The 57,671-nt window shown below is 72.0% G+C and carries 30 protein-coding genes (1 of these 30 running past the window's edge); 14 read left to right on the forward strand and 16 right to left on the reverse strand.

The window, feature by feature from the left end; all coding sequences use genetic code 11:
• Window positions 1-253: 253 nt before the first annotated feature.
• Complete coding sequence (locus ACFYY6_RS32015) at window positions 254-1,699, reverse strand: serine hydrolase domain-containing protein (protein ID WP_351518233.1); 1,446 nt, start codon at window positions 1,697-1,699, stop codon at window positions 254-256.
• A 277-nt stretch (window positions 1,700-1,976) separates the two neighbouring features.
• Complete coding sequence (locus ACFYY6_RS32020) at window positions 1,977-3,095, reverse strand: DUF5808 domain-containing protein (RefSeq protein ID WP_351631810.1); 1,119 nt, start codon at window positions 3,093-3,095, stop codon at window positions 1,977-1,979.
• Between the two features lie 212 nt (window positions 3,096-3,307).
• Between ACFYY6_RS32020 and ACFYY6_RS32025 the strand changes: the two genes are divergently transcribed.
• Window positions 3,308-4,435, forward strand: coding sequence for an ArsR/SmtB family transcription factor (locus ACFYY6_RS32025; RefSeq protein WP_389196901.1), 1,128 nt, complete (start codon window positions 3,308-3,310; stop codon window positions 4,433-4,435).
• Between the two features lie 244 nt (window positions 4,436-4,679).
• On the opposite strand, the gene ACFYY6_RS32030 is transcribed toward ACFYY6_RS32025, so the two are convergent.
• Complete coding sequence (locus ACFYY6_RS32030) at window positions 4,680-5,084, reverse strand: GntR family transcriptional regulator (RefSeq protein WP_351518230.1); 405 nt, start codon at window positions 5,082-5,084, stop codon at window positions 4,680-4,682.
• 106 nt (window positions 5,085-5,190) lie between these two features.
• Between ACFYY6_RS32030 and ACFYY6_RS32035 the strand changes: the two genes are divergently transcribed.
• From ACFYY6_RS32035 to ACFYY6_RS32045, 3 genes are read left to right on the forward strand one after another with little or no spacing between them, the layout of a single operon-like run.
• Window positions 5,191-5,559, forward strand: coding sequence for a hypothetical protein (locus ACFYY6_RS32035; protein ID WP_351518228.1), 369 nt, complete (start codon window positions 5,191-5,193; stop codon window positions 5,557-5,559).
• Window positions 5,559-6,545 (forward strand): ABC transporter ATP-binding protein, encoded by a 987-nt coding sequence (locus ACFYY6_RS32040; RefSeq protein WP_386609463.1) that lies wholly within the window; start codon window positions 5,559-5,561, stop codon window positions 6,543-6,545. The genes ACFYY6_RS32035 and ACFYY6_RS32040 overlap by 1 nt, the downstream gene beginning before the upstream one ends.
• Window positions 6,542-7,339 (forward strand): ABC transporter permease, encoded by a 798-nt coding sequence (locus ACFYY6_RS32045; RefSeq protein ID WP_351518225.1) that lies wholly within the window; start codon window positions 6,542-6,544, stop codon window positions 7,337-7,339. The genes ACFYY6_RS32040 and ACFYY6_RS32045 overlap by 4 nt, the downstream gene beginning before the upstream one ends.
• 91 nt (window positions 7,340-7,430) lie before the next feature.
• Here ACFYY6_RS32045 and ACFYY6_RS32050 read toward each other — a convergent pair whose 3' ends face one another.
• The 3 genes from ACFYY6_RS32050 to ACFYY6_RS32060 form a co-directional block, all read right to left on the reverse strand.
• Window positions 7,431-7,679 carry an MbtH family protein gene (locus ACFYY6_RS32050; RefSeq protein ID WP_073781114.1) on the reverse strand — a complete coding sequence of 83 codons (249 nt, stop codon included), beginning with the start codon at window positions 7,677-7,679 and terminating at the stop codon, window positions 7,431-7,433.
• A gap of 130 nt (window positions 7,680-7,809) precedes the next feature.
• On the reverse strand, window positions 7,810-8,619 hold the full coding sequence (locus ACFYY6_RS32055) for an alpha/beta fold hydrolase (RefSeq protein WP_351631798.1): 810 nt from the start codon (window positions 8,617-8,619) through the stop codon (window positions 7,810-7,812).
• 72 nt (window positions 8,620-8,691) lie between these two features.
• Window positions 8,692-10,104 (reverse strand): aldehyde dehydrogenase family protein, encoded by a 1,413-nt coding sequence (locus ACFYY6_RS32060; protein WP_351631795.1) that lies wholly within the window; start codon window positions 10,102-10,104, stop codon window positions 8,692-8,694.
• 597 nt (window positions 10,105-10,701) lie between these two features.
• Here ACFYY6_RS32060 and ACFYY6_RS32065 point away from each other — a divergent pair.
• The 6 genes from ACFYY6_RS32065 to ACFYY6_RS32090 all read left to right on the forward strand — a co-directional run bounded on the left by ACFYY6_RS32065 (window position 10,702) and on the right by ACFYY6_RS32090 (window position 17,400).
• The gene (locus tag ACFYY6_RS32065; RefSeq protein ID WP_351518219.1) at window positions 10,702-11,688 is read left to right on the forward strand and encodes a winged helix-turn-helix domain-containing protein; all 987 of its coding nucleotides are present in this window, start codon (window positions 10,702-10,704) and stop codon (window positions 11,686-11,688) included.
• A gap of 256 nt (window positions 11,689-11,944) precedes the next feature.
• Window positions 11,945-12,118 (forward strand): hypothetical protein, encoded by a 174-nt coding sequence (locus tag ACFYY6_RS32070; RefSeq protein WP_351518217.1) that lies wholly within the window; start codon window positions 11,945-11,947, stop codon window positions 12,116-12,118.
• Between the two features lie 386 nt (window positions 12,119-12,504).
• On the forward strand, window positions 12,505-13,791 hold the full coding sequence (locus tag ACFYY6_RS32075) for a sensor histidine kinase (protein WP_389196904.1): 1,287 nt from the start codon (window positions 12,505-12,507) through the stop codon (window positions 13,789-13,791).
• Between the two features lie 175 nt (window positions 13,792-13,966).
• Window positions 13,967-14,143 (forward strand): hypothetical protein, encoded by a 177-nt coding sequence (locus tag ACFYY6_RS32080; protein ID WP_351631786.1) that lies wholly within the window; start codon window positions 13,967-13,969, stop codon window positions 14,141-14,143.
• Window positions 14,140-16,485, forward strand: coding sequence for a TOMM precursor leader peptide-binding protein (locus ACFYY6_RS32085; protein ID WP_389196906.1), 2,346 nt, complete (start codon window positions 14,140-14,142; stop codon window positions 16,483-16,485). Before ACFYY6_RS32080 ends, ACFYY6_RS32085 begins: the two co-directional genes overlap by 4 nt.
• 303 nt (window positions 16,486-16,788) lie before the next feature.
• Window positions 16,789-17,400, forward strand: coding sequence for a response regulator transcription factor (locus tag ACFYY6_RS32090; RefSeq protein WP_351518210.1), 612 nt, complete (start codon window positions 16,789-16,791; stop codon window positions 17,398-17,400).
• Window positions 17,401-17,446: 46 nt separating this feature from the next.
• On the opposite strand, the gene ACFYY6_RS32095 is transcribed toward ACFYY6_RS32090, so the two are convergent.
• The 5 genes from ACFYY6_RS32095 to ACFYY6_RS32115 all read right to left on the reverse strand — a co-directional run bounded on the left by ACFYY6_RS32095 (window position 17,447) and on the right by ACFYY6_RS32115 (window position 42,408).
• Window positions 17,447-18,151 (reverse strand): NADH oxidase, encoded by a 705-nt coding sequence (locus ACFYY6_RS32095; protein WP_351518209.1) that lies wholly within the window; start codon window positions 18,149-18,151, stop codon window positions 17,447-17,449.
• 278 nt (window positions 18,152-18,429) lie between these two features.
• The gene (locus tag ACFYY6_RS32100) at window positions 18,430-39,219 is read right to left on the reverse strand and encodes an SDR family NAD(P)-dependent oxidoreductase (protein ID WP_389196909.1); all 20,790 of its coding nucleotides are present in this window, start codon (window positions 39,217-39,219) and stop codon (window positions 18,430-18,432) included.
• On the reverse strand, window positions 39,216-41,255 hold the full coding sequence (asnB, locus tag ACFYY6_RS32105; RefSeq protein WP_389196911.1) for an asparagine synthase (glutamine-hydrolyzing): 2,040 nt from the start codon (window positions 41,253-41,255) through the stop codon (window positions 39,216-39,218). The genes ACFYY6_RS32100 and asnB overlap by 4 nt, the downstream gene beginning before the upstream one ends.
• Before the next feature lie 16 nt (window positions 41,256-41,271).
• Complete coding sequence (locus ACFYY6_RS32110; protein WP_351518206.1) at window positions 41,272-41,529, reverse strand: phosphopantetheine-binding protein; 258 nt, start codon at window positions 41,527-41,529, stop codon at window positions 41,272-41,274.
• A 3-nt stretch (window positions 41,530-41,532) separates the two neighbouring features.
• Window positions 41,533-42,408: an acyltransferase domain-containing protein gene (locus tag ACFYY6_RS32115; protein WP_351518204.1), complete on the reverse strand. Its 876-nt coding sequence runs from the start codon at window positions 42,406-42,408 to the stop codon at window positions 41,533-41,535.
• 295 nt (window positions 42,409-42,703) lie between these two features.
• Here ACFYY6_RS32115 and ACFYY6_RS32120 point away from each other — a divergent pair, with 295 nt between their 5' ends.
• A complete protein-coding gene (locus tag ACFYY6_RS32120; protein WP_389196914.1) occupies window positions 42,704-46,024 on the forward strand; it encodes a BTAD domain-containing putative transcriptional regulator in 3,321 nt (1,106 codons plus the stop codon).
• Between the two features lie 240 nt (window positions 46,025-46,264).
• Here ACFYY6_RS32120 and ACFYY6_RS32125 read toward each other — a convergent pair whose 3' ends face one another.
• Window positions 46,265-47,278: a LacI family DNA-binding transcriptional regulator gene (locus ACFYY6_RS32125; RefSeq protein WP_389196916.1), complete on the reverse strand. Its 1,014-nt coding sequence runs from the start codon at window positions 47,276-47,278 to the stop codon at window positions 46,265-46,267.
• Between ACFYY6_RS32125 and ACFYY6_RS32130 the strand changes: the two genes are divergently transcribed.
• Complete coding sequence (locus ACFYY6_RS32130) at window positions 47,268-47,618, forward strand: hypothetical protein (RefSeq protein WP_389196917.1); 351 nt, start codon at window positions 47,268-47,270, stop codon at window positions 47,616-47,618. The genes ACFYY6_RS32125 and ACFYY6_RS32130 overlap by 11 nt on opposite strands.
• On the opposite strand, the gene car is transcribed toward ACFYY6_RS32130, so the two are convergent.
• The 3 genes from car to ACFYY6_RS32145 all read right to left on the reverse strand — a co-directional run bounded on the left by car (window position 47,584) and on the right by ACFYY6_RS32145 (window position 53,385).
• Window positions 47,584-50,982, reverse strand: a complete 3,399-nt coding sequence (gene car, locus ACFYY6_RS32135; RefSeq protein ID WP_389196919.1) for a carboxylic acid reductase — start codon at window positions 50,980-50,982, stop codon at window positions 47,584-47,586. The genes ACFYY6_RS32130 and car overlap by 35 nt on opposite strands.
• 207 nt (window positions 50,983-51,189) lie before the next feature.
• Window positions 51,190-52,389 carry a cytochrome P450 gene (locus ACFYY6_RS32140; protein ID WP_351631759.1) on the reverse strand — a complete coding sequence of 400 codons (1,200 nt, stop codon included), beginning with the start codon at window positions 52,387-52,389 and terminating at the stop codon, window positions 51,190-51,192.
• 222 nt (window positions 52,390-52,611) lie between these two features.
• Window positions 52,612-53,385, reverse strand: coding sequence for an SDR family oxidoreductase (locus ACFYY6_RS32145; protein WP_351518198.1), 774 nt, complete (start codon window positions 53,383-53,385; stop codon window positions 52,612-52,614).
• Window positions 53,386-54,016: 631 nt separating this feature from the next.
• On the opposite strand from ACFYY6_RS32145, the gene ACFYY6_RS32150 reads away from it, so the two are divergent.
• Window positions 54,017-55,105: an NADH:flavin oxidoreductase gene (locus ACFYY6_RS32150; protein WP_389196921.1), complete on the forward strand. Its 1,089-nt coding sequence runs from the start codon at window positions 54,017-54,019 to the stop codon at window positions 55,103-55,105.
• Window positions 55,106-55,220: 115 nt separating this feature from the next.
• Here the strand turns inward: ACFYY6_RS32150 and ACFYY6_RS32155 are convergent, their stop codons facing one another.
• Window positions 55,221-56,150, reverse strand: coding sequence for a LysR family transcriptional regulator (locus ACFYY6_RS32155; protein ID WP_389196923.1), 930 nt, complete (start codon window positions 56,148-56,150; stop codon window positions 55,221-55,223).
• Between the two features lie 1,052 nt (window positions 56,151-57,202).
• On the opposite strand from ACFYY6_RS32155, the gene ACFYY6_RS32160 reads away from it, so the two are divergent.
• Window positions 57,203-57,671, forward strand: the 5' portion of a protein-coding gene (locus ACFYY6_RS32160; RefSeq protein WP_351518193.1) for a class I SAM-dependent methyltransferase. Its footprint extends 317 nt past the window's final position; only the first 469 of its 786 coding nucleotides appear in the window; it begins with the start codon at window positions 57,203-57,205; its stop codon lies off the right edge, out of view.

Raw genomic sequence — 57,671 nt, forward strand, 5'->3', positions numbered from 1 at the left:
CCCTCGACCAACACCCGCGCCAACCCATCCGAAGCCGCATCCAACTCCGCATACGTCAGCACGACATCACCACACCGCACCGCCACCGCACCCGGACCGGAGACCACCCGCTCACCGAACGCGCCCACGACCGACGTCATCGACTGCTCGTGCTCGAACATCGTTGTTTTCCCCTGGTGTCTGATGGGCGTGCAGTGGTGGTGGGAGTCCCGGAACAGCCGGGCGGGGGCCGAACGTGGAGGTGACGCCGGTGTCAGAGCCGCTGGAGCGCGCGCCCGCCGTACTGGAGAAGGACGATCGGGCCGCCGGACCGCTCGCGAACGAAGCGGCCGACGATCGGCAGGCCGTCGTGCTCGTTGTCCTGGGCCACGAAGCGGTCGTCGGTGTGGATCGTGAGGCGGTAGTCGGCGTAGTCGGCGCGCGTGAGGTAGAGGCCGCCGTCCGGCCCGGGCATGACGACGAGGTGCAGGTCTCCGTTGGCGTACGTGCCGAGGTAGGCGTCCGGCTCCGTGACCCGCGGGGCGTCCGGCTCGGGGAGCCGGTAGTGGCCGAGGTCCAGGCCCGCGGCGCGGAGTTCGGTGACGAGGGCTTCCCACAGGCGGGGTCCGGCGGTGGAGTTGGCGGTGAGCGCGAGCGCGATGTTGTCGGCGGGGTGGAGGCGCACGTTGCAGCTGGCGCCGCCGACTGCGCCGTCGTGGCCGAACCAGACGCCTCCTGCGCTGCGGTGGCTCATGAGGCCGAGGCCCCAGGCATCGGCGAGGCCGAACGGCTCGGCGGCGGGGACCGGTTCGTGCATGATTCGGACCGCGTCCTCGGGGAGCAGGTGCTCGTGCGCGAAACGGGCACGGTCGTCGAGGTGGAGGCGGGCGGCGGTGACGAGGTCGACCGCGCTGCCGACGAGGCCGCCGGCCGCGGCGAGCGACAGGTCGGTCATGTGGTCGACGATTTCCGCGTTGTCGCTGTCGGCGCGGACGGCATGGCCGTCGGCGATGCTGCGGGCGGCGGGCGCGCTGCCGGGGCGCGGGTCGTGCAGGAAGGCGGGTTCGATGCCGAGGGGCCGCAGGAGGCAACTGTCCATTGCCGTCCACCAGTCCATGCCGGCCGCCGCCTCGACGACCGCGCCCAGCAGGCAGTAGCCGGTGTTGGAGTAGGAGAAGGCGAGGCCGGGCGCGTGGAGTGCGGGTGCCTGGGCGCAGGCGGTGGCGAAGCGCCGGTAGGAGGGGCCGCGCATGTCGGCGTACTCGATGCTGTCCGGGAGTCCGGCGGTGTGGCTGAGGAGTTGGCGTACGGTGGCGGCGCCCAGGCCGGTTTCCGAGCCGCCGGGTGTCCTCAGTTCGGGTAGGAGGTCGGCGAGGGGCTCGTCGAGGTCGATGTCGCCGTCGGACACGAACTGCATGACGAGGGCCGCGGTGAAGAACTTGGTGACCGAGCCGAAGGGGAAGGCGGTCTCCTGCGTCACGGGGCGTCCGGTGCGGACGGATTCCGTTCCGTAGGAGTGCGCGTGGACGGTGCCGTCGTGGTAGAGGGCGATCTGGGCGCCGGTGACCCGGTGTTCGCGGGCGAGTTCCTCGAAGATCCCGGGCAGGGACCGCGCCAGGCCGTCGGGCAGACCGCTCGCCGATTCCCGAGAAGTCTCCGGAGCCGTTTCCGGGAGTGTTTCCACGACCGTTTCCGGGGCCGTCTCCGGGACCGTCACCACGACCACTCTCCTGTTCGGGTTCTCTCCGCCGCCGGCGGCAACCGGTCACCACCGGGAGCGGAGGGCGCGACGATGCGTCGCGTGAGCGTGGTGTCGGCGAAGGCGGCGGACGGCACGGCGATGCGGACGTGCCGTGCTTTCGGTCCTCAGGCTCTCCCGCCGCCGCGGTCGTTCGCAATCTTCTTCGAGTGCGGTGAAAACGCGCAGCACGAAGGGCCGGCTCCGTGTCTCCGGAGACGGCCCTTCGTGGAGGTGGTGGGCGTGTGCGGCGCGTGTTTCACACGGTGACGGCCACGACGACACCGACTCCCACGGCCACCGCCACCAGGACCGCGGTGACGACGAGGAAGCGGAGATTGCCGAGATTGACGGTCCAGCCGAATCCGACCCGGCGGGGGACGGTGATCGCGGGATCGTCGGTGTTGACATAGATCATTCCGGCGCCGTGCCAGAAGCGGTCGTCGTCGCGTGGCACGAGACCGCTGTCGGGTTCGGTGATGTCGGCGGGGAGCCGGCTGCCGCCGGGGCCGACGCGGAGGACGAGGTGGGCGATGATGCCGAGGACTGCCAGGACGGGGACGCCGACGACGAACGCCATGAGGCCCTGGGAGCGGTTGTCGCTCCACAGCATTCCCGACAGCCCGAGCAGCATCAGGTTCACCAGGGCGGCCATGCCGAGCACGGAACGGGACATGCTGGTGAGGTAGCGGCGGTACCGGGCGGCGCTGGTCCTGGGGCGGCTGACGTCCAGGTCGGCGCGGGCGCGCAGGATTCCGGCGACGGTGCCGGCCATGGAGGCGGTGACGAGGATCTGCGCGAGAACCAGGGCGAACGCGGTCCAGAAGGTGGTCGGGTACGTCTGGTAGACGGTTCCGGAGAACGACTTCTGGGGCAGTGCGATCTCGGCGGGCAGGTCCGGGTAGACGACGGCGCCGACGAGGGCGGAGACGGCCACGACCGCGAACGCGGGGATCGCCCACGGCCAGGGGAAGCGGACGGGGTCGGTGCGCAGGGAGGTGTCGGTGACGGCGCCCTGCCGGGTCTGCTCGTACCAGCCGCCCTGTTCCTTGGCGTCGGCGACGGCCCGGTGCGCCCGGCTCCACAGGGCGACGCCGACGACGGTGAGCAGGAGGCTGCCGCCGACGGCGCCGACGGCGAGGCTGTCGAGCGCCGCGCAGGCGACGAGCGCGATGACCGTTACGGCCGCGGTCGCGGCGAGCAGCAGGGAGCGGTATCGCCGCCGCTGCGCGGCGACTTCGGGTGCGTTCGCCTTGTCCGGGGGCACGCGGACGCCGAAGGGGACGGACGGGGAATTGAGGAGCGGGCTGGGGGCGAGGGCCAGGGCGCCCCAGACGGCCGCGAGAATGCCGAGGTTGAAAAGTGCGTTGTACAGCACGGTGTTCACTCATTTCGTGTTCAGGATTTCCCGGTGGGGCGGGAGGTCGTCGTGTCGGCACACTGCACGACATTCCAGGCTCCCGCGCGGATCGTCTACCCGGCAACCACATTCGGGCGTTGATGAAACTCGCAGGTGGCGACTGCTTCGGCGGCCTGCGCGGCGGACGTTTTCGGGGAGTGCCCGGATCCTCTTCCGGCATGATGTGCCGCATGCGCGAGGAGGATCACGGAAGTACCGCGAAAGGGAATCCGGCGCGACGGACGGGGAGCGGACTCACCATTCATTTCACGTTCGACGACGTGATGAACGTCCGGCTGTTGAAGACCGTCGGTCCGGCTGCGGAGTCCCTTTTCGCTCTTGCGTCGTTGGGTGCGGGCCGGGGGCCGGTCGGCCGGGGAGGCGACGGGGTCGAGGACGTGTTCGCCCCATGGCGCAGGACGGTGGTGTTCCGGCCGGGCAGTCGGCACAGCAGACACCTTCCGCTGTTGTCGCGGATGGCGGAGGCGCTTGTCGAGTCGCCGGAGCTGATGTCGGTGGTCCGCTCCCCCACGGGCCGGATCTCGGCGTGGATGGAGCATCCCGCCGGCGGGCCGGGCGTGGCGGTGGGACGCGGGCTGCTGGCGAACCACCGGCTGGCGGTGGCGCTCAGGATGTTCGCGCAGTCCGCGGTGCAGCCCTACTGGCCGCGGATCCGCAGCCGCCTGGAGCGGGAGTGCGAGGCGAACGGGCGGGCGATGACGGCCGGCGGGGTGGAGGAGTTGTTCGCCACGGCCGGGCCGACGGGCCTGCGCTGGCGTCCGCCGGTGCTGAGCGTGCCGGCCGAACGGCCCCGCGAGGTAAGACTGTCGGGCAGCGGGCTGCTGCTGGCGCCGTCGTTGTTCCTGACGGGGCCGCCGCGTCTGTTCCTCGACGAGCGGACACCGGGAAACGCCCCGATCCTGGTCCATCCGGCGCGGACCGCGGCGGCGACGGCCGCTTCCCTCTGGGGGGACGCCGGCCGGGGCTCCGGGCGGTACGGGGAGTGGGCGGTGAGCGACGCGCCGCAGACCGACGGCGTGGGCGAGCGGCAGCCGCTGGGGCTCCTGGTGGGCAGCACGCGGGCGGCCGTCCTCCAGGCGCTCACCGCGAGCCTGACGACGAGCGAGCTCGCCCGGCGTGTGGGGGTGACGCCGGGTTCGGCGAGTCAGCACGCGAGCGTGCTGCGCCGGGCGGGGCTGGTGTCCACGACGCGTACGCACACCTCCGCCATCCACACCCTCACTCCACTCGGCGCTGCCCTGCTGCGGGCTCCCTGGCTGCCGCCCGGTCCGGACGACGGCCCCCGGGCCACCCCCTGAGCACACCGCCCGTGACGCCCCGCCGGACCCTGTCGTCGAAGCGTCGCCCGCCGTTCGGGGGCAGGCACTGGGGCGTGTTTCGAATGTCCCGTCCGACCCGCGACGCCTGGCACGGCGCCTCGCCACGTCGTCGGGATCGTCCATGTACGCCCGGCACGAGGATGGCCCTCCGCCTTGCGACGCACCGCAGAGGACGCCGCGGGCCCCGCCCTTCGAGCGGACGACACTCCTTTCGGAGCACGCGCTAACCGCCGTCGTCCTCCCTGTCCGGGAAGCCGTCGAGGGTCGTCTCGACATACGCCATCACCTCCCCCTTCGGGATGCCGCGCACGTCCAGCTCCGCGAGGAGCGTGCGCATGCGCCGGTCCCAGTCGACTCCGGTGCGCAGGTCGTCCGCGGACTGCTGCTTGACGTCCGGTCGGACCGCCGCGCCGCTCTTGCGGTTGATGCGGATGATCCCCTCGCGCCGGAGCAGGTCGTAGGCCTTGTTCACGGTGTGGAAGTTGATCGCCAGGTCGACGGCCAACTGCCTGGTGGACGGGAGACCGGCACCGGGCGCCAGCGCGCCTTCCGCGATGGCTTCCACCACCCGGTCCCGGATCTGTTGGTAGATCGGTACCTCACTGTCGAGGTCGAGTACGAGATGCACATGCCCACTCTATCTGATATACATCTACTAGAACAGACGCTCATGGCAGCGGAACCGCACTCCGACCCGGGCGGACGGGTGCGGCCCCGAGGGAGGGATGGACCCCATGGCACTGATGAAGATCTCCGGCACCGAGCTCGTGGTCGAGTTCAGCGGACGCGAGCAGACCTGGCTGCGCCGCGGCACACTGAGCGTCCCCCTGGCCGCCGTCCGCCGGGTCGTCCCGGTCGACAACCCCCTGCGCGAGGCGCACGGCGCCCGCAAGGGCCTCCAGGTCTCCGGGGTCGCCAAGATCGGCACCTGGGGCCTGATGCTCGGACCGCGCCAGCTCGTGGCGGCGTACCGGGGCAAGCCCGGCCTGCGGATCCAGCTCGACCGCGCCGCCTCCGGCGAGCAGTACGACGAGCTGGTCCTCTCCCTCGACGACGCCGGCGAGCTGGCTCGTCTCATCGGCCGCCACCAGGAGCAGAACTGATGACGCATCAGCACGAGGCGAACGGCCCGCGCATCGAAGTCACCGGCCTCACCAAGCGGTTCGGTGCGGTCACCGCGGTCGACGACCTGAGTTTCCGGGTCGAGCCCGGCGTGGTGACCGGCTTCCTCGGACCCAACGGGGCCGGAAAGTCCACGACCATGCGGATGATCCTCGGCCTGGTCGCCCCGACCGCCGGTACGGCGACCATCGGCGGCCGTCGGTACGGGGAGCTGACCCGGCCCTCCGAGGTCGTCGGCGCCGCCCTGGACGCGTCCGCGTTCCACCCCAACCACACGGCCCGCGACCATCTGCGCATCTACTGCACGATGGGCGGTCACCCGGCCTCGCGCGTGGACCGGCTCATCGAGGAGCTGGGGCTCGCGCAGGTGGCCGACCGACGCACGCGCACCTTCTCCACCGGGCAGCGGCAGCGCCTCAGCCTGGCCACGGCCCTGCTGGGCGACCCGCGCGTGCTCCTCCTCGACGAGCCCAGCAACGGCCTGGACCCGGAGGGAATCGCCTGGCTTCGCCGGTTCCTGCGCGGCCTGGCGGCCGAGGGGCGCACGGTCCTCGTCTCCAGTCACGTCCTGAGCGAGGTCCAGCAGATCGTCGACGACGTCGTGATGATCAGCCGGGGCCGGCTGGTCGCCGCGGGGCCGCTGGCGGAGATGGAGCGATTCGTCCCGCGATCCGTCCTCGTACGGTCCCCGGACGCCGCGGCGCTGCGCGACGCACTGCTCCGGGAGTCCTCCGGCGGGCAGATACGGGTGGAGACCGCCCAGGACGGCTGGCTGCGGGTGTACGGGGCGACCGACACCGTCGTCGCCGACCTGGCGGCGGCGGCCGGACTGCGGGTGCACGGCCTCGTCACCGAGGAGGCGAGCCTGGAGCAGCTGTTCTTCCGGCTGACCGGCGACGGGGCCCGTGAACCGGCGGCGGCCGGCGCGGCGGCCTCGCACACGAACGACGAGGGGATCGAGCGATGAGCACACTGATCAGGGCCGAGTTCCGCAAGCTGCTGGCCACCCGGATGTGGATGTGGGCGCTGCTGGTGGCCGTGGTGCTCGGCGGCGGGATGGTGGGGCTGCTCACTCTGGTCGGTCCGGAGAACTTCGACCCGCCGATGCCCGGTCTGGACACCGAGGACGGCGTGCGCTCGGTGCTGGGGATGCTCGGGTTCACGGTGATCGTCCCGGCGGCGCTCGGCACCCTGGCGATGACCTCCGAGTACCGGCACCGCACGGCCACGTACACCTTCCTGTTCGCGCCGAAGCGCTGGCAGGTGCTGACCGCCAAGATCGTCGTCTTCGGGGTCGCGGGGCTGGTCTACGGGGTGGTGCTCACCGGCACCGCGGGGGCCGGCTTCTTCGGCGGGGCGGCGGCCCGCGGGGTGACGCCGGGCATGGAGTCCGCGGAGGTCCTGGCGCTGCTCGGGCGACTGGCTGTCACCATGGCCGTCTACACCCTGCTCGGGGTCGCCGCGGGGGCACTGATCCGCAATCAGATCGCCGCGCTCGCGGTCGTGGTGGGCTACCTGTACATGGGCGAGCTGACGCTGATGATGATCCCGGGCGTCAAGCTGCTCTACCCGCTGCTCCCCGGCGGCGCCACCTCCTCGCTGACCGGCTTCACCTACATCGCCGACACCCTCGCCGACCAGTTGGCGACCAGTCCGGTGTCGCTGCTCTCGCCCGTGGGCGGTGCGCTCCTGCTCACCGGCTACGCCCTGGTCGCGGCGGTCGCCGCGGTGCTCGTCCCGATGCGCCGGGACGTGCACTGAGACCCGGTGCCGTGACCGGCACCGGAACGGAGCGGGTGCCCCGGACCGACTTCCGGGACACCCGCGGGATGTTGGTGCGAAGGGACGCGCGTCAGGCGGCGGCGCCGGCCGGGCTGGCCGGCTCCGCCTCCAGGCCCTCCATCTCCCGTATGAGGCTGGCGGGCCTCATGTCCGTCCAGTTCTTCTCGACGTACGCGAGGCACGCCTGGCGGGTGTCTTCGCCGAACACGACGGACCAGCCCTTGGGAACCTCCGCGAAGGTGGGCCACAGCGAGTGCTGGTTCTCATCGTTCACGAGTACGTAGAAAGAACCGTCCTCGTTGTCGAACGGGTTCTCCATGATGATTTCCTCCTCAAGAGCGGGATCCGGATGCGCCCGGCCCCGCGGAATCGTCCATCGCCCGCTTCCGGACCGACAAGTTGTTTCGTCCGGCACCGAAACGCGGGTGTCGTGCATCGCCCGGCCTGTGTCAGCCGTTCTGTCGGAAGAATGCGAGCAGAACGGAATTCACCTGGTCGGGACGTTCCAGATAGCCGTAGTGCCCCGCGTCCCGGATCTCGGTGTACCGGGCCCCGGGGACCGCGTCGGCGACCTCCCGGCTCAGATGCGGAGGCAGCACCAGGTCGTCGGCGAAACCGATCACCTGGCACGGCGTGCGGATCGCGCGGTACGCGTCGAGCCGGCTCTCCTCGACGTCGACATCGAGCTGGGCCCGGTAGCCGGCCGCGTCGGTGACCGGGGACAGCTCGAAGATGTCGAGCCAGTCCCGGATCTCCTTGTCCTCCCGCAGCGTCGCGGGCGACAGGTTCTGCAGCGCCCTGAGCGTCGCCCCGTACAGCGGCGTCAGCCGGCCGCCGCTGTCGTAGAACTCCCGCTCCGCCCGGACATGTGCCCGGCGCATCGCGTCGTTGCGGCCCCGTGTCGCCATCAGGACCGCCTGGCTGACCAGGTCGGGCCGGGCCAGGCACAGCTCCTGCACCACGTGGGCGCCGAGCGAGGTGCCGACGAGCCGGCAGGGGCCCGCGTCGAGATGCTCGATCAGCGCCGCGGTGTCCGCGACGAGATCGTCGATCGTGAAGCCCTCGGAACAGGCATCGGTGGGCGGGATGCCCCGGTTGTTGAAGGTGATCACCCGGTAGCCCGCCTGCACCAGCGCCGGCACCTGGTGCAGGTGCCAGGCCCTGCCTCCGGCGCCGGATCCCATGACCAGCACGACCGGGTCGCCCTTTCCGGTCACCTCGTAGCTCAGGCTGATGCCGTTGACTCTCGCGGTCGGCACTGGCCGCCCTCACTTCCCCGCCCGGTACGGGCGCACTGTCGAATCGTTGACCACGAAACCGCACGGGCGGCGTCAGGCCGCCTTCGGCTCCTCGGTCGTCCGCGCCGCCGCCCGGTCCCAGTACGGGCCGAACAGCGCGGCCTCGTCCGGAACACGTTCCGGAACGGGACGGGAGATCGTGGTGTAGTTCAGGAAATGCCGCCAGGTGACGTTCCCCGACACTCCGGAACCGCCCCAGCTCCCGCTGGAGAGAGTGGTGGTGAAAGGCACACCGCTGCTGAAGGATCCGGTGTTCGTCATCGTCGACTGGTTCACCACCACCCGGCAGTGCGTGACGCTCTCCGCGAGCCGCATGACCCGGTCCGGCCGGTTCGTGTGGATCGCGCAGCTGTGCCCGATGCCGCAGCGTTCCGAAATCCGCTGCACGAGCCGCACGGCCTCGTCGAAGTCGGTGTACTCCGACAGGGAGAGCACGGGAGAGATCTTCTCCCGCAGCAGCGGGCCGTCCTGCCCGGCATCGGGCTGGTCCGCGACGAGCACGGAGACCTTGTCCGGCACCGTCAGCCCGGCCGCCGCCGCGATCTGTGCGGCCGGCCGGCCGATCAGGCCCCGGTCGAGGGTACGGCCGTCCGGCCACAGCGCCTCGACCAGCGCCGCGGTCTCCGCCGCGTCGCACAGATGGGCCCCGGCACGCACCAGACCGTCGCGGAAGTCGTCGGCGACGGAACGGTGCACGAGCACATTGCTCTCGGACGAGCAGGACGTGCCGTGGTTGAAACCGGCGCCGGTGTGGATGTGGTTCAGGGCCTCGTCGAGGTCCGCGGTCTCGTCCACGAGGACCGTGGGGTTGCCCACCCCGGCGCCGATCGCGGGCGTGCCGCTGCGATAGGCGCGGCGCACGGTGTTGGAGCCGCCGATGGCGACGACGAAGTCGGCGGCGGACATGAGGCGTTCACCGGCGTCGCGGCCGGTCACCGGCAGGCACTGGACGAGGTCCTGCGGGGCCCCGACCTCGGCCAGCGCGGCGCGCATGACCTCGGTCGTGGCGAGCGCCGTCCGGTGGGCGCGCGGATTGGGACTGAAGACGACGGCGTTGCGGGTCTTCAGCATGGGCAGGGCGTTGCAGATGATGCCCGGGGCAGGTGCGGTCGCGGGGCTGGCGACGGCAATCACACCGAGTGGTTTGGCGAGGGTGACGAGTCCCCGTTCGGGCTGCTCCTCGACGACGCCGACCGTACGGACCCCGTGCAGGTCGTACAGGATGCCGAGCACCCGTCTGCGCTGGAGTGCGTACATCGCCTCGGCGTCGCCGAGACCGGTCTCCTCCTCACTGAGCCGCGCCAGAGCGCGCGCGTTCTCCTCCCGATAGCAGTGCCAGCCGACGGCCGCGACGGCCTCGTCGATTCCGGCCTGCGACCATGACGCCACTTCCGCCTCCGCCACGCGGGCGCGGCGTACCGCTTCGTCCACGGATTCGCTGATCACAGCAACTCCCCTACGGCGATCGCTGGGGCGCGTCCCTCCGGGTGAGCCCGCTGCGGGACCTCGCCACCGGGCGTGCGCGCCGTGCTTTCCGGCAGGTCACGGGCCGTACCCAACCTCCGGCAGGGGGCTCCGGCCCCCTGCTGGCGCAAGGTAGCCACAATCGGCTCCCGTTCACCACAGTTTCTGTCGACGGCAAATGCCCTGCGGTGTGCGGTCGTTCGGGCGGCATGGTGAAGACGTGCGAATTCGGCCAATCACGGCCGTCGCACTGGCGCACCTGAAAAATTCATGATCCAGGCGCTGAGACGGTCATGGGTGTTCAGGGAGCGTCGCACTGTCGGCCGCCGCCCGCCGCATGACACGGTCACTCGTGTTCCGACTTCCCCCGGACGACGGCAGACGGCGCCCCGCGGCGCGATCCGCCGACCTCGGCCGCCGATCCAACCCCATTTCCCCGGTCCGCCCGTCCGACGCCCGTGGAGCGTCGTGCGGTACGGACCGGGGCGGCGGCCGGACGAGGCGCCGTCTCCGTGCCCGGGCGGGGAGTCGGCCGCCGGGCCCGGGCAGCCGGGTCCCACAACACATGGGGGCCGTTCGATGCAGAGAATCCACTTCACCGCCGCAGATCTCGCGCGCACCCGAATGCAGAGCACCCTCGGCCCGGTGGCCGAGGGCGTGTTCGCTCTGGGCGCGCTCACGAGGTCCCGCAGCGCCGATCTCACCGGCTGGCGCGCCGAGGTCACCGCCCGGCTACGGGAGAGTTCTGCTCTGAGCCAGCCGCTCGGCCCCCTGCTGCAGTCGTTGAACGCCCCCGACGACCTGCTGTTCCTGCTGGATTCCTCGCCGGGCGCGGACGCCTCCGCACTGGCCGCGCTCTCGCTGACCCGGACGGAGGCGGTCCGGCTGGCCGTCGGCGTCTGGCGGGCCGGGGTCGCCCCGCTGTGGGACTCGGTGCAGCAGCGGCTGGACACCGAGTGCGACGCCCACGGGCGGATCGCGATGACGGGCGGGGTCGAGCGGCTGCTGTCGACGCTGCACCCGAGGATCGTGTGGAACCCGCCGGTCCTGGAGATCCACGACCGCACCGACCGGGACGTCCATCTGTGCGGGCGGGGCCTGTTGCTGGTGCCGTCGGCGTTCCTGACGGGCGTCGCGGGCCGGGTCATCGGTACGGAGCGGGACAGCGGGCAGGCCGCTCTCGTCTTCGGCATGCCGTCGGACGTGACCTCGCTGTTCTCGCTGCTGCCCGAAGAGGAGGAGGTCGGGGGCGAACAGGCGCTCAGCGCGCTGGTGGGCCAGACCCGGGCGGCTGCGCTGCGGCAGCTGACGGACACCTGCACGACGAGTCAACTCGCGGCACGGCTCGGCATCTCCCCCGGAACCGCCAGCCAACACGCCTCGGTGTTGCGGGAGTCGGGGCTGATCACCACCCGTCGGGTGCGCAACTGCGCCCTGCACACCGTCACTCCGCTCGGCATGGCGCTGCTCGGCGGCCGGCTGCGTGCGCGCCCGGCGTCGTCACGGACCGGGCCGGGCGCGCACGCGCCGGGGACGAAGTCCCGTGGCCCGCTGCCCGTTCCGTGAGGCGCGCCCCGCCCTCGTACGACCATCCGTTCGACCCCGCACCTGTGGCGTGTTCCGAAAGTCCCGTCCGGCCCGCGACGCCTGGCACGACGCCTCGCCGCGTTGTCGGGACCGTCCACGTACACCCAGTACGAGGACGCCCCTCCGCCTCGCGACGCACCGCGCGGACACCGCGGGCCCCGCCCTTCGGGCGGACGACGCCACTTTCGCAACACGCCCCAGAAGTCACCGACGACCAAGAGGGAAGGAACACCCGATGAACTTCTCCGATGCCTCCGCACTCCGCCCCGACGCCGCGACCGGACCGGTCCGCGGCGCGCTCGGCGCCCTGGTGATCGAGGACCTGGACGGCGCGTCGGACGACGCCGTCGCGTTGTTCACCATCTGCATCCGCAGCACGCCCGCCGGCTCGTCGGCCGCCGTGCGATAGTCCACCGGACCTCCGACGGGCGGTGATCCGGGAACGGCCGGCGCGACTCCGTGCTCCGGGAGCGGGACGTCACGCCGACCCTGACCGCCCGTCGGGTCCGGGCGGTCAGGGCCCTTCGTCGAACTGCCGTCGTCCGGGCGGAGGCCGGACCGCGCGGCATCCGGTGCGTGCGGCCTCGATGCGGAGGATCGTCCTGGTACTGGAAGACTGTCCCCCGGGCACTCCTGACGGCGGATCACCCCCCGCTCCCGCCACGGCCCGGCCTCACGACCGGGAATTCCCGTCGTCGCCGTACCACTTATGATCTTCGCATGTGCACTGGAGTTCGACGACTTCGCGGGAAGCGCCACCGAAGATCGCAGACCGCGCATGAACGGGACGGTCGCATGAAACAGGGGGGCAGTCGCTCGTCCGGCACGAACGGGGCGGACAACGGGGAAGCAGCCGAAGGAGGGACGGCCGCGGGGCCGGGGGCCGGAATCGGTCCCGGCGCCGGAAAGTCCTCGCCGCTGCCGGATCTGCCGGCACCGCGGCTGGCCGGAACGATCCTCAAAGTGGCCTTGCTCGGCTATCTGAGCATCACTCTGATCAACCTCGTGAGCGCGGCGCACACGACTCTGTCGCTCGGCGCGTGCGTGGTGGCGCTGCTTCTCGTCTTCCTGCTCCAGATGCGCCACTCCAGTGCGCACGCCCATCTCGCGCCGGCCTGGCAGAAGGCGCTCACGCTCTCCGCCCAGGCACTGCTGACCTATTTGCCGCTCGCGCTGTTCCACTCCCAGTGGGGCGCGATGGCCGGGTTCCTCGCCGGTTCCCTGCTGCTGCTCCTGCCGCCGAGGGTGGCCTGGTCCGCGTACGGCGCGGTCGGACTGTCGATGTCGCTGCCGCCTCTCGTCGACGGCTATCCGCTGCGGGAAATGTTCTACCTCTCCCTGTCCACGCTGCTGACCGGTCTGGTGGTGTTCGGGCTGTCCCGGCTGTCGGCGCTGGTCCACGCCCTGCACGACACCCGTCTCGAGCTGAGCCGGATGGCGGTGACGCAGGAGCGGCTGCGGTTCGCCCGGGACCTGCACGATCTGCTGGGCTACAGCCTCTCCGCGATCACGCTCAAGAGCGAGCTGATCCACCGTCTGGTGCCCACGCATCCGCGACGCGCGATGGACGAGGTCAGCGAACTCCTGGAGATCTCACGGCAGTCGCTGGCCGATGTGCGGGCAGTGGCCAGTGGACTGCGGGCGATGTCCCTGAAGCAGGAGCTGGGTTCGGCGCAGTCGCTGCTGGAGGCGGCCGACGTCCGGGTGGAGACGGACGTCCGCTTCGGCACGATCGACCAGCAGGTGGACACCGTGCTGGCGGCGGTGCTGCGCGAGGCGGTGACCAATCTGCTGCGGCACACCCGGGCGACGACGTGTCGGATGGAGGCCGTGCAGGAGGGCGACCGGGTACGGCTGTCGATGACCAATGACGGGGTGGATCCCGCCTATCGCGACGTCTCCCCGCACAGCGGCAGCGGGCTGGGGAACCTGGCGGCGCGGCTGCGGGCCATCTCCGGCAGGCTGAGCGTCGAACGCCTGCCGGACAGGTCGTTCCATCTGGTGGCGGAGGCCCCCACCCGGCTGCTGCGGCCGCTCCCGGACCTGGACGACGACCCGTACGCCGAGGACTCGGTGGCCTGAGGCTCAGGGCCCCGGTATGTGAAGAGTTCACTCTCGGCAGATGATCCGTGCACTGTAAGTTCTCGGCCATGCCTCGCAGAATCGGTTGGGTGAAGGCCGGTCCGCTCCTCACCCGGAAGCGGACCGGCCTCCCGAACTCTCGACGCCGTGCGATCCACGAAGGGACAAGAACACGATGAAGGAAACCTTCTCCTCCCGTGCCAGGCTCGCCGAGAAGCCCGTTCCGCACCTGGTGATCGAGGATCTCGATGCCGCGTGCGCCCAGGCCCAGGCATTGTTCACCATCTGCATCCGCAGCGGGCCGGCCGACGCGACGGGCGAGCCCGCGCCGTCGGCACGGCTCGGGGCATGACCGTCGGCGAGGGACGGGACCTCTGGGCCGCCTCGGGGGACGACCGGATCCGGGTGGGCTTCGCCGGCCACCTCGAACCCACGGTCGTCCCCGGCGAGGCGGTCTATCTGGTGTCCCAGCGCGGTGTGACCGCGCTCCACGGCGAGCATGCGGAGGTGCTCGCACCGCTGCTGGACGGCAGCCGCACGGCGGCGGACGTCCTGCGGGAGGCGGCGGCGCGGCTCGGGGCCGCCGGGGCCCGTGACTCGCTCAACGCTCTCGAACGGGCGGGCCTGCTGCGCCGGTTCGCCCCCGACGGCGCGCGGCCCCCCGCCCCGCGCGGCACCGTGGCCTACTGGGACCTCGCCGGCCTGGACGGGGCGCGCGCCGCGGCGGCGGCCGGGCGGGCGCGGGTGCGGATCGTGGACCTGACCGGCACGGCGGACCACGGCCGTCTGCGGGCGGCGTGCGAGGAGTCGGGGCTCACCGTCGCCGAGGTGAGCGACGCGAGCCGGGATCCGTACGTGCTCCCGGAGACGGGCTCCGACTTCGCGATCGTGCTGTGCGACGACTACCTGGCCCCTCGTCTGCGGGACGTCGACGCCGCTCACCGGGCGCGGGGCCTGCCCTGGCTGCTGGCCCGTCCGGGGGGCGCGGAGCCGTGGGTCGGCCCGGTGTTCCGGCCGGCCGAGGGCGGCGCCTGCTGGTCGTGCCTGGCGGTCCGACTGCGCGGGCACCGGCGTTCCGAACGGCCGCTCCAACTGGCCCTGGGCATCGACGGACCACCGCCGCGGCCGCTCGGCGCCCTTGCCTCCTGCTACGCCCTCGGGCTGCATCTGGCGGTGCTGGAGTCCGCCAAGTGGCTGGCCGGGGTGCGCGATCCGGCGCAGGACGCGGTCACCACGCTCGGCACGCTCCGGTCGGGGTCGGCGCAGCACGCGGTCACCCGGCTTCCGCAGTGCGCCGGGTGCGGCGACCCGGGGATCGTCGCCCGGCGCGCGTCCACTCCCTTCGTCCCCGTCTCCCGGCCGAAGGCGGAGCGCGACCTGGGCGGCCACCGGGCGCTGACGCCCGATGAGATGCTGGCGGCGTACGGCGGTCTGGTCGACCCGGTCACCGGGATCGTCAAGGAGATCCGCCGGGCGCCGAACAGCCCCGGCTTCGTCCACCCCTATCTCTCCGGGCACAACCTGGCCATGGGCTCGTCTACGCTGGCCGGACTTCGGGCCGGACTGCGCGCGCTCAGCGGTGGCAAGGGCGTCACGGAGACCGAGGCCCGGGTGAGCGCGCTGTGCGAGGCGGTGGAACGGTACAGCGGCACACGGCACGGCGACGAGGCGGTGGTCCGTGACACCTTCCGGGCGCTGGGCGACGCGGCGGTGCATCCCAACGCCTGCCAGCTGTACGGCGAGCGGCAGTTCCGCGACCGGGACCGCTGGAACAGCGCCGGGTCGCGGCTCAGCCACGTGCCCGAGCGGTTCGACGTGGACCGGCCCACCGAGTGGACCCCCGTGTGGTCGCTCACCTCCGGGCGGCAGCGGCTGCTGCCGACGTCGATGCTGTACTACGGCGACGGGTGGGGCACGGACGGGCTGTCCGCCGACTCCAACGGCAACGCGGCCGGCAGCAGTCCGGAGGACGCGCTGGTCCAGGGGTTCCTGGAGTTGGTGGAGCGGGACGCGGTGGCCCTGTGGTGGTACAACCGCACCCGGCAGCCGGCCATCGACCTGGACGCCTGGGACGAGCCGTACGTGGACCGGATCCGCGAGGGCTGTGCCGGGCTGAACCGTGAGGTCTGGGCGCTCGACCTCACCTCGGACCTCGGCATTCCGGTGGTGGCGGCGCTGTCCCGGCGCGTCGACAAGCCCGCCGAGGACGTGATCTTCGGATTCGGCGCGCACTTCGATCCCCGGCTGGCGGTGCGCCGGGCCCTGACGGAGATGGGGCAACTGCTCCCGGCCGTGTGCGACGCGCGGCCGGACCACACCGGCTACCGGATCACCGACCCGGAGCCGCTGGAGTGGTGGCGGCGGGCGACGACGGCCGGCGAGCCGTACCTGGCCCCCGACCCGACCGCACCGGCCCGTACCCCGGCGCACTGGAGCTACGCACCGCGCGGCGATCTGCTCGACGACATCGCCGCGATCACCGGCCTGGTGCGTGCGCACGGCATGGAGCTGCTGGTCCTGGACCAGACGCGGCCGGACCTCGGACTCCCGGTGGTGAAGGTGATCGTGCCGGGCCTGCGCCCGTTCTGGGCGCGGTTCGCGCCGGGCCGGCTGTTCGACGTGCCGGTGGCGCTGGGGCGGCGGTCGGAGGCCGTCGCCTACGAGGACCTCAACCCGGTTCCGCTCTTCGTCTGACACCGGATTCGGCCGGAATACGACGGTGACGAGGGACGTTCGGACGCCGCCGCCGGAGCGACGCGGCGGCGGCCGACGGACGGACGCCGCAGTTGAGGAGTGCGTCGATCACTTCACGTGCTTCACATCATTCACATAAAATCGACGGCAGTCACAAGAATCCGTGGCTGTCCGGAATCGCTCCTCGTCGCCATCGAGGCCGCGACTCGCCCCCGCCGCTCCGCTGAGCGGTGCCCGGCCCCGGGGGCATCCCCCGGAATCGGCGAGGGATCATGTGCAGTGGACACGGGGGGAGCGAGGAACATGGCGATACGCGTACTGCTCGCGGAGGACATGAACATGGTGCGCGGGGCGCTGGTCGCCCTGCTGAACCTGGAGGACGACCTCCGGGTGGTGTGCGAGCTGGAGCGTGGCGACGAGATCGTGCCCGCGGCGCACAAGTACGGCCCGGACGTGGCGGTCATCGACATCGATCTGCCGGGCATGGACGGGCTGACGGCCGCGTCACGGCTGCACGAGGAACTGCCGGGCTGCCGGACGTTGATCCTCACCAGCATGGGACGCCCGGGTACGCTGCGTCGGGCCCTGACGACCAAGGTCGACGGCTATCTGCTCAAGGACGCCCCGCCCGGCGAACTCGCAGACGCGGTGCGGCGGGTGGCCGCGGGCAGGCGGGTGATCGACCCTCAGTTGGCGCTGGCCGCCTGGGGCGGCGCGGAGACGCCGCTGACGGAGCGGGAGACCGAGGTCCTGCGGCTGACCGCGGACGGCGCCGAGGCGAAGGAGATCGCGCGGCAGCTGCACCTGTCGGCGGGGACGGTGCGGAACTATCTGACGAACATCGTGACCAAGCTGAACGCGCGCAACCGGGTGGACGCCATCCGCATCGCCCGCGACGCGGGCTGGCTGATGTAGGAACCGGTCCTCCGCCTCGGCCCGGTCCGGGGCAGGCCGGGTCGGGTCAGGCCGGGTCGGGGAACGGGAGGGCGGACATGTCGGCCGGCGCCGTCATGGAGGCCGCGGCCAGGTAGTCGAGGATGTCCTCGGTGACCGACGGCGGAAGCGGCAGCGCCGCCGAGATGTCGTCCGGGGTGGCCGGCCAGGCCAGCATCCCCACCACCCACACGGCCTCGGGGCGGTGCAGCACCACTCGGTGCGCGGAGCTGGGCGACTCCAGGATGAAGCAGCCGGGCCGCAGGGTGAGCGTGATGTCGCGCGGCAGCCAGATGAGCCGCCCGCCCGGGAGCCGCAGCAGCGCGAAGGACGCCTGACGGGACACCGGCGTCACCGAGAGCAGGGGCCCGCGGAGGTCGTCCAGGCCCAGAGTGCGCACGACGAGGTGACTGAGCCGTTCGAGAACCGGCAGCAGCACCAGGACGCCGCTCCCGTCGGTGGTCCCGTCGCCCGGTGGTCCGTGCGGCTCGGTCGGTCCGGCCCGCAGACCGGCATCGGCCCGGTCCGGACCGGGAACGACGTTGGCGAGCAGGATCGGCCCGAGCTCCATCCGGCGCAGCGCCGCCCGCACGACGGGGTCGGCGCCGTCGACCCACTCCTTGCCCCAACGGCCGGTGAGCACGAGCTGGTCCTCGGTGTCACCGGACTCGACGGTGACGTCCTCGGCCAACGACCAGAGGTGCACCGTCCGGTGCTCAGCCATCTCCGCCATGGCACTCCCCCTCGACTCTCCGGTCGCCCGGGCGACTCGGTGGACAGATTATGCAACTGGCCAGTAGCCCCCGGACAGCTACGGGCTCACGCCCCCGATATGAAGACTTCACATACCGGAAAGGGCACCGATATGTCTGTGGGAACGTCGTCCGGGCCGACGTGTGCCGGGGCCGAAGCGACGGACGTACGGTCCGCCTCCCGGTACGGCCGCTCCCCGCCGTCCGGTGGTGACGGCGGGGAACGGCTTTCGGGTCAGGGCTCCCGTCGGTCGTGGCGTCAGCGCGCCCGACGGTCGTGGCCGAGGGTGGACAGCCATCGGTGAACCGCGAGCGCGGTCGCCCCTGCATGCTCTTCGAGCATGGAGAAGTGATCCCCCGTCACCTCCAGCAGCTCGTGGTCAACGGGCCATCCGGCACGTGTGCCGTCGCCGAGCAGGGCCGTGCTGTCTGCGGCCCGTACCAGCACGGTCGGGGTGGCGACCAGTCCGGGCCGCCAGCCGTCGAGCAGTTCCGCGTAGCATGCCATCGCGGTGAACTGCTCCTCGATCGCCGGAAGTTGGGGGAGCTTTTCGAGGAGCCGCCGGGTCAGTACGCACATTCCGCGCGCCATGGCGGTGCCGGTCGACCGGGGGGTGTCGAGCAGCACCAGCGCGGCGGGAGGGGCGCCGGCCTGCTCCAGCCGCCGGACGACCTCGTGGGCGAGCCAGCCTCCGGAGGAGTACGCGGCGAGCGCGAACGGCCGTTCCCCCAGGCGCCGGAGCAGTGTCGTCGCCAGTGTGTCCGCGGCCGCTTCCAGGGTCGCGGGGAGCGGCTCGCCGACGGCGTATCCGGGAATGGCGGCGGTCCACACCTGGCGGCGGTTGTGGAGTGCGGTGGCGAACTTCACGTACTGGTGGGCCCCGGTCGGGGCGACGAGGGAGGGCAGGCAGACCAGGGCCTGTTCCCCCGCGCCGTCCGACAGCCGCAGCGTGGCCGGTTCGGGCCCGTCCCCGGCCGCGAAGACGGGCCGGATCCGGGCGGCGGCCGACAGGAGGTCCGCTGCCTGTTCCGGGCTGCCCGTCTCCACCGCCGTGCGGAGGAGACCGGCGGCGGGGCGCGCCGGTGACGCTGCCCGGGGCGCGCCCGCGTCGGGGAGTCGGGCGGGGGGCGGTTCGGGCGCGTGGGGATGCAGGCGTGCGATGAGGCCGTCGACGCGGGAGCCGCCGTTCTCCATGAAGTGGGCGGTGAGTCCCTCGACCGATTCGGCGTCGAAGAGCAGGGTGGACGAGATGTCGCCGAGGTCCTCGCGCAGGGCGTTGGTCAGTTGAAGGACGAGGATGGAGTCCAGGCCGTAGTCGCTGAGCGGTGCCGAGGGGGCGATCCGGTCCGCCGGGATGCCGAGGGTCCGCGCAGCCTGTTCGCGGAGATACCGTGCCATCGTCTCCGCCCGCTCCTCCGGGGCGGGGTCGGTCGGGGCCCCCGCGGTCCTGGCGGACTCCGTCGTCCCCGTGGTCGCCTCGGTCCCGGCCGGGCTTCCGGAGCGCCGTCGTACGGACGAGGCCGGATCCGGCGCTCCGGAAGCCGGTTCACGCGCCGGTTCGAGGACCCGTTCAGGTGCGGGAACCGCATGCGGGGCCGACGGCGCGACGATCCCGGGCCGCGTCCCGGTGCCCGTGACCGTCCCCGTCCCGGTTCCGGGACGCGCTCGCCGGGGCGCGGGCGTCGCGCGCTCCGGCGCGGACACCTCCTGCCGTACGATCCCGTCGCTCTCGGCCGCGATGATCTGCTGCCCGAGCTCGTGCGCCTGGGGCAGGACGAAGACGGACGAGCGAAATCCCTCGCTCTCCAGTACCCGTCGCCAGTTGTCGGGCGACAGCGCCGGCGAGCCCGGGATGCGCAGCGCGTGGTCCTCGAAGAGCCACCAGCCCTCCAGCAGCCCGAAGGTGAGGTGGCTGAAGATGTCGAACGCGGCGAGCTCGTTCAGCAGCAGCCAGCCTCCGTCGCGCAGCGCCGCCTTCGCGTTGCGGATGGTGTTGCGCGTGTCGCGCGTGGCGTGCAGCACGTTGGCGGCGATGACGAGGTCGTGGCCCCCGGTCTCCACGCCCTGCCCGGCGAGGGGCCGTTCGGCGTCGAAGCGGGTGTACGCGAGGTAGGGGACCTGTGGTCCGTACGCGGTGCGGGCGTGGTTGAGGAACGCCTTGGAGAGATCGGTGTACAGGTAGGTCTCGATGTGTTCCTGGAAGGGGCGCAGCGCGGCGAACATGCCGACGCTGGTGCCGCCCGTACCGGCGCCGATCTCCAGGATGCGCAGACGCGCGCCGGGGTCCAGGCGCAGCCGTTCGGCCACGACGGCCGCGGCGGCGTCGGCCATGGCACGGTTGTACAGGTCGGCGATCCGGTTGTTCCGGTAGGTGCCCTCGACGAGCGCGACGGAGCCCTGCGGGAACAGGATGTCGGTGGGCCGGGTCCTGCCGGTGAGGATGTCGGGCAGGGCTTGGAGGGTGGCGTCGAGGAGGGCGGCCTCGGCCTTCTTGTCGGGGTCCGCGGACCACCGCTCCCGGTACCGTTCCCACTCGCGCCGGGCCTCTGCCGGTGACGGGCCGGACGGTGGCACGACGCGGAGTGCGTGATCGAGCCAGGTGTCGTACCCGGGCAGGATTCCGGCGCGTTCGCGGAGTTCCGCGACACGGGTGGCGCGCTCGCGTGGGTCGGTGGTTCCGGGACCGGGCAGCACGCCGAGGGTTCCGAGGTGTGCGCGGAGCATGCGGGCGAGCAGCGGATCGCGTTCGGTCCTGCGCCAGTCGGCGACCGCGCGCAGCGCCTCGGGGTCGGCGGGCGCCGCGACACCGGCCCGGACCGCGTCGGAGGTGACACGCGTCCGCGCCCGCTCGTGGACGGTGATGCGTGAGCCCGGGTCGATGCCGGTGAGGGCGTCGGGCCGCCTCGACCTGACGAAGGCCACCTGTCGCTGCGGGCCGCCCAGCAGCGTGTCGAGGGCCCGCATCGCCTCGGGGGGCTCGATCGAGACCAGTCCCCAGCGCGCCATGCTCTCCCGGTGGAGCTGCGACGAGGCGCTTCCGGTGCTCCCCCACCAGCCCCAGTTCATGACCTTGACGGGGTACGGCCGGTGGCGGGAGAGGTGTTGGGCATAGGCATCGGTGAAGGTGGATCCCGCCGCGTAGTTGCTCTGTCCGGCGGCCGTCGTGAACGACTGGACCGACGAGAAGAACAGCATGAAGTCGAGTACGTCGTCCGCGAAGACCTCGGCGGTGGCGACGGTGGCGTCGACCTTCGCGGTGAGGGCCGCGCGGAGGGTCGGCTCGTCCATCCGGGCCAGGCTCTGGTCCCGCAGCACCAGCGCCGCGTGGACCACTCCGTGGATCCGCGGGTGGTCGGCCTCGATCCGGGCGCGGGCGCGGCGCAGGGCGGCGGGGTCCGCGGCGTCGGCGGACACGTAGCGCACGTCGCCGCCGCAGGCGCGCAGTTTCGCTTCGATCTCGTCGTCGTGGGGGCGCCGTCCGATCCAGACGACGTGTGCGCCGTACCGTTCCACGACGTGCCGGGTCCAGACCGCGCCGAGTCCGCCCGCGCCTCCGATCACGACGTACACGCCGCCCTGCCGGTACACCTGTTCCCGCGTGCCGGCCGGTTCGTCGGGCGCCCACCGCCGGACCAGCCACTGGCCCGCGCGGTGTGCGAGGGGGCCGTCCGAGGCCGGGACGGACAGCGTGAGGAGGTCGGCGGGCAGGGTGGTGGCGTCGAGGTCGGTCCGGCGGACGGACCAGTGCGTGTACTCGTGTCCGAGCGATCCGAAGAGGCCGTGCAGCCCGGCGTGGGCGGGGGCCGTCGGCTCCGTGTCGTACGTGGCCAGGGCACGCCGGGTGACCAGGGTGATGTCGAGCGGGCGGGCGTCGTGTCCGGTGTGCAGGAGCGCCTTGATCAGCCGGAAGGCGGCGACGACGCCGCTCTCCCGGGCCGCGACGAAGCCGGCGGTGTCCGTCGGCGGGAGGGCCGACGGGCCGTCCGGCGCGGTGTCCCCGGTCTCGGGGGCGATCCAGAGGAGATGGTCGATCGGGCCGACGGTCCGCAGCCGCTCGGCCGCCTCGTCGACCGATGCCCCGGGAGCGAGGCCCCATGTCGTGACGCGCGGGTACCGGCCGGTGAGCGCGGCACGCTGTTCGTCCGTGCCACCCACGACGAGGACGTGGCCGGGGGCCGGGGCGCCGCCGTCCGTGTGCCCACGCGTGTTCGCGGGTTCCCATACCGGGGCGAAGAGTTCGGGCACCGGGTCCTTCGCGCGTCGCGAGGAGTAGCCGGTCATCCGGACGCACACCTGGCCGTCCTCGTCGACGAGGTCCACGTCGAGTCTGCTGAGCGGCGTGGTCTCCCCCGCCGGGTCCGCGACCCGGATCACGGCCCGCATCGACGCCCGGCACGGGGCCAGGATCTCCAGGCGATCGAGCGCGAACGGCACGGCCGTTTCCGGCGGTTGGGCGCCGCCGGTGATGTGGAGCGCGGTCGACGCCTGAATGGCGGAGTCCATGAGGGCCGGGTGCAGGACGTACGGTGCGCCCGCCGGGTCGGCCTCGGTGGGCAGGTCGAGGACGGCGAGGACGGTGCCCTCACCGACGTGCGCCTCGCGGACGGCGCGCAGCGACGGACCGTGGACGATTCCCATCGAGGCCAGCGCCTCGCGGATGCGTTCGGCGGGCACGGTGCGCGTGCCGTCGGCGCGCGGCGGCGCGATGTCGACGCGTTCGGGACGGGAGGTGTCCAGGACCGCTACCCGCCCCGTGGAGCAGACGACGGACGCGGTGGCGTCCTCGGCCCGCGAGCTGATCTCGAAGGTGAGGTCGCCGCCGGAACGCGCCGGTTTCACCAGGACGTCGACGGTCACGGGCTCCTGGTCCTGGACGAGGGGCCGTATCCAGGTGATGTCGCGCATCCGCAGGGGCGTCCCCGCGTCGATGCCGAGCGCCCGGACAGCGGTTTCGCGCGCCATTTCGAGGTGGACGACACCCGGCAGGACGCGCTGCCCGCGCACGGTGTGGTCGCGCAGCACCGGTTCGTCACCCTTGAAGACGGTGGTGGCGCGCAGTGTGCCCGGCTCGTTCCCGATGTCCCCGGCCGGGGACGTCTCGTGGATCAGCGGATGGGCCGCCGTCGCGCGGTGCGCCGTGACGGGGGACAGTGCGGGCGGGTCCGCCGGGGGGACCGGTCCGGCCCAGTGGCTCTCCCTGGCGAAGGGATACGTCGGCAGCGGCACCCGCAGATGGGCTCCGGGGGCGAAGACCTTCCCGTAGTCGAGTGCCGTTCCCCGGGTGAAGTGCCCGGCGAGGGCGGTGAGATCCGCGTGGTGGAGGTCGGCGGACGCGGCCCGTGCCGGGTCCGCGCAGCGGCGCAGCAGGTCGGCGCCCGCGTCGGCCTCCGGATCCGCACCGGTCGTGTACGTCCGCGTCGCGTGCCCGGTGTACGCGTCGGGTCCGTCGAGTCCTTGGTCGAGGATCCTCAGCAGCTCGGTGCGGTCACGCGCCACGCAGGCGAACCGGTGGGCGAGCCCGGCCCTGCCGACGGTGAGCGTGTAGGCGAGGTCGCTCAGGTCGAGGGACGCCTCACGGCGGCAGTGCGCCGCCAGAAGGGCGACCTGCCGGGCGAGTTGCTCGCGTGAGTGGGCGGAGAGGAGGACGAGCTGGGCGGGGCGCGTCGTGCGGCGGGCGCGGGTGGTGGGCGGCGCCTCCTCGATGACGAGGTGCGCGTTCGTCCCCCCGGCGCCGAAGGAGCTGACGGCGCCGCGACGGGGACCGCCCCCAAAGGGGGCCTCCCAGTGGTGGTCGCGCGTGCTCATGTAGAACGGGCTGCCGTCCAGGCGGATGGCGGCGTTCGCGGTCTCGAAGTGGAGCGAGGCGGGGATGCGTCGGTGCCGCAGGGCGAGGAGGACCTTGAACACACCGGCGACACCCGCGGCGAACTGGGTGTGCCCGATGTTCGTCTTGACCGAACCCAGCGCGCAGTGGCCGGACTTCGTGGTGGATGCCCTGAACGCCCGGTCGAGCGCCGAGAATTCGATGGGATCGCCGAGAGGGGTACCGGTGCCGTGGGCCTCGACGAGCCCGATGGTGCCCGCGTCGACGCCGAAGGAGGCATGGGTGTCACGGAGCAGGCGCTCCTGCGAGACGGAACTGGGCGCGGTGATCCCGTTGGTGGCGCCGTCCTGGTTGGTGCCCGAAGCGCGGATCACGCCGTGGATGTGGTCACCGTCGGCCAGGGCGTCGTCGAGGCGCTTGAGCACGACCACGCCGACCCCCTCGCCGGGAACGAAGCCGTCGGCGCGCCGGTCGAAGGTGTGGCACCGTCCGGTCGCCGAGAGCATCCCGGCGCGTCCCGCCAGTTCGTAGAGGCGCGGGGTCGACTGGACGAACACCCCGCCCGCCAGGGCCAGGTCCGTCTCGCCGGACCAGAGCCCGCGGCACGCCAGGTCGATCGCGACGAGCGAACTGGAGCAGGCGGTGTCGACGGCCAGCGCGGGCCCCTTGAGGTTCAGGTAGTAGGAGACGCGGGCCGGGATGAAGGACGCCATGTTGCCCGTGAACGCCTGCGCGGGCCCGTGGTCCCCGACGATGTCCTGGTAGTCCCCGCTCCAGCAGCCCACGTACACGCCGCAACGGGCTTCGTCGAGCTGCCCGCCGGCGTGCCCGGCGTCCTCCAGGGCCTTCCACGACTCCTGGAGGAGCAGGCGCTGCTGCGGGTCCATGGCCGCGGCCTCGACCCCCGAGATCCGGAAGAACAGCGGGTCGAACTCGTCGATGCCACGCAGGAATCCGCCGCGCGTGCAGCGAGGTGATCCGTCGGGCCCGGTACCCGGGAGGTCCCAGCGGGTCGCCTCGGTGACGAGGTCGTCGCCGTCGACGAGGTGGGTCCAGAGTTCGTCCAGGGTGTCGGAGCCGGGGAACCGTCCGCTCATGCCGACGACGGCGACCGGTGGACGGTCGGCGGCGGGCCGGGAGGACGTGGGAGCGGGCGCGAAGGCCGCGGGGACCGGTTCCCGGACGGCTTCCGGGAGTACGGGGGAGGCCGCGTTCCGAGGGGCGGCCGGGGACGCGGCCGTTGCCGGGGGTGTGGAGAGGACCGTGGGTGTGGTCGGGACGGGCGGTGCGGTCGGAGCCGGGGTCCAAGGCACGGCCCCGATGTCCTCGTACTCCGCGAGCAGATGGGCGACGAGACGGTCCGGGGAGCTGTGGTCGAAGACCACACCGGTCGGCAGGTCCAGTCCGAACGTCTCGTTGAGCAGGTGCACGAGCCGGACCGCGAGGATCGAGTCGAGCCCGTGGTCGGCGAACGCGAGCGCGCCGTCGAGCTCGTCCTGCGGCATCGCGAGTACGTCCGCGACCTTCGCGCGCACGGTGGCTGCGACGCGCCCCTCACGCGTGAGTCCATCGGCGGTCGCGCCCCCGGTGTCCGGGGCGCCGGTCGGCGGGTCGCCGATTTCCGGGGCGACTGTGAGCAGGCCGCCGGTGGGCGGGGCGTCGGTGTCCGGGGCCTCGGCGGACGCGGCGTCGGAGTGCGGGGCGGCGTCGTCCCGGGGGCGCGGCGTGCCGATCGGCGCGGCTGCGCCGGGGCCGGCTTCCCCGGCCGGCTCCAGGTCACCGATCCAGTACCGGTCCTTCGCGAACGGGTACGTCGGCAGGGACACCCGGCGGGGCCGCACCGGGTGGAGACCGTGCCAGTCCAGCTCCACGCCGTCGACCCAGAGAGCGGCCAGCTTGTCGAGCTTCCCCGCCGCGACCCACCGTTGGACCAGCAGTTCCCGCAGCTCGTCGTCGGCGGCGATCTCGGCGACGGCGCCCCGTGCGCTCCCCGCGCTCCCCCGGTGCAGGCCCGGCGCCCGTACGCCGTCCCCGGCCGTCGCGTAGCCGTGCAGCGCGTGCCGCAGTTCGGCGAGCGAGGAGACGGTCAGCGCGAGGCGTTCGCGCATGGCCCGGCGTCCGGTCCGCAGCGTGTGGGCGAGATCCGTCAGGCTGATGTCCCGCCGCTCCGAGGCGTCGCGTTCACCGCGTTCCAGGTACGCCGCCAGGCGTGCGGCGGCCTCGCGGAGCCGTTCCGGCGTCCGTGCCGAGAGCACGACCAGCTGCTCGCCCGCTTCGGGCACCGGCTCCGGCACGGTCTCGTCGGCCACGTACTCCTCAATCACGACGTGCGCGTTCGACCCACCCGCCCCGAAGGACGAGACGGCCGCGATCCGCGGGTCCTCGGACTCCCAGGGTTCCAGGGTCCGCTGGACGAAGAACGGCGTCTCCTCGAACCGGATGCCCGGGTTCGGCTCCTCGCAGTGCAGGCTCGGGACGAGCGTGCGGTGCCGGAGCTGGAGCACGGTCTTGGTGAGGCCCGCGATGCCCGCCGCGGCCTCCAGGTGGCCGATCATCGACTTCACGGACCCGATGGCGCAGAACTGCCTGTCCCGGGTGGACCGCCCGAAGGCCAGCGAGAGCCCCTGCACCTCGATCGGGTCGCCGAGTTCAGTCCCGGTGCCGTGCGCCTCGACGTAGCTCAGCCGTCGCGCCGGTATCCCGGCCCTGGTCAGCGCGTCGTCGATCAGCTCCGCCTGCGCGGTCGGGCTGGGCACCGTGTAACCGTGGGTGCGTCCGCCGTGGTTGACGCTGGTCCCGCGGACCACGGCGAGGATCCGGTCCCCGTCCGCCAGGGCGTGCCCGAGCGGTTTGAGGAGCACCGCCCCGACGCCCTCGCCGGGCACGAATCCGTCCCCGCCCTTGCCGAAGCTCCGCAGCCGCGGCCGGGTCGACAGCATGGTGGAACGGCACAGCTCGACGTAGTCGGACGGGTGCAGATACAGGTTCACCCCTCCGGCGACGGCGAGTTCGCACGCGCCCCTGCGCAGGTGCTCGCACGCCTCGTGGATCGCCGTGAGCGAGGACGAGCACATCGTGTCGATCGTGAGGCTCGGCCCGCACAGGTCCAGTGCGTACGAGGTCCGCGCGCTGAGCGAGGCGAAGGAGAGCGACGGCACGACCGTCTCGCCCGACGGCAGGAGCGCGGCTCCGTGCCGGGCGTGACCGGACTTGGTGACCCCGGCGAAGACCCCCACCCTGCGCCGGTGACGGCGTGCCAGTTCCTCGGGGGTGTAGCCCGCGTCCTCGATCACTTCCCAGGCGGCCTGGAGGAACAGGCGCTCCTGCGGATCCATCGCGTAGGCGTCGCGCGGGGCGATCCGGAAGAAGGCCGGATCGAACGCGTCGAAGTCCTCCAGGAACCCGCCCCACTTGTGGTAGCTGCGGCCCGTGGCGATGGCCTTGGCACGGTCCGGTTCGTAGAAACCGTCGAGCGGCCATCGGCCGGGCGGGATCTCGGTGACGCAGTCGCGTCCGGCCTTGAGGTTCTCCCAGAATTCCTCGATGTTCCCGGCGTGCGGGTAGCGCCCGCTCATGCCGATGATCGCGATCGCCTCGTCGGGGCCGGGGGGTTCGGGACGGGCGGACTCGTCCGGTGCGTCCGCCGCGGGCCGCGGCACGGGTGCCGTCACCACGGCGGCCGGCCCGGACGGGCCGTCGTCGGCGGCGGGTGCGGACGCGGGTCCGGGGACGGCTGCCGGACCGGCGAGGCGACCGGCGACGGCGCGCAGCGTCGGGAATTCGTAGAAGAGAGTGGTCGGGACCTCGCCGTACCGTACGGACAGTTCCCGGTTGAGCTGAATGACCATGACCGAGTCGAGGGCCAGGTCGGCGAGCGGCCGGTCGGCGTCGATGTCCTCGACGGGAACCCCGGTGACTCGGGCGAAGGTCTCGACGACGGAGCGGAGCGTCTCCCGCTCCCGGCCGACGGCGACCGCCCCGGGCACGGACGCGGGTACGGGTGCGGACTCGGGCAGGGGTGCGGTCGCCGGCACGGACTCCGGTGCGGATGCTGTCGGGCGGGCCGGGCCCGACGGGGGTACGGCCTTCGCGGTCTCGCCGTGATGCACCCAGATCCGGTCCTCGCCCGCCTCGCCGAGCCGCCAGGCCCGCAGCAAGGTCTCGATCCCCTCGTCCGACTCCATGGGGACCAGACCCCGTTCCCGTCGCAGGCGGGCGCGTGTCGCGTCGTCCACCGTCATACCGCCGTCCTTCCAGAGCGGCCAGGCGATCGCGAGGGTGTGCCCCGGTCGTTCACCCGCCGCCACGCGCGAGTTGCGCACGGCCGCGTACGCGTCGAGGTAGGCGTTCGCGGTCGCGTAGTCGGCCTGGCCGGGGTTGCCGGTGACGGCGGCACCGGAGGAGAAGGCGAGGAAGAAGTCGAGCGCCAGCCGCGCCGTCGCCCGGTCGAGATGCACCATGCCGTCGACCTTGGGCGCGAGCACCGCCTCCCACTGTTCCGCGGTCTTGTTCGGCAGCCGGCCGTCCTGGATCACGCCCGCCGCGTGGACGATTCCGTGGATCCCGCCGTTCTCCTCGACGGTGCGGGCGACGAGGTGTCGCACCTCTTCCCAGCGGGAGACGTCCGCGGCGGCGTACCGGGCCGTGGCACCGGCCTCGCGCAGCTCGGCGAGCAGCCGGTCCACGCGCGCGTCCTGCGGCGACCTGCCGACCAGCACGAGCGCCGGGGCGTCGACGTCCCGGGCGATCCGGCGCGCGACCAGCGCGCCGATGCCGCCCGCCCCGCCGGTGACCAGATATACGCCCCCGGCTCGCCAGGGCGTGCGGGTGCCGTCCGGCGTCCTCGGCTCCCAGGTACGGACATGGCGTTCGGCGCCCCGGTGACGAACCAGTTCGTCCTCCGATTGCCGTGCGTCGGCCGCGACGAGCTCCGCGACGGCGTCCGCGTCGCGTTCCCCTTCGAGTCCGACGACCTGACCGGCGACCGCGTGTTCGAGAGAGGCGGTGCGCAGCAGTCCGGCGAGGGCCAGGCCGACGGCCTGGTCGCCCTGGGCCGGGGTCACCACTTGTACGAGGGCGCCACCGTCGGGAGTCTCCCGCACCACTTCACGGACGATTTCGAACACCTGCCGCGAGAGGTCGGTGAAGCGGCTCTCCGGCCGGGTCTTCGTGGTCCTGACGGTGTGGCAGCGGGCGTCGGGCATGCGGCGCTCGACGGCGGTGCGCGCGTGCGCCGCGGTGTCGCACAGGATGACGGCGTGGTGCCGGTACGACTTCCTGTCGGCCGGACCGGGTGCGGCGGTCCCGGGCAGGCCGGGCATGGCGGGCTTCGGTGTCCAGCGCGGCACGAGCAGTGTCGTGCCGATCGACGCACCGGCTGTCCGGGCCGCGCCGTCGTCCCGGGCGGCGCCGGTCGACGCTCCTGCCGCCGTGTCACCAGGCAGTGCTCCGGCGGCCGTCCTGCCGTGGGCCGCCGCGTCACCGGCCGGGATCCAGTACCTGTCGCGTGCGAACGGGTACGTGGGCAGGTGGGTGAGCGGCGGCAGGGCGGGACCGGACGCGCCGCCGTACAGCACGTGCCAGTCGGCATCGGCGCCATCCGTCCAGCGGGCGAGCATCCCGGCGGCGTCCGGGCCGCCGCCCGGCACGGCGCCGTGCTCCCTGCCCGGGGCCGTACCGCGCTCGGGGGCGGGCACCGTGCCGTCGTCGAGGAACGCCCGGAGCCGTTCAGCCAGTTCCTCGTGCGAGGCGACGACCCAGCCGACCCGTTCGGCCATGGGCTCGCGCCCGAACTGGAGCGTCCGGCCGATGGAGCCGAGCGGGGCGGGGCGGGGCGTCTCCTCCAGGTACGCCAGCAGGTCCCGTGCCCGTTCGCGGAGTTGGTCCCGGGTGCGTGCGGAGAGCGGGACGACCACCCGGTCCACGACGGCCGTGTCCTGCGCGCCGCCGGTGTACGGGACGTGCCCGGTGGCCCGGTCGTGTCCCGTGTCCGGAGCGTGTCCCGTGCCAGGGGCGTCCGGCGCGACGTACTCCTCGACGACGACATGGCAGTTGGCACCGCCGAAGCCGAAGCTGCTCACACCCGCCCGCCGCGGCGCGGGCAGGCCGTGGCGGTCGCGGGGCCGCTCCCACGCCTCCCGTTCCCGCACGATGCGGAACGGACTGCCGTCGAGCTGTATGAACGGGTTGATCTCGTCGCAGTTCCGGGTCGCGGGCAGGGTGCCGTGCTCCATGGCGAGCAGCACCTTGAGCAGGCCGGCGATGCCCGCCGCGGCCTCCAGGTGGCCAATGTTCGTCTTCACCGATCCCAGGCCGCAGGTGCCCCGGCCGGTTCCGCCCAGGCGTCGGAAGGCGGTTCGGAGCGCGCGCACCTCGACGGGGTCGCCCAGAGCCGTGCCGGTTCCGTGGGCCTCCACGTACCCGATCGTGGCGGGGTCGGTGTCCCCCATCGCCCGTACGACGAGGTCGGCCTGCGCGGCGCCGTTCGGCGCGGTGAGCGAGTTCGCCCGTCCGCCGTGGTTCTCGGCGCTGCCGACGATGACGCCCAGGATCGCGTCGCCGTCCCGTTCGGCGTCGGCCAGTGGTTTCAGCACGACGGCGCCGACGCCCTCGCCCCGGACGTATCCGTCGGCGTCGCTCGCGAAGGTCTTGCACCGCCCCTCCGGGCTCAGCATGCCCGCCCGTGCCGCGCTGACGAACGTGTCGACGCCGAGCAGCAGGTTGACCCCGCCCGCGATGGCCGCGTCGCACGTCCCGGAACGGATCGCCTCGACCGCCCGGTGGACCGCGACGAGCGAACTGGAGCAGGCCGTGTCGACCGGCTCGCTCGGCCCGTGGATGTCGAGCACGTAGGAGATGCGGTTGGCGAGCATGGAGTGCGCGTTCCCCGTGGAGGTGAACGCGTCGGGCGGGGTGCCGTGGGCGGAGAGCAGGGTCGCGTAGTCGGTGCCCGAGACACCGAAGAAGAGTCCGGTGCTCTCGGGCAGACCGGCGGAAGTGTATCCGCTGTGTTCGAGCGCGTTCCAGACCGTTTCGAGGGCCAACCGGTGCTGCGGGTCCATCAGTTCGGCCTCGCGCGGCAGGATCCGGAAGAACGCGGCGTCGAAGGCGTCCACGTCGTCGAGCACGCCAGCGTGGTGCGGGAAGTCGGACGATTCCGCGATCCGTGCGTAGGCGGCGTCGTAGCGGTGGAGGGGGAACGCCGTGACGCTGTCCCTCCCCGCCACCAGGTTCGTCCAGTACGCGTGCAGATCGGGGGCGTCGGGGAAGCGCCCCGCGGCGCCGATCACCGCGATCGGCAGGGGCTGCGCGCCGGGCGCGGAGCGTGCGGGCGCCGTGCGCGCGGGCGCCGCCTCCAACCGTTCCTCGGCCTCGGACCGATCGCCCGCCTGGGCGCCGTCGCCGACTCCTGCGTCGGGTGCGGCGTCGGGTGCTTTCTCCTCGGCCGGGCCGGTCGGGCGGGACCGCTCGTAGGCCGGGCGCAGGATCTCCCCGTACTCCGCGACGAGATGCCTGCCCAGCGACTCGAATGTGTTCAGGTCGAAGAAGGCCGCGGGTGTCAGGTCGACGCCGAGCCGGTCGCGCACCTGCCCGGCCAGGGCGACGAGGGAGATCGAGTCGAAACCGAACGCGTCGAAGCCGGTCCGCGCGTCGAGCTCGGCCGCCTCGTACTTGAGGATGTCGCTCGCCATGTCCCGCAGTTCGTCCACGGCGAAGGAGACGAGGTCGTCCCGGACCTCCCCGGCCGGTTCCTCCCCCGGTCCCCGGCCGGTGTCCGCCGCGCCGGCCACGACCCGCGCCATTTCCGCGGCCGGGCCGGTCCGCGGCGCCTCGCCCTCGCCGCACCACAGATCGGACAGCACCGCGACCACCTGGCCCTTTCCGTCGAGCAGCGCGACGCGCCCGCCCAGACCGTCCGGTCCGCCGGTCACGTCGAGGACGACGTACCTCACCGCGTCCGGGATGTCGCTCCCCGGCGCGAAGAGCCGGATCTCGTCGATCCGACGGGGAGTCGTGCGTGCCCAGTCCGGTGCGCCGAGGCGCTTCGCCTCGAACTGGAGGCCCTGCGCGACCGCGGCGAGGACATGCGGCGGGAGGGTGACGTTCGGCCGGACGTGATCCCGTAGCAGTTCGGGCGGGAGGACGTCGAGCACCAGCCGTCCGTCCGGCATCCGGTACGCGCTCTCGGTGCCGTTGCGCTCCGGCGCGTAGCCGAGTGCGCCCTCGGCGAGTTCCGCGAGGAACGCGGTGCGGGAGAGCGTGGCCACGGCGTCGGCCGCCGGGTCGTCGGCACGCAGTCCCCTGTACGGTCCGGCGCCGAAGGCCCCTGCCCCGAATACCCCGGTCGCGGCTGTGCGTGCGGGGTCACCGGTCCGTACGTCGAACTCCGCCACGGCCACCCGCGCTCCCCGTGCCTCCTCCACGAACACCGTGCCGGAGGCCGCCTTCCGGTCGGCTGCGCCGAGGACCGTCACCAGCCGGGCGGCGGCCCTCCAGTCGACCGGGGCGAGGAGGCGCAGCCGGCGTACGACCGCGCCTTCGGCGAATCCGGAGACCCGGGTGACGGCGAGCGCCAGTTCCACGGCGAACGTCGGCACGATCCCCGGCGTGCTGTCCCGCCGCTCCCCCGACGTGTATCCGTAGTCGAGGAGGTCGTCGAGGTGCACGTCGAGCACATAGCGCGGCCCGTCGACGTCCGACGCGTTCCCGCCGAGCAGCGGATGCACCTTCTCGCGCAGGGCGAGCGGGGCGGTCACGGTCGGCGCACCCCGCTCCGGGTCCACCCAGCAGCGCACGCGCTCGAAGGGGTACGGGGGAAGCGGGACCCGCCGCAACGCGCGGGGCTCGCCCTCGGCCTCCCGCCAGTCGACGCTCCTGCCGCCGACCCACGCCCGTGCCAGTGCGCGCGGGCCCTCGGACGCGGGGTCGGTGCTCGCGAGTGCCGGGCCGAGGTCGCGGTGGCCCGCGAGACGGCGGTCGAGCGCGGCCACGGCCTCGTCCGCGGTCCTCGCGAAGAAGGCCCAGCGGCAGGGCAGTTCGTTGCGGCCCACGCGGAGTGTGAACGCGATCGAGGCGAGATCCGCGGGCTCGTGCGAACCGGCCGCGAGATGGGCCCGGAAGCGGGCGAGCCATGTCTCCAGGACGGCGTCGTTCATCGCGGAGAAGACGAACAGTTCCTCGCGCCCGTCGCTTCCGCCGTGCGCGGCGGTGTCCGCGCGCGTGTACTCCTCCACGATGATGTGCGAGTTCATCCCGCCCGCGCCGATCGAGGTGATCCCCGCACGCCGGGGATGGCTGACGCGTCGGCCGTCGACCGTCGTCACCACGGGCTCCCAGTCGGTGAGCCGTCGCTGCAGACGGAACGGCGTGCGGGAGAAGTCGATGTCAGGGTTGATCACATCGCTGTGCAGCGAGGGCGCGATCCTGCCCTTCTGGAGCTGGAGGAGCACCTTGGTGATGCCGATCATTCCGGCGGCGTGCAGAAGATGTCCCATGTTGGACTTGACCGAGCCGATCGCGCAGAAGCCGGTGTCCTGCGTGTACGTGCGAAAGGCCGTGGTCAGGGCCTTGACCTCGATCGGGTCGCCCAGGGACGTCCCCGATCCGTGCGCCTCGACGTAGCCGATCGTCCGTGGGTCGATGCCCGCGTCGTCGATCGCCTTCTGGATCGCGCGCGCCTGCATGCGCGGGCTGGGGACGGTGAACCCGTTGCGCACGCCCGCGTTGGCGAGGGCGGTTCCCTTGATGACCCCGTACACGTGGTCGCCGTCGCGCTCGGCCTCGACGAGCGGTTTGAGGACGAGCGCGCCGACGCCTTCCCCGAGGATCGTCCCGTCCGCCCCCACGCCGAAGCTGCGGATCACCTCCGAGGTCGTCGTCGTGAAGTGCTCGTGCGACGAGGTGATCAGGTTGTACGGATGCAGCAGGAGGTTCACCCCGCCCGCCACGGCCATCCGGCACTCGCCCGCCCGCAGCATCTGCACGGCCTGGTGCACACAGGTCGAGGAACCGGAGCACATGGTGTCCACGAAGATGGAGGGACCGGTGAACCCGTAGAAGTACGACACCATGTTGGGGAGCGTCGCCGTGTAGCTGCCGGTCGCCGCGGAACCGCGGACGAGGCTGTTCTGGAAGCCGTACAGGCCGTAGTGGTTGCTCATCGAGCCGGCGAGGACACCCACGTCGCCGTCGTACCGCCGGTGGATCGTCTCGCGCGAGTAGCCCGCGTCCTCCAGGGCGTGGACCACCGTCTGGAGGAACAGGCGCACCTCGGGCGACATGGCCTCCGCGTCACGTTTCGAGATGCGGAAGTAGCGGGGGTCGAACATGTCGATGTCCCGCAGGAACGTGCCGGTCCGGATGGAGCTCTTGCCGAGGACGCTCCGGTCACGGCTGTAGATCGCGTCGTGGTCCCAGCGTTCGCGCGGCACCTCGCGGAACTCATGACGGCCCTGTTCGAGGATCGGCCACAGCTCGCCCAGTGTCTCCGCGCCGGGGTAGGTTCCCGCGACGCCGATGACCGCGATGTCGTGCCGGACGTCGCGGTCCCGGGCGTCGTGCCGGACGCGCGGGGCGTCGACGGCCGGCACCCGGGCGGTGCGGGTGTCGGGGACGGTCGGCGGTTCGGCGGTCACTCGGGCCTCCGGTGTGTCCGGGACGGGGGCGGCGGGAACCGCTGCGCCGTCCCGTGCGTGCGGCACGTCCCGCGTCTCGGGTGTGTCTCGTACCTCGGGTGCGTCTCGTTCGTCCGGCACGTCGCGCACGTCGTGTGCGGAGGCGGCGGGGTGTGCCGGGTCCTCGGCGTCGAGGACCGGGGGAAGCCGGTCGGCGTGCTCCTCGACGAAGTAGCCGGCGACGCCCGCCAGCGTGGTGTGTTCGAAGAAGATGGTCTTGGGCAGCGGGCCGAAGAACACTTCGAGCGACGCCGTGGTCTCCAGGATGCTGAGCGAGTCGATCCCGTAGGCGATGAGGTCGACCGTCTCGTCGATGGTGCCGGGATCACGGTGCAGCACCTCGCCCACGACCCGCCTCAGCAGATCGGTCGTACGCCGCGTCAGCTCCTCCCCCGAGACAAGGGCGGGCGCGGGGGCGGGCGGGTCCTTCGGTACGGCGGCGGGAGCGGTGGTGAGCCGTGCGGAGGCGCCGTACGCCACCACGAGGTGCGCGGGGCCGTCGTCGAGCACGCGGCCGAGGAGACGGAGCCCGGCCTCGGTCGGGAGCGGTTCCCAGCCGCGTTCGCGGCGCATCGCGTCGCTCGTCACGTGGTCGACGCTCATACCGCCGTCGGCCCACAACGGCCAGCTGACGGCGACGGTCCTGCCGCTCCGTTCCCCGGCGTCGGCCAGCGCCCGGCGGTGGTGGGCGAAGGCGTCCAGGAAGGCGTTGGCCGCCGCGTAGTCCGACTGCGCCGGATTGCCGAACACCCCCGCCACCGAGGAGAAGACGAGGAAGAAGTCGAGCGCGGTGTCGCGCGAGGCGGCGTCGAGGTTGAGCACCCCGTCGACCTTGGGCGCCAGCACGGCACGCAGGTCGGCCGAGTCCTTGGTGTAGACGTACGCGTCCCGGAGGACGCCCGCCGCGTGGACGATGCCGTCGAGCCGCCCGTGCTCCCGCTCGATGGTGCGCACGGCGCGCTCCACCTCGTCCTTCACCGCGACGTCGACGGGGAGGTGGTGGGCGTCGATGCCCGAGGCGCGCAGCTCCCGCACGGCCGCCTCGCTCGCGGCGCCGGGCGCCGACCGGCCGCTCAGGACGACACTGACTCCGGCGCGCCGCCCGAAGTAGCGCGCGGTGTGCAGTCCGAGGCCGCCCAGACCGCCCGTGATCCAGTACACCCCGCCCTCCTTGAGCGGCGGGATCGCGGGGCCCTCGGTCAGGTCGACCGCGACGGTGCGTGCCACGTGGCGTGTTCCGTCCGGGGCGTGGCGGATCTCGCAGTCGGCGCTCTCGTCCGCCGCCTCCGTGCGCAGGATCTGCGCGATGCGTTCCGGCGGCGCGGCGTCGAGGTCCGCGACGCGGACGACCCGGCCGGAGACGCGCGGGTTCTCCAGGACGACGGTTCTGAAGAGTCCGACGAGCGGTGCGTGCACCTGCCTCGGCACCCGGTCGTCCACCAGCACCACGAAGCGGTGCGGAGTGCGGGGGCTCGACCTGACCACCTCCGCCACCTGCTCGAAGACCTGGCCGGTCGTCGCGGCGACGGTGTCGGCGACGCGGCCCGGTACGAGGTCGGCCAGTCGCGCGGCAGTGAAACCGGTCATGTCCGTGAGGGTGTCCAGATGGGCGGCGGCCCTCCCGCCGAGGTGGACGTGGACGTGCGGGGCCCGTGCCGCGTCCCGGGCGTCGGGGTCGGACGGTGCCGGTGTCCACTCCGTGGTGGCCGTGACGACGCCCGTGCCCGCAGCGGTGTCCCGCCTCGCGGACGAGGTGCGCTGCACCAGGCCGCGCAGCCGGGCGGTGACGGCTCCCCCGGCGTCGCACAGGTCGATGTCGAACACGTCGAGGGTGCTGTGCGGCGCGCGGCGCCGCACCCGGGCCCAGGTCTCGGACGGGCAGGGGCCGTGGACCGTCAGGTCCTCGAACGCGAACGGCATCGGCGGGCCGTCGGCCCGTCCGTCACCGGTCTCCGCCAGGAGCAGGAGCGAGGCCTGGAAGGCCGCGTCGAGCACGCTCGGGGGCAGCACGAATCCCGACTCCGTGCCCTGGCCGTCCGCGGGTGCGTCGATGCGGGCGAGGAGTTCCCCCTCGCCCAGGCGGATCTCCCGTAGTCCGCGCATGGCCGGTCCGTACTCCAGCCCCCGGTCCCGGAAGGCGGTGTACACGTCCCGCGGGACGCGTTGCGTCGGGCACGCGGCCCGTATCCGGTCGAGATCGAGACGTTCCGGTTTCCCGTGGTCACCGGTCTCGGCGGTGCCCGAGCAGTGCACCGCGGTGGTTCCGGTGCCGGTGGAGATCTCGAAGGCGAGCGCGCCGCCGTCCTGGGGCGCCAGTCCCACGGTGGCCTCGACCGGTGCGTCCCGCACGACGATCGGGCGCCGCCAGACGACGTCGCGCAGCCGGACGGCGAACTGCCCTCGCCCGTCGCGCCCGGTGGCGCGCGCCACCGCGGCGTGGACCAGTTCCACCTGGGCGGCGGCGGGCAGCACCCGCTCGCCGCGCACGACGTGTGAGGCCAGGAAGGGCTCCTGCCCGTCGAAGACCGCTTTGAGGCTCCCGCCCTCGGGGCCGGCCCCGCCGTCGCGCAGGAGCGGGTGGGCAGCGGCGGCGAGGGGCGGAGGCGAGGCCGCCGCCCCGGCGTCGCGGCCCGGGGCCCTGAACCAGTGGCGCTCCCGGGCGAAGGGGTAGGCGGGCAGGGGCACGCGCCGGGGCGCCCTCCGTGCGGTGCCCCGGTGGCCGGACGGCTCCGCCCAGTCGGCGGCGGCGCCGCCGGCCCACCGCTCCGCCGCTTCCACCGTCCCGTCCGGGTCCCCTTCCGCTCCGCGCACCGAATCGCCCACGAGGATCCGGCCGGCCTCGTCCGCACCGTCGATGAACTCCCCGAGCAGAGCGACGAGTTCGTCTCGTCCGGTCACCACGAAGGCCACCCGGGCGGGCATCTGTTCCCGGCCGGCGCGCAGGGTGTGGGCGAGGTCCGCGAGCGTCGGCGCGGCCCGCCCCCGCAGATGGAAACGCAGCCGACGGGCGACGGCCCGCAGGCGTTCCGGGGTCCTGGCCGAGAGGGGCACGAGTTCCGGGCCCCTCCCGGACGCCGCGACCGCCGGTCGGTCGTCCGGGAGGTGTTCCTCCAGCACCAGGTGGGCGTTGGTGCCGCCGAACCCGAAGGAGCTGACCCCGGCGCGGCGCGGCGGAATGGTGCCGTCCGTCCTCGCGGGCGGCGGGTCCCAGGGCCGGGTGTCCCGGACGATGTGGAACGGGGTGCCGTCGAGTCGTATCAGTTTGTTCTGCTTCTCGAAGTTGACGGTCGCGGGCAGTACGCGGCGGGCGAAGGCGCTGATCACCTTGGCGATGCCCGCGACGCCCGCGGCCCCTTCGAGGTGTCCGATGTTGGTCTTGACCGAGCCGATCCCGCAGGTGTCCGGGCGGGCGACGGTGCCCTGGGCCGCGTGCAGGTTCCCGAAGGCGCGCTTGAGGGCCATGATCTCGATCGGGTCGCCCACCGGTGTCCCCGGGCCGTGGGCCTCGATGTAGCCGATGGTCTCGGGGCGGATGCCGGCCCGGGTGTAGAGCCGCTCGATGAGCCTGGACTGTGCGGCCGGGTTGGTGACGGTGAGGGAGTTCGTCCGGCCGCCGTGGTTCGTCGCGACGCCCTTGATGACGGCGTGCACGGTATCGCCGTCCTCGACCGCCCGTGCAAGGGGTTTGAGGAGGAGCACGGCTCCTCCTTCGCCCCGGACGTAGCCGTCGGCGCTCTCGTCGAAGGCCCTGGCGCGGCCGGTGCGGGACAGCATGCTCGCCTGGCTGAAGGCGACGAAGTGCTTGGGCGACCAGATCAGGTTGACGCCTCCGGCCAGGGCCAGAGCGCAGTCGCCGTTGCGCAGCGCGCGGACCGCCTCGTACACGGACACCAGCGAACTGGAGCAGGCCGTGTCGTTGGTGATGCTGGGGCCCTGGAAGTCGAAGTGGTAGGAGATGCGGTTGGCGATGATCGAGTAGGCCGTGCCGGTGGGGAAGTAGACGTCCGTCCGCACTCCTTCGCGTTCCATCAGCTCCGCGTAGTCGGCGTGGCAGACCCCCATGAAGACGCCGGTCTCCGTCCCGGCCAGCGCGCTCGCCGCGTACCCGGCGTTCTCCACGGCCTGCCAGGCGAGTTCGAGGGCGATGCGCTGCTGGGGGTCCATGCTCTCGGCCTCGCGCGGCGAGATGCTGAAGAAGTCGGCGTCGAAGCGGTCCGCGTGCTCGATGAAGCCGCCCCAGACGCTGTTGGTCTTCTGGGCGCCTCGCCTCGGGTCCCCGAAGTGGTCCTCCTTGGACCAGCGTTCGGCGGGCACCTCCGAGATGAGCGAGCGTCCGGCGACGAGGTGTTCGCCGAATTCTTCCAGAGTGTCGGCACCGGGGAACCGCAGGGCGAGTCCGATGATCGCGACGTCGTCGGGCGCCGGGGCCGCGTCCTCGCGGCCGGGGACCGCGTCCTCGTGCGCGAGGGTCCTGTCCTCGGAGGCCAGGGCCTCGTCCTCGTGCACGGGGGGAACTTCCTGGTGTGCGGAGGTCGGTTCGACCGTGCTCATCGGACTCCTTCTGCGCGGGGGAGGACGGGACGGGAGGACTCCGGCCCCCGGCTCTTCCGGTGGTCGTGGACTGTCCGGATGTGCATGCCGCCCCTGGCGGGGGCGCTCCGCTGCCCTTCCCGCCCTCTCACGAACCGGTGGTCGAGGACGGCGGTGGAGAGCAGATAGAGGAACGCCTGGTCCTCCTTGGTGCTGATCTGCCGGTCGGGCGTGGTCATGATCTTCGTCACGAGTCTGCGCGCGAACACGGGATCGACGCAGTCGATCTTCGCCAGTTCCGTGTCCGAGAGGATCAGGTCCAGGTAGTCCGGCCGCTGCTCCTTGAAGACGCTCGCGCCCGGTGCGCGGTACGGCTGCTTGCGCCGCTTCAGACTCGACTCCGGCAGCTCCCCGTGGAACGCCCGCTTGAGGATCGCCTTCTCCTCGAACCCGTCGTCGAACCGCAGGTTCACGGACGCCGCCGCCCGCACCACGGCCGGGTCGAGGAAGGGGCAGCGGTTCTCGACCCCGTGCGCCAGACTCATGCGCTCGCCCTGCGTCGACAGCAGATAGCCGGGCAGCAGGGTCTTGTACTCCAGCCACTGCGCCTTCTGGACTGCGCTCAGCCCGGCGTAGCCCGGTGTCGTCCCCGTGAGTGCGAGCAGATCCGCGAAGGGGTCCTCGCGGCGCTTCAGCAGGCGTGCCGCGAACCGCCCGTTCTGGTAGCGCAGTTCGTGCGAGAAGAGGCCGGGCAGGCGCTCCACCGAGAACTGCTCGAAGAGGCCCGCCAGTCGTGCCCGGTTCGCAGGGCCGAAGTGGCTCAGCTCCGGGTGCAGATTGCCGATCCTCTTCATCCGCTCGGCGTCCGACAGTTCGTTCCACTCCGCGCGCACCAGCGTCTCGCGGAACAGCGAATAGCCGAGGAACGCCTCGTCGGCGCCCTCGCCGGTGAGGACCACCCGTATGCCGGCGTCCCGGACGTGCCGCGCCAGCAGGTACATCGGGACGAACGCGGTGCGGAACGCGGGCACTTCGGCGTGGTAGACGGCCGCCGGGAAGGTCCGCGCGATGTCGGCGCCGGAGACGGTGATCGACGAGTGGAGCGTGCGCAGGTGCGAGGCCACGACCTGCTGACTGCCCGACTCGTCGAAGGCGGCCTCCTCGAACTGCACCGAGAAGGTGCGCACCTCGTGGGAGGAGAGGTCGGTGGTCAGTTTCGTCACGATCGAGGAGTCGAGCCCGCCGCTCAGGTAGACCCCGACCTCGACATCGCTGCGCAGCCTCATCTCCACGCTCTGCCGCAGGGTTTCGCGCACGAAGTGTTCCGCGTCGCGCGCGGTTCCTGTGAAGGGCGGTGCTTCCAGGGCGAGTTCCTCGTAGTGGTGCAGTGAGGTCCGACCGCCGCCGACGACCATCCAGCTGCCCATGGGGAGCTGGCGGATGCCCAGGAACGGGGACCGGTCGGGCAGCGGTGTCCAGGCCGCGAAGGTGGAGGCGAGTTCGGCGGGGTCGAGTTCGAACCGGAAGTCCGGGAACGCCTGGAACGCCTTCATCTCGGAGGCGAAGAGGAACGCACCGTCCCGGTCGCCCCCGCCGCGCGTGCCGTCGGCGTAGAACAGCGGGCGCTTGCCGAATCTGTCGCGTGCCAGGAAGAGGTCTCCCGACACCGCGTCCCGGATCGCCACGGCGAAGGCGCCGTTGCACCGGGGCAGGCATCCCGGGCCCCACTGCATCCAGGCCCGCAGGAAGACCTCGGTGTCGGAGCGGGTGCGGAACCGGTGGCCGAGTCCGCGCAGTTCCTCGCGGAGTTCGACGTAGTTGTACAGCTCGCCGTTGAAGCAGATCCAGTGGCGTTCCTCGGGATCCGCCATGGGCTGCGCACCGTGGGAGATGTCGATGATCGCCAGCCGGACCGTGCCCATGGCCATGCCGTCGCCCAGGTAGTAGCCCGCCTCGTCCGGTCCTCTGTGGCGGATGAGCGACAGCATGGAGGTGATGACCTCGGGCGCGGCCCCGGCGTCGAGCGACGGCGAGACGAACCCAGCGATTCCGCACATGCGGGGTCTCCTTGCTTCAGTGGTCGTCGCGCTCGGCGATCTTCTTGGCCACGAAGGCGTCGATGGCTTCGAGCGAGGTGAAGACGTTCGCGATGAAATCCTCGTCCGTCATGTCGAGCGAGAAGTCCTTTTCGAGGGCGCTCAGGAGCTGGACGTACCCGAAGGAATCCATCACCCCGGCCTTGAAGAGATCGCTCGCGGCCGTCAGCTCGTCGTCGAACTCCACGAGGAACTGGTCCTCGACGAGTTTCTTTATGTGCCCCGCTCGGTCCATCTCTCACACCGCGCTTTCGACTGGTTGGCTGTGGACATCGGACTTCATCAGGCTCCGCACCATGCGGGTGAGGGAACGGCCGCCCATCTCCTCGCACTCCAGTCCCGTCCCCAGGGAGAGGAGATGGCGGATGCTGTCGGCCCACCGGACCGGCTCGACGAGCTGTCTGCTGAGCATGGCGGGGATCGTGTCGCGTTCGTGGGGGCGCGCGCTCGCATTGGAGATCACAGCGGTCCGGGGTTCCGCGAACGTGAACTCGCCGAGGAATTTCTCGAATTCGGCACGGACGGGCTCCATGTGCCGGGAGTGGAAGGCCGCGCGGACCCGCAGCGGGGCGTGGCGGATGCCGCGCTGCTTCAGTGCGGCGTGGGCCGCGCGCAGCGCCTGGTCGCTGCCGGCGACCACGACCTGGGCATCGGTGTTGAAGGCCGCCAGGTCGATTCCCTCGACGCCGTCCTCGGCCAGGGCGTCGAGCAGGCGCGCGGGCGGGACGTCCATGACGGCCGTCATCCCGCCGCCGGTGGCCGCGGCCATGAGTTCGCCGCGCCGCTTGACGAGTCTCAGCCCCGTCTCGAAGTCGAAGACCCCGGCGGCCAGGAGCGCGTTGTACTCCCCGAGGCTGTGTCCGAGGTAGCAGTCGGCGGGCGGCTCCTCGCGCCGCTCGCGCTCGAACGCGTGCAGCGCGTTGACGGTGTAGAGCGCGGGCTGTGTGCACTCCGTGCGGGAGAGCATGTCGTCCGGATTGTCGCGGCAGAGCGCTACGAGGTCGTAGTCGAGGAGGTCGCAGGCGTACCGCGTGAGGCCGGGGTAGCGGCCGAAGACGTCCGCGCCCATGCCCCGGAACTGCGAGCCCTGCCCCGGGAAGAGAACCGCCAACACCGTTGTGCCTCCCTGGTCCGCGCCGGATGGCCCACGCCACCGGCGGCGCCGTGCCCATGCTGCGCCACACCCCTTGCCGCACGCTGGCCGGAATTCTGTTGCCGGTCCCGGGTACTCTCCGCTTCCCTTGCCATTCGCTTGCGGATCACTTGCCGGTTCCCCGGACATATCGGGGGAACGGCCGTCTGATCGCTTACCGGCCATTCACCGGGCGCGATTCACCGGAAGCAACATCCGCTGTTCTAGGATCAATTCACCGGGCGCGTCTCAAGCGTGAGAACGAATGGGGCCGAGTATGTCTGCACGTCGGATAGGGATCACAGCGACGCCCCCGCGCCCGCCCGCCCCCGACGGGCCGGTGCTCCAGGTCCTGGGGCCGATGTCGGCGCGGTACGCGGGACACGAGGTGTCGCTCGGACCACCGCGCCGCCGGGCGCTGCTGGCCCTGCTGCTCATCAGACTGGGCCGGGTCGTCCCGACGCCCGCCCTGGTCGAGGGGCTCTGGCGGGACGATCCCCCGCTGCGGGCGGTGGCCACGCTGCAGAGCCACGTCTCCCATCTGCGCCGGTCGTTGGCCCCGGCGGGCGGTCCCGGTGGCGCCTCGGTGCTGCGCTACCAGGCCCCGGGGTACGTGCTCCAGCTGCCACCGGATCAGGTCGACGCCCAGCTCTTCGAGCAACTCGCGGCTTCCGGGCGGCAGTTGCTGGCGCGTGACCCGCTCGCCGCCCGTGACCGCCTCACCCGGGCCCTCTCCCTGTGGCGCGGCGCCCCGTACGCCGAGTTCGCCGCCCACCAGCCGCTCGCCGACGAGAGCACCCGGCTTGAACAGGTCCGCCTCACCACCCTGGAGGCGTCCGCCGAGGCCGCACTCGCGCTGGGCAGGCCCGCCGAGGTGGTGACCGAACTGGAGCGCGAGGCGCGCCAGCATCCGACGCGAGAACGTCTGGTGGGGCATCTGATGACCGCCCTGTTCCGGACGGGCCGTCAGGCCGAGGCGCTGAAGGTGTACGAGTGGACGCGGGGCCATCTGGTGGAGGAGTACGGCGTGGACACGACCGCCGAGCTCCAACGGCTGCACGTGGCACTCCTTCGGCAGGAGCTCGGTGACGAGGAGCCGGCCGGGGCACCGGGGCGGTGGGCCGCGTCCGGAAGCGCGGGGGTCTCTGTCGGGGCCCCGCCGGTGTCCGGGGCGGCGCCCCGGACGGTGGCGACCACGGCCCGTTCCTGTGCCGTCGGACCGGCGGCCCGGAGCCGCGCCCCCCGGGTCCGGCCCATCCCCTACGAACCGTCCCCGCGCAAGCCCGGTACGGCGCCGCCGATGACGGGCCGGGACCGGGAGCTGCGGCGCCTGGTCGTGGCGACGGCCGGTGCCGCCGACGGCCGCGGCCATCTCTCCTGCGTGTTCGGATCCTCGGGGCTCGGCAAGACCCATCTCGTGATGGAACTGGCCCAGCGGATCCGGGACGGGGACAGCGACATCGAGACGGTGCGGGGCAGTTCCTTCTCCGGGGAGGGCGTCCCGCCGTACTGGCTCTGGACGCAGGTGCTGCGCCTGCTCTCGACCTCCCGGCCCGACGCCTTCCAGGAAGCCGCGGCGCCCTTCGGAACGTTGCTCGCCCCCTTGCTGCCCGGCTGGCGCGAGGCCGGGACGAGCGGTGGGCAGGGCTGCGAACCGGAGGGTTCCCGGGACCCGTTCCGGGTGCACGACGCCGTCTGCGAGATCCTGTTCGCCCTGGCCGCGCGTCGTCCGCTGGTGCTGCTGCTGGAGGACGTGCACTGGGCGGACACCGCGTCCCTGGAGGTTCTGCGGCTGCTCGCCACCCGCCGTCAGGGACAGTGCCTCAGCATCGTCCTGACCGGCTGGGACCTGGAGGCCTGGCCGGACGCCTCCAGGTTCCGGTTGATGACCGAGGTGCTCAAGGGCCCCCGTACGGAGATCCTCCGGCTCACCGGACTGGCCCGGTCCGACGTCGCCGCGCTGGTCCACGCCCAGGCCGGTCCGGGTGCCGACGAGCGGCTGGCGGACGCGTTGCACCGCCAGGGCACGGGCAGCCCGTACTTCGTCCTCCAGATGCTCTCCTACCTCGGCGGCGCGAGGGACCTGCGCGATTCCGACGCCACGGACGAACTCCTGGGCCTCGTCACGACGTACGCGCGCAAGGTCCTGCGCCAGGAATTCGCCATGCTGCCGGAGCCGTTCCTGCTGCTGCTCCGCCTGTGCGCGGTCGTCGCCCCCGACATCGAGGTGGACGCGTTGTGCCGTGCCTCCGGCGGCAGTTCGGCCATCGCGCTGGTGGAATCGGCGATCCGGTACGGTCTGCTGGCCCCGGACCCGAACCGCCCCGGACGATTACGTCTCGGCTGCCCCCAGGCCCAGGAGGTGCTCACCGCCGAACTGACCGACGAGGCACGCGAACGATTGCACGCCCGGTACGCCGAGGCCCTGTCCTCGCGGCCGGGGGCGGAGAGCGCCCCCGAGGAGGCCGACCGCGTCGCCCACCATGCCTGGCACGCCAGGGGCGCCATGCCCGCGCAGCGCGTCCTGCCCTGGCTGCTGCGCGCCGCCGCGAACGCGGAGCCGCGTCTGGCGTCTGACGACCGCGAGACATGGCTGCGCCGTGCGATGCGGACCGTCCGCCTGCTCCCGGACGACGCCTCGGCCCGGGAGCTGGAACACCGACTGCATCTGGAGCTCGGCCAACTGCTCGCGCACGTACGCGGGTTCGGGGACCCGGAGGCCGAGGCGGAGTTCAACCGGGGCCGCGCCGCGGAGGCGGGCACCGCCGACGACCCCGCGGCCCTGTCGATGCTCGGCGCCTCGCTCCTCGTCCGCGGCCGCTACGACGAGTCCCGTCAACTGGCGCTCCGGTTGCGGGAGATCGCGGAGCGGACCGACGAACCGACGGCCCGGCTCGGTGCCGCGTACGGTGAGGCGACCGTACTGTTCGTCCGCGGCCGGCTGTCCGAGGCGCTGGCGGAGCTGGAGCACGGCGTCGCTCTGGCCGACCGCTACTCCCGCGAGGGACGGCTTCCGGAGCGGATGTACCAGTCCGACCCGCGCGTCTACTTCCGGTGCTACGAGGTGCCGGCCCGCTGGCTGACCGGCGACCGGGAGACGGTGGCCGAGCAGCGCCGCGGCCTGCTGCGGCTGACGCGGTACGACAGCAGGCCCTGGGACCGGATCCACGCCCTCTACACCCATGCGGTGGTGGCCACCTGGGAGGGCGATGCGGAGACGGCGCGGTCCTCCTGCGCCGAGGGCATCGGGCTGGCCGTCGAGCACGGTCTGTACTACTGGAAGACGATGCTCCGCCTGCCGCTGGGGTGGGCGCTGGCCCGCTCCGGGCGGGGCGAGGGGATCGCCGAGATGAAGGACGCGCTCGCGGAACTGCGCCTGAGCGGCACACGCATCCGCCAGCCCCTCCACCTGGGCCTGCTCGCCCAGGCCCAGCACCACGCGGGACAGGCGGAGGAAGCGGTGGACACGCTGCGCACCCTGCTCGCGGTCGTCGAGCTCCGGAGCGAGTACGTGTACCTCCACTCCGCCCTGCCCGCCACGCGCCTGCTGCGCGACCTCCTGGGCGGGGGCCTCGCCGAGCCGTCCCTGCGCGAGTGAGCCGCGGGCGACCGGAGGAGCGGTGCGCGCCGGGGCCGGGCCCCTGAGCCCTCTCGGCGTCCACCCCTGCGGCACCTCGGCGGCACACGTCCGGCTGAACGCCCGCACGGCCCGGCGGGGGCCGCCCGGCCGTGCGGGAGCGCCGTCGAGACGGGGTCGGGGATCCGTCGGCGCCATGACCGCCCCGGTCCGATCCCTGCCGCCGCCCGCACCGGGTGTCCTCGGGCGTCGTCCGGGGCCTCAGTGCTCCGTGCGCACCGGACGGGTGGAGGCGCGCGGCAGCAGCCTGGCCGGGACGAGACGGTGTCCGGGCCGGGCTCCGGCCGGCGGTGGCCGCCGTATCACGTCGATCAGCAGCTCGGCCGCCTGTCTGCCGATCTCCTCCGGGGCAAGGTCGAGCGCCGTGAGCTCGGGGCGCGCGCTGCGCGCGAACTCCCCGTCCGCGCCCACCACGATCTGCACGTCGTCGGGAACGCCCAGGCCGAGTTCACGGCAGACGGCGAGAGTGGCGAAGCCGAACTTCTCCATCACGACGTACAACGCGTCGGGTCGGTCCGGGCGGGCCGGCAGGCGGTGCGCGGCGGCGGTGGAATCGGTCCCGGACTCGGCCCGGTCCATGAGCACGGGACGGCCGGTTCGCCCGCACCAGTCGCGGTAGGCGTCGGCCGCGTCCTCGCCGTAGGACTGGCCGGTCGACCCGGTCAGCAGCCTTGCGGCGGGCGCCGGTGGCGGCGAGATGGTCGAGGGCGGCGACGGCGCAGGTGGACAGCTCGTTGTCGACCCAGGGGAAGGCGTCCTTGCGGGACAGGTCACGCCCGGTGGTGACGACGGGGACGCCCATGCCGGAGAGGCGGCCGAGCAGCGGATCGTCGGTGAGCGGGTCGATGACGATGGTGCCGTCCAGCGGCAGCGAGTCGAAGGGGCACCCGTCCAGGGACGGCGGGACGAGCACGAGGGAGTAGTCGTGCGCATCGCCGTCCACGTCACGGCGTTCACGATCTTGACGAAGTACTCGATGTCGGTGATGCCGCCTTCGACGGCCGTGCGGTGGGTCGGACCGAGCAGCCCGGTACGGGCGCCGCGCAGCCCGCGCGCGTTGGGATTGGCGCGGTAGCCGACCTCCGCGGCGACGGCGAGGACCCGCTGACGGGTCTCGGCTCCGACCCGGCCGACCCCGTCGAGCGCGTGCGAGGCGGTGGTGACGGAGACACCGGCCCGGCGGGAGACCTCGCGCAGCCCGTCCGTGCTCCGCACCGAGCAGGACTTCTACGACCTCGCGGCGGCCTGCGCGGCCAAGGCGCACTCCCAGAACGTGCGCTACGCGGAGATCTTCTTCGACCCGCAGGCGCATACCGCGCGCGGCGTCGCCTTCGACACCGTCATCCGCGGTCTGACCCGTGACCCGGGCCCTCGACGACACCGAGCGCGCCACCGGTTTCCGGGGCCGCCTCGTGATGTGCTTCCTGCGCGACTTCCAGGCCGAATTCGCGACGACCACGCTGGTGCAGGCGCTTCCCCACAAGGAGTGGATCACGGCGTCGGCCTGGACTCGGACGAAGTCAGCGGAGCAGGCCGAGGCCGCGCAGGTCGGTGACGTATTTGCGGATGAGGGCGGCCGACAGATGGGGGATGTCCTTGTCGGGGCCGATCCCGGCGGAGCGGACGGCGGCGTGGAAGCGTTCGGCCGGAAGTGCCGCGCCGGGGGTGCCCTCGTCGGGGTGCGCGAAGGCGTGCAGCACGGGCAGCAGCGAGTACTGGCGCTGCTTCTCCGGCAGGGCCCGCATCGCGGCCGTGATGCGGGCGAGCCATGTGTCGTAGTCGTCGATCCGCCGGATCGGGTGGCCGGACTCGATGAGCCAGTCGACGAAGGTGTCCAGCGAGATGCCGTCGTCGTGCGGGTTCAGCGCGTTGAAGCTGCGGTAGCCGTCGGAGGGCCGCGCGCCGAGTGCGGTGATCGCCTCGGCGGTGAAGTCGACCGGCAGACCGTCGTAGTGCGCGCGGGTGCCGGTCCGGTGGAACGAGGCCGGCGCGATTCCGGTGGCGACCAGGCTGAGCAGCAGTCGGGTGAACACGTCGGGCACGTTCAGCTGTCCCCGGTACCTGCGGTGCGCGAGGATCATGTCCGACCGGAACGTGGTGACCGGCAGGCCGCACAGGTCGTGCGCCTCCCGGAGCAGGACCTCCCCTGCCCATTTGCTGGTGGCGTACCCGTTGGCGTAGCTCTGGTCGAGGCTCCGCACCGGGCTGGTGACGCGGATGTCGGCGTCCTCGTCGAGGGTCCCGGCACCGGCCTGGACGGCGACGGTGGACACGTAGGTGAAGGGCTTGATCCGCGCGGTGAGCGCCAGCCGGATCAGTTCGGCCGTGCCCACGACGTTGGGCCCGAACAACTCCGTGTAGGGCAGTACGTGGTTGACCAGGGCGGCCGGGTGGACGATCCGGTCCACGGTGCTCGCCAGCCTGTCCCAGGTGTCCTGGTCCAGGCCCAGGCGCGGCTCGCCGATGTCGCCCGCGAGGACCTCCAGGGTTCCTTCGGCCAGTTCCCGGTATCGCCGCAGCAGTTCTGCGTCGCCGCTGTCGAAGGCCCCCTCCAGCCGTTTCGCCGCCGCGGATGCGTCGCTGCCGCGTACGACGCAGATCAGCCGGCCGCCCGAGGGCGCCAGCCGCTCCAGCCATTCCAGGCACAGGAACCGGCCGAGGTAGCCGCCGGCGCCGGTCAGCAGGACGGTCCGCGGGGTGCCGTCGCAGCGGGGCAGCGCCGGGGCGGTGGCGAGCGTCGGCGCGTCGATGAAGGCGTCCAGGGTGAGATCACCCGCACGGACCTCGGAGCCGTTCTCGCCGTGCACCAGGGCACATGTGGGGCGCTTCGTGCCGGACTCGCGTTCCGCCTCGATGTACCGCGCCACCCGCGCCAGGTCGTTGACGGGGCTGATCACCACCCCGACCGGAACCTCGACGCGGAAGATCTCCTTCATGAGCTGGGAGAAGGAAAGCGCGGACAGGGAGTCCCCGCCCAGGTCGGTGAAGTGCGCGTCGGCACTCGGGTCGGTGTCCCAACGGCCCAGCAGGGCCTGGGCCGCCCGGGCGACCGTTTCCGGCACCGGCTGGTCCGGCCCCGCCTGTCGCAGCTCGCGCAAGCGCTCGGACTGCCCGTCGGCGAGCCGCGCGTACAGCCGCTCCAGGGCCTCGCCGTACCGTTCCCTGAGCCTGGGGCGCAGCAGTTTGTGGCTCTCGGCGAGCAGGCCGTTCTCGGCGCTGAAGGGTTCGGTCTCGATCAGGAAGTCGCGCGGGATCTCGTACGGGTTGAGCTCCGCCTCCTTGGCGGCGTCCTGGAGCGATGCGCCGAGCAGCGCCTTGAGCGACTCGACGTCCCCGCCGCTCCTGGCCAGTGCGGCCGGTGTGGGCACCACGACCGCGAGCAGGTGGGCGCGCTCGCTGTTGCCGTACACGAAGATCTGCTGGACGAGGGGGCTGCCGACGAAGACGGTCTCCAGGCGGGAGACGGCCACGAACTCACCCTGGGACAGTTTCAGCGTGTCCTTGGTGCGGTCGACGTGGACGAGCCGGTCGGGGCCGAGTTCGGCGAAGACGTCGCCGGTCCGGTAGTAGCCGTCCTCGTCGAAGACCGCGGCGGTGACATCGGGGCGCTTGTAGTACCCGGGGATGATGGATTCGGTCTTGAGCAGCAGTTCCCCGCGCGGGTGGGGCACATCCGTGCGGAAGTAGCCCAGTTCCGGGACGTCGACCAGCTTGTAGTCGATCACCGGTGGGCGCTGCACCACCGTGTCGAGCAGCACCCCGCCCGCTTCGGTGGAGCCGTATCCGGTGTACAGGTGGAGATCCAGGCAGGACTCGACGAAGGCGGCCACCTCGGCGGAGAGCGGGGCGGTCCCGCAGAACGCCTTGGTGACGCGCCCGCCCAGGAAGTTCTCACGGAGATCGGTTCTGATCGCCGTCTCGACGTCGCCCGGCTCGCCCGTACGCCGGTCCAGTTCGCTCTGGTACTGCTGGAAGAGCATGTCGCACAGACGCGGGACCATGGTCAGTTCGGTGGGCCGGATCAGCGCGATGTCCTCGAACAGGGTGGACAGGTCGCTCCTGGCGGTGAAGTGGCCGACACCGCCCCGGACGAGCGAGCCCATGAGCGCGTAGCGGCCCGCGAGGTGGCTCTGCGGCATGTAGAGGATGCTCACCGGGAGCACGTCCGACGCCCCGTAGCTGAACCCGTACCACGCGGTGCCGACCAGCCGCTGTGTGTACATGGCCCCCTTGGGGGTCCCGGTGCTGCCGGAGGTGTAGATGAGCAGGGCCAGCGGGTCGTCGCCCGGATCGGCGGTGAACAACGGGGCGGGTGGGAGCACGGTTCCCGTCGCGATCAGCGAGGCCAGCGTGTCCACGGCCACCGGAGTGCCCGCTTCGGCGAGACGGCGCCGGGCCGCCTCGAGGGCGTCGCGGTGGTCCGCGGCTTCGGGGTGGTGGTCGAACACGATCAGGCGCTCGACGGAGGTGCCCTCGAGCACGGCCTCGACGGCGATACCGAGGCGCTCGGTGCTCGCCGCGAGGACGCGCGGCTCGGTCTCCGCGATGATCGGCATCAGCTGGGACAGCGGCGCGCTGGACTGCAGGGGCACGGCGACGGCACCCCCATGGATGCACGCGAGGTCGAGCGTCGCGTAGTCGGTGCTGGTGAAGCCCAGGGTGCAGATGCGGTCGCCCGCGCTCAGCGGGTGGCGCGGGTCGTGGTACCACGTGCCGGCGACCGCGCGGACGCGTGCCCACAGCTCGCGGTAGCTGATGGTGTCGAACCGCGGGAGCAGGCGCGCCGTCCCGGGTTGCCTGGCGCGTTCACCGAGGGCCGGGCGGTCCCCGTAGCCCTCCATGATGAGCGCCATGACCTCGGCCAGACCCTTGTCCGGATCATGCGCCGCAGCGGCGATCGTCTCCAGTGGTTCGGCCATGACCAGCCCTCCCGTAGCGTCCCTGTTGTGCCGGTGAGTGGTTCGTTCCGAACGACCGGGGCACCGGGACGGAACGTCCGGTCCGAGCATCCGGCGCCCCCTCACCCGGCCCTGATCCCGGCCCCAGCTCCGGCTCCAGCTCCGGCTCCGGCTCCGGCTCCGGCTCCGGCGGACCGTCCGAGGCGCGACCTCGACGCCGGCGCGACCTCACCAGCTGACCGGCAGCGTCTCCGCCCCGCGGATCAGACGCTCGGTCCGCCACGGCACCTCGTCGGCCGCTACCGCGAGGCGCAGGCCGGGCAGACGGGAGACGAGGGCTTCGAGAACGGTGCGCAGTTCCATCCTGGCCAGCTGCGCGCCGAGGCAGTGGTGCACGCCGTGCCCGAAGGTGACGTGCGGGACGCTCCCCCGGTGGAAGTCGATCTCACCGGGGCGGTCGAACACCTCGGGATCCCGGTTGGCCATGCCCAGTTCGGCGACCACCGCGTCACCGGCGCACACGGTCTGCCCGCCCAGCTCCACCTCCTCGGTGGCGATGCGGGTGAAGCCGGCGGTGGCGCTGATCGGGACGATCCGGGAGAGTTCCTCGACTGCGTCGGGGATCAGCCCGGGATCGGCGACGAGTTCCCGCCAGAGATCGTGGTTGGTCAGCAGTGTGTAGACGAAGTTGCCGATCTGGTTGGCGGTGGCCTCCTGCCCGGCGGACAACAGGCTGACCCCGAGGCTGACCAGTTCCTCCTCGCGCAGCGGGTCCTCCTCCTCGGCCTGCGCGGTGACCAGTTCGCCGAGCAGGTCACTGGTGGGGGCGGTGCGACGGAGCGCGACCAGGCCGGCGAGGTAGTCGTTGAGGTGCTCGCGCGCCTGTGCGGACTGTTCCGGGTCGGACAGCATCAGCAGACCGTCCACCCAGACGTTGAACCGGTCGCGGTCGGCGACGGGCACACCGAGCAGTTCACAGATCACCGTGATCGGCAGCGGCCAGGTCAGCGCCTTGGTGAGGTCGGCGGGCGGTCCTGCGGCGATCATGTTGTCGAGCAGGCCGTTCACGATCCGCCGGACGTACGGGCGCAGCGCCTCGACGCGTCGTACGGTGAACGCGTTGGCCACCCGGCGCCGCAGCCGGCTGTGCTCCGGCGGGTCCATGCTCAGCATGGAGGTGCTGGGCAGCCCGGCGGAGACCGTGCGGGGCACGTGGTCGCCCACGGCGGCGGCGCGGCTGAACCGGGAGTCGGCCAGCACCGTCTTGACGTCCGCGTGCCGTGTGACGAGCCAGGCGTCGCCGCCGAAGGGAAGGCTCACACGGAGTACCGGCTGTTCGCCGCTCAGCTCGGCCAGCCGCGGATCCACTTCGAGCCGGTCGACCGGACCGAACGGATAGGGTCGGGCCCCGTCCCCTGTGGTGGTCATCGTGTCAGTCCTTCCAGTCCTGGCAGACGGTCACTCGTTCACAACATGAACAACTGCTCACTGATGCGGCTGCGGTTCGTGTGCTGCCCGGACCGCCGGTCCGTCGCCGCGGTCGGCAGGTCTGTCGGGCCTGCTGGGGTTCGGTGTGCGGACCGCCCGTGTCGGAGGTGCCGGGAATCGGTGCGCGGGACCGCCGTGTCGGCGTCCGCACCGGGCCCCGGGTCACATGGCCGCGATCCGCCCGCCGTCGATGACGAGCGTGCTGCCGGTGATCCACGAGGCCCGGTCGGAGACCAGGAAACCGACCGCCTCGGCGATGTCCTGCGACCGGCCGAGACGCCCCAGCGGAATCTCGTCCGCCCATGACACCTCGTCGCTGCCGAGGTAGTCGACGATCTGCTCGCGCGCCTCGTCCGCCCCCGGTGTCGCCACGTTCCCCAGGGAGACGGCGACGACGCGGATGCCCTGCGGCGCCAACTCGGCCGCGAGCCCCTTGTTGTAGGTCTCGAGCGCGGACTTGGCGGCGGCGTAGTGCAGGATCATCGGATAGGAAGCGATGGTGGCGATGGAAGAGACGTGCAGGACGACCCCGCCCCCGTTCTCACGCATGGACGGCACGAGCGCGCGGTTGAGCCGGACGGCGGCGAGGAAGTTGATGTCCATCGTGTACTGCCAGTCGTTTTCGATCTCCAGCGCGCTCTGGAGGGCCCGGCAGCCTCCCGCGTTGTTGACGACGATGTCGACTCCGCCGAGGTCTTCCAGCGCGGCGTCCGCGAACTCGCGTACGCCGTCGGGGGTGCTGAGGTCCGCCCTGACGAACTTGGCTGCGGACGGGGTGTGTTCGGTCGAGCTGCGGGCCGAGGTGACGACGGTTGCGCCCGCGTCGAGCAGGTTCTGCACGATCGCGGCGCCGATGCCGCGGCTGCCGCCGGTGACCACGGCTCGCTTGCCTTCCAGCTCGTTGGAGACCTGCGCGGTAGAGCGACTTCGACTCACCCTTGGTTCCACCCCCTCGATTTCGTCGAAAACCTAGTGTCCGCGACACGAATCGGCGACCGAGGCCATTTCTCGGGCTGCGATTCGGAATGAGAGTTTTTGATCCGACTGATCATGGCGGCGCGGAATCGCCGGGACCACTATCGGCGATCTCATTGACACGGTCAAGATGATTATTTCGATGCGCTGGATCGCATCTTGCGATGCGTCGAAGACGCCTGCACCGGGTTGTTTCCACGCATGACATCGGGTGTCCACCCGATCGATTCTTTCCGCGACACCCGGGTGACGGGGACGAACCGCCGGGCCCGGCTCCCCATCGCCGTTCTTCATGGTCGGCAATCAAGACATCGGCGTGGTCGCCGCCGGGTGCGCACGAGATGGCGCGTACGGGCCGCAAGAGCAGGGCACGAAAGGGATCCGCACAGTCCGGTACGGGAAAGAAATGAGCCGTCGGAAGGTCCGCGCCGTCGCGGCCGTCTGGACGCCGTGATCCCGCGTTGCAGATAATCGTGCGCCGTCGATGCGCGCCGTCGCGTTTCGTACCGGCCGGAATTCTTTCGCCGGACCGGAAGAAACAGGCGCACAACGGATGGTACGTACATGCGGTGCCGACAACTCGGGAGGAATAATGGCCAGCCTGGGCGAGCCGTTCGTCGTGGGTGATTTGACGGTCGCCAACCGGATCGTCATGGCCCCGATGACCAGAATGCTTTCCCCCGGCGGTGTGCCGGGCCAGGACGTGGCGGATTACTACGCCCGCCGCGCGGCCAACCAGGTCGGGCTGATCATCACCGAGGGCACCTACGTCGACCGCGCCGCCGCCGGCGCGTACGAGAACGTGCCCCACTTCTACGGCGAGCGGGCCCTCGACGGCTGGGCACATGTCGTGCGACGGGTGCACCGGGCCGGGGGCAGGATCATTCCGCAGCTGTGGCACACCGGGGTCGTCCGCGCGGCGACCGAGCCGCCCGCCGAGGGCCCGTCCGGGCTCGGTCTGGACGGCGCCCCCGCCGGGAAGGCCATGACCCAGCAGGACATCGACGACACCGTGGCCGCCTTCGCGCAGGCGGCCGTCGCCGCCGAGCGGCTCGGCTTCGACGGCGTCGAACTGCACGGCGCGCACGGCTACTTGATCGACGACTTCCTGTGGAGCGACACCAACCGGCGGACCGACCGCTACGGGGGCGACCCGGCCTCCCGCGCCCGTTTCGCCGCGGAGATCGTCCAGGCTGTCCGCGCGGTGGTCGGTCCGGGGTTCCCGGTCTTCTTCCGGCTCTCCCAGTGGAAGGTCAACCGGTACGACGCCCGGATCGCGGAGAATCCGGACGAGTTGGCGCAGCTGCTCACTCCGCTGACCGACGCCGGTGTCGACGCGTTCCATGCCTCCACCCGCCGCTACTGGCAGCCCGAGTTCGACGGCAGTGGGCTCAACCTGGCCGGCTGGGTGCGCAAGCTCACCGGCAGGGCCACCGTCACGGTCGGCTCCGTCGGCCTGGACCGGCAGTACGGCGAAGGCGAATTCGCCCAGGGTTACACCCGCCAGGCCGGGCTGACCGGCATCGAGGAGCTGCTGGCCCGCCTGGGGCGCGACGAGTTCGACCTCGTCGCCGTGGGCAGGACGTTGTTGGCCAACCCGGACTGGGCGGCGAAGGCGCTCCGCGGAGAGCTGTCCCTGACCGTCCCCTACGACCCCAACGTGCTCAGGACGCTGGTCTGAGGACGGTCCGCGCGACGAGCGGGCCGCGCCGCCCGGGTCACGACGGCCCGTCGCGGTGCCCGCCCGTCGTCGCTGCAGAGCGTGACGCGGCGGAGCGCGGCGAGGAACTTCCGGGTCACGCCGACGTACGCGCGGCATAACTGATCGCGACCGCGGATCTGAGGACGTCCACGAAGGCTCTGCCGCGTCCGCTCATGATCAGGTCCGGCATCATGGCCACACCGAGGGACAGAGAAGGCAGGTCCCCGGCGATCTCGACCGCTCGAACCCTCCCGCCGTCCAAAGTCGTCATGTTCGGCGTGCGTTGATACATCAACGCGAACCCGGAACCGGCGGCCACGAGCCCGCGCATCGTCTCAGGACTGGCTGTCGTCATCACACGCGGCATGGGAACACCGGCACCGGCGAACATCTTCTCGAAGTGCCGGAGGACGGTCGGGGCGTTCAGAGTGACGAGCGGTCGAGCGGCCAACTCGTCCAGGCCGATCGCGCCGGCCCGCCCCATCGGGTCGCCATCGGCCAGCAGGGCGTAGACGGGCAGGTCCACCAGGGGGTGGAACCTGGAATCATTCGCGAGGAAGTCATAGGTCACGGCCAGTTCGCATCGACCGTCCTGCAGAAGACCCAACAGCCGGTCGGCGAATGCCTCGTGAGGGTTCAGTTGCAACTCCGCATGCCGCTCCCTCAGCATCCGATGGACCAGAGGGAGGAGGAACGGGGCGATCGAGAAGAAGAACCCGACATCGAGCTGACCGGTGGTGTCACCCGCCAGGGCGTCGCCCTGGGCCTTCAGATTCCTCGCCTGGCCGAGCAGCGCGCGTGCCTCGCGCAGCAGGTGCCGGCCGCTCGGCGTGAGGGTGACCCCACGGGCATGATGGCGGAGAAGCAACTGCACACCCAGTTGACGTTCCAGCCTCATCACAGCCGACGAGACCGTCGACTGCGACGCACACAGTTTCTCGGCCGCCTCCGATATGTTGCCGAGCTCGGCGGACACGACGAAATACCGTAACTGGGTGAGGCTGAAGCCAAGTCGGTCGTTCATCGCGCACGTCCGCAGACGTGTCCCCGGTCACCGGCCGTCCGGTTCTCGCCCCGTCGGGCGCTGTTCGGCAGGACGCCCCGGACGTCGGTGACGAACGACGGGCAGCACGCTCGCCGGTCCGGGACCCGGTGGGCCGGGGCGTGGGACACCCCCTCGGCCCGCATCCGGAGCCGGCCCGTTCCGGTCACCGCTGCCGCGCCGGTGCGGCGGCCCCACCCGGCGGGGTGGACCGGGCGGGAGTCGGAGCCATCGTCGCCCGCCCGGGACTCCCCCGTCCCAGAGGCGTTCTCCCCGCGCGAGGAGAAGAGGTGAGCGCGACGGCCATCATGAGATTCTCCTCGGCTCCGGTGGGCGACGAGCAGACGGACTCCACTGCCGACAACAACCGGCAGCCCTTCACCGGCACGAACCGTTACGGGCTTGCGATCCCCGGACCATCGAAGCCTCGCTCACGCTCAGGGCCACCGCTCCACACCGCGCTTCCGGTCTCGCCCTCACCCCGAAAGACACCTCCACGATACGGCGACCGCCGCGTGGGGCACTCCCCGACATTTGGACAATCGTCAGGTGGCCGAAGGCTCGTCGGTGGAGCGCCCGAGCGCCTGGTCATATCGGTGCGACGTACGCGGCGGCACTGGTCAGCGGGGCACGTTTCGGACCAACTACCCTGCGCTTTCATGCAGTTCATTGCCACGAGCTCCTGATTCGGTCAGGGCGGACCTCGTGGTGACGGCGAAAATCTGCACGTCCTCGAACGGGCCTCCCGGGTCGGCTTCGAGTTGTGACGGGTCCACTCTGATTCCGGCGCGCTCCGCAAGCACGAGCACGGTGACGGTGAAGCCCTCGCAGAGCGCGAGCAATCGGTGTGGTTCGTTCTCCGACGCCGTGCCGACAGGGCGTGGACGAATGCCTCGAAAGCGGCCGGGCCATTGTGCGCTCGACGTTCTCCACCGGAACGACGCCGCCCGCAGACCGGGAGGCCCCCATCGGGAGGTTCACGGCGCATCGGGGACAATGGTCCCGGTGGAACGACCGCACTCTCAAGGAGCGTCATGGACAACGCGATCGACAAGGCGGCCTGGCGCTATGGACCTCTGGCCTCACTGGTCTATGAAATCGACAAGCCGATCGGGACGTCGTTCGGGGATGTCGAGTTCTACGCGGACCGGCTCCAGGGCGTGTCCGGCCCGATCCTGGAACCTGCCGTGGGCACGGGCCGGATCCTGATCCCGCTGCTCGAACAGGGACTGACGGTGCGGGGCTACGACACCTCGCTCCCGATGCTGGAACAGTGCCGGGCCAACTGCGCGAAGCGCGGCCTGTCGGCCGATGTCTTCGAAGCCGACATGACCACGTACCGCGATCCCGGTTCCTGTGCGGCGATCGTGATTCCGACCGGATCGTTCGCGTTGCTGTCCGACCGGTCCGGCGCGCTCGCCGCGCTGCGCGCCATGCACGAGAGCCTGGCCCCGGGCGGTCGGCTGATAGTCGATCTCGAACCGCCGTCCTTCACGACCCACC

It is taken from the genome of Streptomyces sp. NPDC001750 (assembly GCF_042892615.1).
Taxonomy (GTDB): Bacteria; Actinomycetota; Actinomycetes; order Streptomycetales; family Streptomycetaceae; genus Streptomyces.

What these genes read in the sequence shown, in the direction of transcription:
- ACFYY6_RS32040 (WP_386609463.1), top strand. Translation starts at nt 5,559, where the DNA reads ATGACGCATCAGCACGAGGCGAACGGCCCGCGCATCGAAGTCACCGGC.
- ACFYY6_RS32140 (WP_351631759.1), bottom strand. Translation starts at nt 52,389, where the DNA reads ATGACCACCACAGGGGACGGGGCCCGACCCTATCCGTTCGGTCCGGTC.
- ACFYY6_RS32155 (WP_389196923.1), bottom strand. Translation starts at nt 56,150, where the DNA reads ATGAACGACCGACTTGGCTTCAGCCTCACCCAGTTACGGTATTTCGTC.
- ACFYY6_RS32110 (WP_351518206.1), bottom strand. Translation starts at nt 41,529, where the DNA reads ATGGACCGAGCGGGGCACATAAAGAAACTCGTCGAGGACCAGTTCCTC.
- ACFYY6_RS32070 (WP_351518217.1), top strand. Translation starts at nt 11,945, where the DNA reads ATGAACTTCTCCGATGCCTCCGCACTCCGCCCCGACGCCGCGACCGGA.
- ACFYY6_RS32025 (WP_389196901.1), top strand. Translation starts at nt 3,308, where the DNA reads ATGCGCGAGGAGGATCACGGAAGTACCGCGAAAGGGAATCCGGCGCGA.
- ACFYY6_RS32150 (WP_389196921.1), top strand. Translation starts at nt 54,017, where the DNA reads ATGGCCAGCCTGGGCGAGCCGTTCGTCGTGGGTGATTTGACGGTCGCC.
- asnB (WP_389196911.1), bottom strand. Translation starts at nt 41,255, where the DNA reads ATGTGCGGAATCGCTGGGTTCGTCTCGCCGTCGCTCGACGCCGGGGCC.
- ACFYY6_RS32095 (WP_351518209.1), bottom strand. Translation starts at nt 18,151, where the DNA reads ATGGCGGAGATGGCTGAGCACCGGACGGTGCACCTCTGGTCGTTGGCC.
- ACFYY6_RS32065 (WP_351518219.1), top strand. Translation starts at nt 10,702, where the DNA reads ATGCAGAGAATCCACTTCACCGCCGCAGATCTCGCGCGCACCCGAATG.
- ACFYY6_RS32090 (WP_351518210.1), top strand. Translation starts at nt 16,789, where the DNA reads ATGGCGATACGCGTACTGCTCGCGGAGGACATGAACATGGTGCGCGGG.
- car (WP_389196919.1), bottom strand. Translation starts at nt 50,982, where the DNA reads ATGGCCGAACCACTGGAGACGATCGCCGCTGCGGCGCATGATCCGGAC.
- ACFYY6_RS32085 (WP_389196906.1), top strand. Translation starts at nt 14,140, where the DNA reads ATGACCGTCGGCGAGGGACGGGACCTCTGGGCCGCCTCGGGGGACGAC.
- ACFYY6_RS32080 (WP_351631786.1), top strand. Translation starts at nt 13,967, where the DNA reads ATGAAGGAAACCTTCTCCTCCCGTGCCAGGCTCGCCGAGAAGCCCGTT.
- ACFYY6_RS32120 (WP_389196914.1), top strand. Translation starts at nt 42,704, where the DNA reads ATGTCTGCACGTCGGATAGGGATCACAGCGACGCCCCCGCGCCCGCCC.
- ACFYY6_RS32075 (WP_389196904.1), top strand. Translation starts at nt 12,505, where the DNA reads ATGAAACAGGGGGGCAGTCGCTCGTCCGGCACGAACGGGGCGGACAAC.
- ACFYY6_RS32035 (WP_351518228.1), top strand. Translation starts at nt 5,191, where the DNA reads ATGGCACTGATGAAGATCTCCGGCACCGAGCTCGTGGTCGAGTTCAGC.
- ACFYY6_RS32050 (WP_073781114.1), bottom strand. Translation starts at nt 7,679, where the DNA reads ATGGAGAACCCGTTCGACAACGAGGACGGTTCTTTCTACGTACTCGTG.
- ACFYY6_RS32100 (WP_389196909.1), bottom strand. Translation starts at nt 39,219, where the DNA reads ATGAGCACGGTCGAACCGACCTCCGCACACCAGGAAGTTCCCCCCGTG.
- ACFYY6_RS32045 (WP_351518225.1), top strand. Translation starts at nt 6,542, where the DNA reads ATGAGCACACTGATCAGGGCCGAGTTCCGCAAGCTGCTGGCCACCCGG.